Below are 57671 nucleotides of genomic sequence, written 5' to 3'. Positions count from 1 at the left end.
GTAGAACGTGACCACGAACTCGTCCACTTCGGCGGCCCGCCGGGCTTCCTGTCGTGGGATCTGTGTCGCGGTTTCCATCGTCACCTCGTTCTGTTCGCACGGATGTGGTCGGCAGGGGGAACGGCGTGGCAGACGTGCGGGAGCCGCCGGTGGGGCGGCTCCGGGAACGCTTGAGGAACGCTGCGGACAACGGCTTTCGGGCAGTGGCTCTCGGTCAACGGCGTTCGGGCAACGGCTTTGCGATGCGGCCACCGTATGGCTCCGGTCTGGGCGGCCTCCTACAGCCGGACCAGAGGACCGGAAGCCGCCGGAGGGCCGCGCCCGCGCCGGCGCACCGGCGCCGACCTGTGGTTCCGGCACCCGCCGCAGGTATGCCCCTGGCAACCGGCAGAACTGGCTCGACTGCCGGAGCACTTGCCCTTCCGCTCCTTCAACTTCCCGCAACAAAAGGGAGGGCGGCACGGGCCGCCCGGCGGTTCAGGAAGCCCCGGCCTCGGGCCCGCCCTCCGCCCCCGCCCCCGCATCGGCGTCAGGTTCCGCCCCTCTCCCGCACCGGGTGAGTTCACGGGCGCGGGAGAGGTGTTCGCAGGCGAGGTGTTCGGCGCCGTTCTCCTGGTGCGCGGCGCCGATGCGGCGCAGCGCGAGGACCTGTCCCTCGGTCCAGTCGGCCTGCCGCGCGAGTTCCAGGGCGCTGCCGAACAGCTCCAGGGCCTGGGCGTCGTTCGCCAGGGCCCGGTGGCACTCGGCGCGCCGGAGCTGGGCGGCGGCCTGGGCGCGCGGCTCGCCGTCGGCGACGGCGGCGAACAGGCTGGCGGTCGCGACCTTGAGGCAGTCGCCGGTGTACATGCCCGTCGAGAGGTAGGGGTGCAGGCTCTCGGCGAGGCGCCAGGCGACGGCGGTGAAGCCGGACCCGGACGCCTGGAGGACGGCCCCGGCCAGGTTCTCCCGCTCCGCGTCCAGCCACTCCGCGGCCTCGCCGTGGTCCGAGAAGACCAGCGCGGCCGAGGGGGCGGGGGGCGTCCCGGCGGCCGGGTCCGTCTCCGCCGGGTGGAGCAGCCGGGCCGCCGCGTCGGCGTGGTAGAGGTACCAGTCGAAGAGCCGCTGCCGGGCGGCGTGCGCCTCCTCGCGGCCGGCCAGCTCGCGGGCGTAGGAGCGCAGCAGGTCGTGGAGTCCGAACCGGCCGGCCGCCCGTTCCCGTACCAGGTGGGCGTCGGTCAGGACCGCGAGGAGCCCGGCCGCCTCGGCCGAGGTCGAGTCCGTGAGGGCCGCGGCGCCGTCCACGGTGAGGTCGGGGCCGGGCATCAGGCCGAGCAGCCGGAACATCCGCCGGGCCGTGGCCGGGAGCGCGCGGTACGAGAGGTCGAAGGCGGCCCGCACCGTCGACCGCCGGTCGCCCTCCACGCGCAGTCGGCTGAGCATGTCGTCGCCGGGCGACTCGGCGGAGTAGTCGACGATGCGGGCGTCGCGGGCGAGCAGGTTGGCCCCGGCGATCCGGAGGGCGAGCGGCAGGCCGCCGCAGACCCGCACGAGCCGGCGGGCCGCCTCCTCCTCGGCCGCGACCCGGCTCTCGCCGATGGTGGCGGCGAGCAGCCGGCGGCCCTCGTCCGGGTCGAGGACGTCCAGGACGAGCTGGCGGGCGCCGTCGCTGGCGACGAGGCCGGCGAGCCGGCTGCGGCTGGTGATCACCACGGCGCAGCCGCGGGCGCCGGGGATGAGCGGTCTGACCTGTTCGGCGTCGCGCGCGTTGTCGAGGACGATCAGCGTCTGCCGGTCGGCGAGCAGCGTGCGGTACAGCGCGGCGGCCTCGTCCTCGTCCGTGGGCAGTTGGTCGGGCGGGGCGCCCAGGGCGCGGAGGAACTGCGCCAGGACGTCGGCGGGGCGCAGCGTCGGGAGCGGGGAGTGGCCGCGCAGGTCGACGAAGAGCTGCCCGTCCTCGAAGTGGGCGCGCCGGGCGTGCGCCCAGTGCTTGGCGAGGGCGGTCTTGCCGACCCCGGGCGCGCCGACCACCGCCACGACGTGCGCGCGGGCCGCCGGGTCGGGCGAGACGAGTGCGTCCAGCTCCCGCATCTGCCGCCGCCGCCCGACGTAGGAGCCGGCCATGGCGGGGAGCTGGGCGGGGAACGGCCCGGCGGACGCGGTGCGTTCGGGCGGTGCGGGGCGCCGCGCGGGGGGGAACTGCTGGCGCAGGACCCGCAGGTGGGCGTCGCGGACCTCGGCGCTGGGCGCGATGCCGAGTTCCTCGTCGAGGCGGTCGCGCAGCCGGTTGAAGACGTTGAGGGCGGCGGCCTGTTCGCCGGAGCTGGCGAGGGCGAGGATGAGCCGGGCGTGCAGGCCCTCGTGCAGCGGCTCGGTGTTGACCATGTCCCACAGCACCGGGACGGCCTCCTCGGGCCGGCGCAGCAGCAGTGCCGTGTCGGCGTGCAGGAGCGCCGCCTTGACCCGCCGTTCGTTGACCACGACGGCGGCGGGGTGCTGGCGCAGCACGGGGTCGGCGTCCGCGAGCACCGGCCCGCGCCACCACCGCAGGGCCCGCGTCAGGGACTCGTAGGCGGAGACCGGGTCGGGGGCGCGGTGCAGCCGCTCGGCCTGGTCGAGGAGTTCGTCGAAGTGGCCGAGGTCGATCTGGTTGCGGGGCGCTTCGAGGAGGTAGCCGGTGGGCGTCCGGACGACGGTGGGCGGCGGCCCGTTCCGCACCCCGCCCTGCTCCAGAAGCCGCCGCACCTGACTCACGTACGTGTGCACGAGACTCTGATGGGAACTGGGCGGCCCGGACGGCCAGAGGACGTCGGTGATCTCCTGCTGGGTGGAGGGCTCGGGGTGCTTGAGCGCGAGCAGTCCGAGCAGGCGGCGCAGCATCGGGCTGGTGACGGGGACGGGGGTGCGGCCGCGCTGGAGGGAGAGCGGGCCGAGGATGAGCAGCCGGGGCAGGCCGGCACCGCGCGGCGACGGCCCGGTACGGTCGGCGGCCAGCAGCTCCCCCAGCTCGCCGCTGCTCAGCCCCAGCGCCTCGGCGAGCCGCTGGAGGGTCCGCGACTGGGGCCGCTGGACCCGCCCGCGCTCGATGTCGCGCAACGCCCTGGTGCTGATCCCGGCCCGCGCGGCGGCCGTCTCCTGACTGAGCCCGGCCCGTCTGCGGAACGCCCGGAGCCGTAATCCGAACGGCCCCCGCTCACCTCCCGGACCCTCCTGGGGGACCCCCGTGGCCGGCGCCCTCCCTGACATGGCATCCCCCTCACCCGATGACCGCGAACCGTCGATCATGACCGGCGGCGGCCGTGCGGGCCGCGCGCGGCCGACTCTGCAGAGGCTTCGTCAATGATCAGTTTGGACTAGACCAATGCCCCGGGCAAGGGCACACCCCTTCTCACGCGCGCCCGCGCGTGCGCGCGTGAGGCGACGCAGGGAGGACCCCATCGGCCACCGATGACAAGAGGGCAACAGAAAAAGCCAGGTCAGAAATGATCTGACCTGGCTTCCCTCTGAGCCGCCTTCGGGATTCGAACCCGAGACCTACGCATTACGAGTGCGTTGCTCTGGCCAGCTGAGCTAAGGCGGCAAGCCGTGCGGTCCCATGGTGGGTGCAGCGGCGTCGCCAAGTCTACACAGTTTCCCCGGGTGCTCCGACCACCCCCGGAGAGGGCCTACGAGCAGCGCTTTCCGTCTGTCGGAGGGGTGCCTTCGAGGAGGTAGGTGTTGATCGCCGTGTCGACGCAGTCGCTGCCCCGGCCGTAGGCGGTATGGCCGTCGCCCTCGTAGGTCAGGAGGGTGCCGGAGGAGAGCTGGCCGGCGAGGGACTCGGCCCACTTGTACGGGGTGGCCGGGTCGCGGGTGGTGCCGACGACCAGGATCGGGGCGGCGCCCTCGGCCGTGATGCGGTGAGGGCGGCCGGTGGCCGGGGACGGCCAGTAGGTGCAGTTGAGGGCCGCCCAGGCCAGGCCCGCGCCGAAGACCGGGGAGGCCTTCTCGAAGGACGGGACGGCCTTCGCCGCGTCGGCGGGGCCCCGGTAGGCGGCCGGCAGGTCGAGGCAGTTCACGGCGGCGTTGGCGGCCATCAGGTTGGCGTACTCGCCGTCCGGCTCGCGCTCGTAGTAGCTGTCCGCGAGCGCCAGGAGGCCCGCCCCCCGGCCGCCCTTCGCCTGGGTGAGGGCCTCGCGGAGCTGGGGCCAGGCGCCCTCGTCGTACATCGCCGCGATCACGCCCGTGGTGGCGAGGGACTCGCCGAGCTTCCGGCTCTCCCCCGTCGGCAGCGGCTCGGCGTCCACGGCGCGGAAGAACTTCTTCAGCGCCTCGCCGGCCGCCGGGACAGAGCCGGTGCCCAGCGGGCAGTCCGCCTTGGCGACGCAGTCGGCGGCGAAGGCGCGGAAGGCCGTCTCGAAACCGGCCGTCTGGTCGCGGTTGAGGTCGATCGCGGAGAGCGAGGGGTCCATCGCCCCGTCGAGGACGAGCCGCCCGACCCGGCCGGGGAACAGCTCGGCGTAGGTGGCGCCGAGGAACGTGCCGTACGACGCCCCGACGTAGTTCAGCCTCTCGTCGCCGAGGACCGCCCGCAGCACGTCCATGTCGCGGGCCGTCTCGACCGTGGAGACGTGCGGCAGGACCTTCCCCGAGCGCTTCGCGCAGCCGTCCGCGAACTCCTTGAAGGCGGCGCCGAGCGCGTCGGTCTCGGCCGCGTCGTCAGGCGTCTGGTCGATCTGGGTGTACGCGTCCATCTCCGGGCCCGTCAGGCACTCGACCGGCTCGCTGCGGGCGACCCCGCGCGGGTCGACGGCCACCATGTCGTAGCGGGCGCGGACGGGAGCCGGGTAGCCGATGCCCGCGTACCCCTGGAGGTAGCCGACGGCGGAGCCGCCGGGCCCGCCGGGGTTGACCAGGAGCGAACCGATCCGCTTCCCCGGCCCCGTGGCCCGCACCCGGGAGACCGCCAGCTCGATCTCCCCGGCCTCCGGCTTCGCGTAGTCCAGCGGGGCCTTCAGGGTCGCGCACTGGAAGCCCTCCACCCCGCAGTCCCGCCATTTCAGCTTCTGCGCGTAGAACTTCTTCAGCGTCTCGGGCGCGGCGGAGGGCGCCGGCTGCCCCTGGGCCGTCGTACGGGGCGCGGCGTCGCTCCCGCCCGAGCAGCCGGAGAGGATGAGGCCGGCCGCGGCGAGGGCCGTGGCGGACGTACGGAGCAAGCGCCTGGAGTCCATCCCCGGAGCGTATCCGGACCGGTACGGAACGTGTCCAATCGTGACGGGTCGTGTACGGGACGCTTCCGGCGACGTCGTGACGGGTCGTGTACGGGACGCTTCCGCCGTACGTCGTGACCGGCCCTGCCGCGAGGCTCTCGAACCGTCCCCCTACCGCAGCGCCATCGTCATCGCCTCCACCGCGAGCAGCGGCGCCACGTTCCGGTCGAGGGCCTCGCGGCAGGCGAGGACGGCCTCGATGCGGCGGAGGGTCACCTCCGGGGCGGTGGCGCGGGCGACGGACTCCAGGGCGTCCCGCACGTCCTCGTTCGTCAGGGGCGCGCGGGAGCGGAGCTGGAGGGCGAGGACGTCCCGATAGAAGCCGGTCAGGTCGGTGAGGGCGAGGCCCAGGCTGTCGAGCTGGGTCCGGCGGCCGCGCCGCTTCTGCTTCTCCTCCAGCTCCTTCATCATCCCGGCCGTGCCGCGCGGCATCCGCCCGCCCTGCACGGCCCCGAGCGCCGCCTTCAGCTCCTCGGTCTCCTTGGTGTCGATCTCCTCCGCGACCTGCTTCGCGTCCTCGGCGGCCGCGTCGACCAGCTCCTGGGCGGCCTTGAAGCAGCCGCCGATGTCCGCGACCCGCGCCGGCAGCCTGAGGACGACGGCGCGGCGCGCGCGGGCCCGCTCGTCCGTGGCGAGCCGACGGGCCCGGTCGACGTGCCCCTGCCCGGCCCGGGCGGCGGCCAGGGCGATCCCGGGCTCGATGCCGTCGCGCCGCACGAGCACGTCGGCCACGGCCTCCACCGAGGGGGTCCGCAGGCTCAGGTGGCGGCAGCGGGAGCGGATCGTGGGCAGCACGTCGTCCAGGGACGGGGCGCAGAGCAGCCAGACGGTGCGGGGGGCGGGCTCCTCCACGGCCTTCAGGACCGCGTTGCCCGAGCGCTCGTTGAGCCGCTCGGCGTCGGTGACCAGGATGACCTGCCAGCGGCCGTTGGCCGGTGCGGTGAAGGACTTGCGGACGGTGTCGCGCATGTCGCCGACGAGGATCTGCGTACCGACGGCGGAGACCGTCGTGAGGTCGGCGTGGGTGCCGATCATCGTCGTGTGGCAGCCGGTGCAGAAGCCGCAGCCCGGCGTCCCGCCGAGGGCGCGGTCGGGGCTCACGCACTGGAGGGCCGCCGCGAAGGCCCGCGCGGCGTCGACCCGGCCGGCCCCCGGCGGGCCCGTGAAGAGCCAGGCGTGGGTCATCTTCGAGGCCCCGGGGACGGGCTCGCCGTTCTCGTGGGCGGTCACGAACGCGTCGGCGTCGCGCGCGGCGGCCGTGAGCTGCTCCTCGACCTGGCTCTGTCCGACCAGGTCGTCCCATACGGCCATGTCTGCCCCTCCTCAGGTACGCCCTCCATTGTGGGGCAGTCCTCTGACAGCCCCCGTCCACCGCAGGGCGGTCCTGTGAACGGCCCCGGTCCACCGGGCGGGGCACGGAGGCGCGGAACGACGTCCGGCCGGGAACCCGAAGGCCCCGGCCGGAAGGAAGAACGCGGAGGCGTCAGCGGCGGCGCCGGGGCTCCTCGTCCTCGTCCTCGTGCGGGCCGAACAGCTCGTCCGCCAGCGTCGGCAGGTCGTCGAGCGGGGTCTCCTCGGCCCAGTCGGAGCGGCGGCGCGGCCGGCCGTTCTCGTCGAGCTGGGGCAGCTCCCTGGTGCGGTCGTTCGCCCCGTGCGGCTCGTCCTGACGCGCACCACCGGAACCACCGGAACCACCGGCACCACCGGCACCGGAACCGGCACCCGCACCCCGCTCGTCGCGGAAGAAGTCCTTCGGCAGCCGGTCGGCGGCGGAGCCGGAGGACGCCCGGGGGGCCCGGGACTCACGGGAAGCGCGACCCTCATGGGCAGCCCCGGACTCACGGCTCTCCCGAGGATCACGGGACTCCCGGGGATCGCGAGACTCCCGAGGATCCCGTACGGGAGGCAGTACGGCCGTCTCGTCCACACCCCGGTCCTCGCGGACCTGCGGCAGTACGGCCGTCTCGTCAACGCCCCGGTCCTCGCGGACCTGCGGCAGCACGGCCGTCTCCGCCTCCGGTCGGGGCTCCCCGTCAAGGCGGACGATCGGCGTGGCCACGGTGACCTCGTCGGGCGAGACGCTCGGGGCGTCCCGCTCCGAGGGGCGCGGCCCGTCCGGCTTCACGACCGGCGTCGGCACGGTGACCTCGTTCGCCGACACCTCGGCGGCGCGGGCGGCGCGCTCGGCGGCGGCACGGGCCGCGGCCTCGGCCTTCTTCCGCTCCGCCCGCTCCGACGCCTCCGCGGCCTTCGCGCGGGCCTCCCGCTCGGCGGCCGCCTCGGCCTCGGCCGCCGCCCGCTCCGCCGCGGCCTTCTCGCGGGACGCCTGCTCACGGGCGGCCCGCTCCCGGGCCTCCTTCGCCTCGGCCGCCCGCTGGGCGGCGGCCTGCTCCGCCGCGGCGCGTTCGGCGGCGGCGCGCTCGGCGGCGGCCTTCGCGGCGGCCTCGGCCGCGAGCCTCTCCGCGGCCGCCTTCGCCGCGGCCTCCTCCGCAGCCTTCGCCGCGGCGGCGGCCTCGGCGGCCCGGCGGGCCTCCTCGGCGCGGAGCAGCGCCTCCTCGGCCTTGCGCTGCTTCTCCAGGCGGCGCGCCTCGGCCTCGGCCCGCAGCCGGGCCTCCTCCTCGGCCTCCTTGCGGAGCCGCTCCTCCTCTTCCTCGCGGGCCTTCTCCTCCGCCGCGAGGCGCTTGCGCTCCTCCTCGGCGGCGATCCGCTCCTCCTCGGCCTTCCGGCGGGCCTCCTCCGCCTGCCGTTCGGCCTCCAGACGGCGCGCCTCTTCCTCCTCGCGCCGCTTGCGCTCCTCCTCCTCGGCGCGCAGCTTGGCGAGCTGCGCCTGGCGCTCGCGCTCCAGGCGCTCCTCCTCGGCCTTGCGGGCGGCCTCCTCCTCGGCCCTGCGCCGCGCCTCCTCCTCCGCCTTGCGGCGGGCCTCCTCGGCGGCCTTCACCTCGGCCTCGGAGAGCGGCAGCATCCGGTCGAGCCGGTGACGCACGACGGTGGTGACGGCCTCCGGCTCCTGGCCGGCGTCGACGACGAGGTAGCGGCTGGGGTCGGCGGCCGCGAGGGCGAGGAAACCGGCCCGTACGCGCGCGTGGAACTCCGGCGGCTCGGACTCCAGCCGGTCGGGCGCCTCGGTGAACCGTTCCCGCGCGGTCTCCGGGGAGACGTCGAGCACGACGGTCAGGTGCGGGACGAGGCCGTCGGTGGCCCAGCGGGAGATGCGGGCGATCTCGGTCGGGGACAGGTCGCGGCCCGCGCCCTGGTAGGCGACGGACGAGTCGATGTACCGGTCGGAGAGGACGATCGCGCCCCGCTCCAGGGCCGGCCGGACCAGTGAGTCGACGTGCTCGGCGCGGTCTGCCGCGTACAGGAGGGCCTCGGCCCGGTTCGAGAGCCCCGCCGACGACACGTCGAGGAGGATCGAGCGGAGCCGCTTGCCGATCGGCGTGGCGCCGGGCTCGCGGGTGACGACGACCTCGTGGCCCTTGGCCCGGATCCAGTCGGCGAGCGCCTGGACCTGGGTGGACTTCCCGGCGCCGTCGCCGCCCTCCAGGGCGATGAAGAAGCCGGTCGGGGACGGCGTCTGGGCCGGGTCGGAGCCGCGCAGCGCGTCGCGCAGGTCGCGCCGGAGCGGGACGCCCGCCCGGTCGTCGGCCTTGGCGAGGACGAGCGCGGCGACCGGGAGCAGCAGGGCGCCGGTGAGGGCGAGCGTGAAGGCGGCGCCGCCGTGCTCCAGGACGGAGCTGCCGGAGGCGAGCCGGTGCGGCCCGATCGCGGCGGCGAGCAGCGGGGCGGCGAGCGCGCCGACGCCCATCGCGAGGCGGGCGGTGGCCTGGAGGTGCTCGGTGGTCCGCGCCCGGCGGGGCTCCTCGGTCTCCTGGTCGACGAGGACGTGACCGGTGTGGGCGGCGACCCCGGCCGCGTATCCGGCGAGGACGGAGAGGAACAGGACGGTCGCCGTGTCCGGGACCAGGCCCGCGGCGATCAGGGCGACCCCGGTGACGGTGATCGCGAGGGCGAGCAGCCGGCGCCGGGACAGGACGGGCAGCACGGAGCCCGCGGTGCGGATGCCGACGGCGGTGGCGCCGCTGAGGGCCAGGATCAGGAGGGCGTACGCGACGGGGCCGCCGCCCAGGTCGTCCGCGTGGAGCACGGCGACGGACGCGGCCGCGGCGATCGCCCCGGCGACGGTGGCGCAGGCGAGGACGAGGAGGGACAGGACCCCGGTGCGGCCGGCCTTCCCCACGGCGCCGCCCTTGCCTCCCTCGCCGTCCCCGCCGTCCTTGTCGGGGTCCGTCTTCTTCGCGGACGGCCGGCGCAGCCCCTCCAGGGGCGAACGGGGCCGGGGGGTCTCCCCGCCGGGCAGGGCCATCGCGTACAGGACGGTGACGGAGGCGGCGAACAGGCCGGCGGCGACGTACGAGCCGAGGGCGGCGCTGTGCAGCGAGAACCAGTCCAGTCCGACGCCCAGCAGCTCGCCGACGAGCGTGGCGACGAGCAGGACGGCGGCCGCGGCCGGGACGGCCAGGAAGCCGGTGCGCAGGGACAGCGTGCGCAGCGTCCCGAGGTGGTCGGGCAGCGGCCGTACGGCGGCGCCCTCCAGCGGCGGAGCGGGCAGCAGCGCGGGCGCGGCACCCTCGCGGCTGATCGTCCAGAGCCGTTCGGCCGCGCCGGTGACGAAGACGGTGCCGAGCAGGTACCAGAGGGCGCTGCCGGGGGTCCAGTCGATCCACAGCGGCGCGATGACGAGGAGCGCGATCCGCACGCCGTCGGCGCCGATCATGGTCCAGCGCCGGTCGAGCTTCCCGCCGGGTCCGGTGAGGGCGATGAGCGGTCCGAGGAGGACGGCCCCGAAGAGGACCGAGGCCAGCAGGCGCGCGCCGACGACGGCGGCCACGGCGAACGCGGCCCCCCGGTAGCCGCCCCCGAGCGCGTCCTCCGTCACGGCCGCCTGGAAACCGAGGAGGACGAGGACGAGGAGGGCGAGGGCGTCGCCGGTACTGCCGAGCAGGTGGGCGCTCCACAGCCGGCGCAGCGGCTGGTGGCGCAAGAGGGCGCGTACGGCGCGCTCCCGGGAATCCGCGACGAGTGCGGCGTCGGAATCGCCGAGACGGTCTGGCTGCTCTGCTCGCGTCATCCGTCCACCCTATCCGGACGGCCTTACTCCCCGTGGCCCCCGCCCGAACATCCGGACGAGGCTGTGACAGGAGGGAGACGGAGGGGACGGCGGAGGGGCGGAGGCCGTCGGCCCCCGCCCCTCGTGGTCGTCCCGGGTCTCCCCCGGAGGACTACTCCGTCTTCGCCGACGCCGTCTTCGCGGACGCGGTGGTCTTCTTCGCCGCCGCGGTCTTCGCCGTCGTGCTCTTCGCCGCCGTCGTCTTCTTCGCGGCCGTCTTCTTGGCCGCCGTCTTCTTGGCGGGGGTGGCCTTCTTCGCGGCGGTCTTCTTCGCCGGGGCCTTCTTCGCGGTCTTCTTGGCCGGTCCCTTGGCCCGCTTCTCCGCGAGGAGCTCGTAACCGCGCTCGGGCGTGATCGTCTCCACGCTGTCGTCGGTCCGCAGCGTCGCGTTCGTCTCGCCGTCGGTCACGTACGGGCCGAACCGCCCGTCCTTGACGACCACGGGCTTCTCGCTGACCGGGTCGGTGCCCAGCTCCTTCAGCGGCGGCTTGGCCGCGGCCCGGCCTCGCTGCTTCGGCTGGGCGTAGATCGCGAGGGCCTCGTCGAGCGTGATGCTGAAGAGCTGCTCCTCGTCGGTGAGCGACCGCGAGTCCGTGCCCTTCTTCAGGTACGGGCCGTAGCGGCCGTTCTGCGCGGTGATCTCGACGCCCTCGGCGTCCGCCCCGACGACCCGGGGCAGGGACATCAGCTTGAGCGCCTCCTCCAGGGTCACCGTGTCGAGGGACATCGACTTGAAGAGCGAGGCGGTGCGCGGCTTGACCGCGTTCTTGCCGGTCTTCGGGGTGCCCTCGGGCAGGATCTCGGTGACGTACGGGCCGTAGCGGCCGTCCTTCGCGACGATCTGGTGGCCGCTGACGGGGTCGGCGCCCAGCTCGAAGTCGCCGCTCGGCTTGGCGAGCAGCTCCTCGGCGAGTTCGACGGTCAGCTCGTCGGGCGCGAGGTCGTCGGGCACGTCGGCCTTCTGGTACTCCTCCTGGCCCTTCTCGCCGCGCTCCACGTACGCGCCGTAGCGGCCGACGCGGAGCACGATGCCGTTGCCGACGGGGAAGGAGGAGATCTCGCGCGCGTCGATGGCGCCGAGGTCGGTGACGAGCTCCTTGAGGCCGCCGAGGTGGTCGCCGTCGCCGTTCCCGGCGTCGGCCGCGCCGCCCTCGCCGGAGGTCCCGCCCTCGCCGAAGTAGAAGCGCTTCAGCCACGGCACGGACTGGGCCTCGCCGCGCGCGATGCGGTCGAGGTCGTCCTCCATGCGGGCGGTGAAGTCGTAGTCGACGAGCCGCCCGAAGTGCTTCTCCAGGAGGTTGACGACGGCGAAGCTCAGGAAGGACGGCACGAGCGCCGTGCCCTTCTTGAAGACGTAGCCGCGGTCGAGGATGGTGCCGATGATCGAGGCGTACGTCGACGGGCGGCCGATCTCGCGCTCTTCCAGCTCCTTGACCAGCGAGGCCTCGGTGTAGCGGGCCGGCGGCTTGGTCGCGTGGCCGTCCGCCGTGATCTCCTCGGCGGACAGCGCGTCGCCCTCGGCGACCTGCGGCAGGCGCCGCTCGCGGTCGTCGAGCTCGGCGTTCGGGTCGTCGGCCCCCTCCACGTACGCCTTCATGAAGCCGTGGAAGGTGATGGTCTTGCCGGAGGCGCTGAACTCGGCGTCGCGGCCGTCGGAGGCCCGGCCGCCGATCTTCACGGTGACCGAGTTGCCGGTCGCGTCCTTCATCTGGGAGGCGACGGTCCGCTTCCAGATCAGCTCGTACAGCTTGAACTGGTCGCCGGTCAGACCGGTCTCCGCCGGAGTGCGGAAACGATCACCCGAAGGCCGGATCGCCTCGTGCGCCTCCTGCGCGTTCTTGACCTTGCCCGCGTAGACGCGGGGCTTCTCCGGCAGGTAGTCGGCGCCGTACAGGTGCGTGACCTGCGCCCGGGCCGCCTTGACGGCGGTGTCGGACAGGATCGTGGAGTCCGTACGCATGTAGGTGATGAAGCCGTTCTCGTACAGCTTCTGCGCCACCTGCATGGTCGCCTTCGCACCGAAGCCCAGCTTGCGGCTCGCCTCCTGCTGGAGGGTGGTGGTCCGGAAGGGGGCGTACGGGGAGCGGCGGTACGGCTTCGACTCGACCGAGCGCACGGAGAACGCGGTGTCGGCGAGCGCGGCGGCGAGCGTCCGCGCGTTCCGCTCGTCCAGGTGGAGGACGTTCGCGGTCTTCAGCTGCCCGTCGGGACCGAAGTCGCGGCCCTGCGCGACGCGCCGGCCGTCGACCGCCGCGAGGCGCGCGACCAGCGAGGACGGGTCGGAGGCGTCACCCTTGCGGCCGGTGGAGAAGGTACCGGTGAGGTCCCAGTACTCGGCGGAGCGGAAGGCGATGCGCTCGCGCTCGCGCTCGACGACGAGCCGGGTGGCGACGGACTGGACGCGGCCCGCCGACAGCTTCGGCATGACCTTCTTCCACAGGACCGGCGAGACCTCGTAGCCGTAGAGGCGGTCGAGGATGCGGCGGGTCTCCTGGGCGTCGACCATGCGCTGGTTGAGCTCGCGCGGGTTGGCGACGGCCTCGCGGATCGCGTCCTTGGTGATCTCGTGGAAGACCATCCGGTGGACCGGGACCTTGGGTTTCAGGACTTCCCGGAGGTGCCACGCGATGGCCTCGCCCTCGCGGTCCTCATCGGTGGCGAGGTAGAGCTCGTCGGACTCGGCGAGCAGCTCTTTGAGCTTCCTGACCTGCGCCTTCTTGTCGGCGTTGACGACGTAGACGGGCTGGAAGTCGTGCTCGACGTCGACCCCGAGGCGGCGCACCTCGCCGGTGTACTTCTCGGGCACCTCGGCGGCGCCGCTGGGGAGGTCGCGGATGTGCCCGACGCTCGCCTCGACGACGTAGCCGGGGCCGAGGTAGCCCTTGATCGTCTTCGCCTTGGCAGGCGACTCGACGATGACGAGTCGGCGGCCGCCGTGTGCGGTCTCGCTGGTCGGGGACAACTTCGCTCTTCTCTCCGGTTCGGCACTCTCAGGGCACGTACGGCGCGCGTACCGGGCACGTACGGCACCGGCACGGACGGCAGCGGCACGGACGGTGACGCTCCCGTCGCTGCGGAGTGTGACGGTACAACCCGCCCCCGTGTCAAACGGCAAAAGCCCGCAACGGCCACTCGAACGGTAACCCGAGTCCTGGCATTCCTGCCGCCCGGACTCCCGGACCGGCGGGGCGGGGCGTGCGCGCCGGTGATCGGCGGCGGGACCGGAGGAGGTGGTCAGAGGCGCCCGAAGCACCAGACGCCGAGGGCGAGGGAGGCGGCCCCGGAGAGGCTCGTCAGCGCGACCGCGGTGCGCGGCGGGATGCCGTGCGCGACGGGCTCGCGGTGCAGCGCGCGCACGGTGGTCCACAGCAGCAGCGCGCCTCCGAACAGCGTGAACGCCGCTCCCGCGAAGATCGCCGGCCCGCTCTCCATGCCCGTACCCCGTTCCGTCCACGTGCGGTGATTCGTCTCCCGGAGGGGAGGCTCGCACCCCCGGGAGACGCGGGCGCGAACTCCGGATGAACGCCGTGGGCCACCCGGCCGGGTTTGACGAAGATGGCCGGTAGTGACCCGCCCCTCACTCCTCCCGCTCCCCCGCCTGCTCCCTCGTCTGTCACTCATGTCACTCCCCTCTTTCCTCACATCACGTCGAGCGTGGCTCGGTGTCGGCCCGCACGAGGGAGGCGGAAGCCACGGAGGCGGTGTTTCCGCGGAGGGGGAGCGGGCGTCGGCGGTGTCCGTCCACCGGCGCGGGTGGACGGAGAGGAGAACCGGGAAGAGGGGCCCGACCAGCGGTGTTCCGACGGGCACCGGCGGGACGGCCACGTCGGGCGGAGCCCGGGGGGAGATCGTTACGCCGACGGCCGCGAGCCGGGCGGCGCCGGGAAACGGAACATGCGTGCCCGGCCTTTCGGGCCCGGACGGAGGGCCCGGACGGAGGGCCCGGACGGAGGGCCCGATCCGGATCAGGCGTGCGGCGCGACCCTCGTCGAACCGCCAGCGCGGTCCGCGTCGAACGGCCGGCCCGACCCGGGTCGAACGGCCGGCCCGACCCGTCTCACACGCCCTCCTCCGCCGCCCCTTCCCCGACGGGCAGCAGGAAGCCCTCCTCGACGAGGAGCCGGATCGCCTGCGGGGTGCGGTCGCGCAGCAGGACCGGGTCCTCGCCCATGAGCTGCCCGATGGCGTCGAGGATGCGGCCCGCGCTGAGGGTGCCGTCGCAGACTCCGGCGAACCCGGCGCCGACGTGGTCCACCCGGGTCGCGCGGCGCATGCCCCGGTTCTGCCGGAGCACCACGTGCTCCGGGTCCTCGGCGCCGGGCAGGCCGACCTGCTCCTGGACCACCTCGGGCGCGAGCGTGAACCGGTCGGCGAGGAGGGCGGCGTCGTCGTGGGTCCGCAGGTAGTCCTGGCGCTCGAAGTGGGCGCGGACGGCGGGCCCGAGGGGCTGCTCGACCGGGTGCGGCCACTCCTCGATCACGATCGAGGGCTCGACCGCGCCGGAGGCCACCGCCGCGTTCCGCCGGAGCGTGATCCAGCCGAAGCCGACCGCGCGCGTCCTGCGGGCCTCGAACTCGTCGAGCCAGCGGGCGTACGCGGCCCGGTAGGCGGCCGGGTCGCCCCGGTGGTCGCCGCTGTCCCGCAGCCACAGCTCGGTGTACTGGGTGACGTCCTGGACCTCCCGCTGCACGATCCAGGCGTCGCAGCCGCGCGGCACCCAGGAACGCAGCCGCTCCTGCCACTCCTCGCCGTCCACGTGCTGCCAGTTGGCGAGGAACTGGGCGTACCCGCCGTCGTTCAGCCGCTCGCCCGCCTGCCGCACGAGCGTGCGGCACAGGTCGTCGCCGCCCATCCCGCCGTCCCGGTAGGTGAGTCCGGCGCCGGGGGAGATCACGAACGGCGGGTTGGAGACGATCAGGTCGTACGTGTCGTCCCCGACCGGCTCGAAGAGCGAGCCCGCGACCAGCTCGGCCTCCGCGGCCCCGGAGAGGGCGAGCGTGAGCCGGGTGAAGTCCAGGGCGCGCGGGTTGAGGTCGGTGGCGGTGACCCGGGTGGCGTGCTGGGCCGCGTGCAGCGCCTGGATGCCGGAGCCGGTACCGAGGTCGAGCGCGGAGGAGACCGGTGTGCGGACGGTGATGCCGGCCAGGGTGGTGGAGGCGCCGCCGACGCCGAGGACGACCCCTTCGTCCTTCTTGCCGATGCCCCCGGCGCCGCCGACCGCGCAGCCCAGGTCGGAGACGATGAACCAGTCCTCGCCGTCGGGCCCGCCGTACGGCCGGACGTCGACGGTGGCGCGCACGGTGTCGTCCTCGCGGACCACCCAGCCGTCGGCGACGGCCTCGTCCAGCGGGAGCGCGGCGGCGGCCCGGGCGTGCTCGACGGGCTCCTGGAGCAGGAAGAGCCGGACGAGGGTCTCCAGCGGGCTGTCGCCGCCGGTGGCGCGCAGGGCGGGCACGGTCTCGCTGCGGGCGAGCGCCGCGTAGGCGGGGGCGCCGAGCAGGTCGAGCAGGCCGTCGGCGGTGAAGTCGGCGGCGAGCAGCGCCTCGCGCAGACGGGTGGCGTGCGCGGGCACCGGGAGGCGGGAGGTCAGGCTGGTCGTACTCACCCGCCCATTGTGACGGCCGCCACCGACATCGGCCGCCACCGACATCGGGGCGGTCGGTCCGTGGGCGGCCGTCCGATCGCCTCCCGCCGGCCTTCCGGGGCACCGGGCCCCGGGCGGACGGCGGGAGGACCGCAGGAGGCCTACTCTCCGCTCTTCTCGGCGGCCGTGGTCTTCTCGGCCGGCTTCGCGGACGCCCTCGCGGACGCCTTGTCGTCCGACTGCGCGGACGCCTTCCCGGTGGGCTCGGCGGCGCCGCCCGCGTCCGCGGTGGAGCCGGCGCCCGGGGCGGCGGAGCCCGAGGACTTCGGCGGGGTCGAGGCGGTGGGCTTCTGGCAGCCGGGCTGCTTGGCCATCGCCTTGCCGAGTTCGCCCTCCTCCAGCTTGGCGAGGGCGTTCTGGTCCATCTTCTCGATCCTGGTCAGCCCGTTGGCGACGTTCTGGAGGCCGTCCGCGAACTTCTGCTGGTTCGACGGGTCCAGGGCGTCGACCTGCTTCTTGAGCCCCTCGTAGGCCACCGCGGTCTCGTTGAGCTCCTTGATCGCGTCCTGCTTGATCTTCTCGCCGTTGTCCACGGGCGGGGCGCCGGCGCTCTCGACGGCCTTCGCGAGGGCACGGTCGGCGTTGGCGATGTCCTGGAACGCCTTCGAGTCCGCGGCCTGGATCTCGGCGGGCTTGCTGTCGGCCGCCGTCGAGATGATGATCTGGTGGGCGTCGGCCCGCTTCTGGATCTGGGGCTTGGCCTGGTCGCAGAACGTCTTCGCCCAGTCGTCCACCTTGTTGCCCTCGTCTTCGCTGCAACCCGACAGCGCGAGCACCAGTACCGCGCCGCCGGACAGTGCGGCCGCAAGCTTCTTGTTCACCGGTTCGGTCCCTTCCAAGGCTCTCGGCCCCGGAACATACACGCCGAACGGGCTACTTCCACCTTTCGTACGACTGATTCATCCGCTATTGAAGCCTTTTGAACCAAGGGAGAGACCGCTCACGTCTCCTCCGCCGTCTCCCTGGGCGAGACGGATCCCGCGTCAGGAGACCTCCACCGAGCGCCTCTTGGAGAGGAGCACGGCGGCGACCACGACGAGCAGCGCGACCGCGGCGACGGCCGCCCGTACCCAGGCGTTCGCGTCGTCCCCGTGGCCGAACCGCACGATCGCGGGGGCGATGAGGAGCGCGACCAGGTTCATCACCTTCAGGAGCGGGTTGATCGACGGTCCCGCCGTGTCCTTGAACGGGTCGCCGACGGTGTCCCCGATGACGGTCGCCGCGTGCGCCTCGCTGCCCTTGCCGCCGTGGTTCCCGTCCTCGACCAGCTTCTTCGCGTTGTCCCAGGCGCCACCGGAGTTGGCGAGGAAGACCGCCATCAGCGCCCCCGTCCCGATCGCCCCGGCGAGGTACGCGCCGAGCGGGCCGACGCCGAGCGCGAAGCCCACCGCGATCGGGGCCGTCACGGCGAGCAGTCCGGGCGTGGCGAGTTCACGCAGCGCGTCCTTGGTGCAGATGTCGACGACCCGTCCGTACTCCGGCTTCTCGGTGAAGTCCATGATCCCGGGGTGCTCGCGGAACTGTCGCCGCACCTCGTACACCACCGATCCCGCCGACCGGGACACGGCGTTGATCGCGAGGCCCGAGAAGAGGAAGACGACCGAGGAGCCGAGGATCAGGCCGAAGAGGTTGTTGGGCTGCGAGATGTCCATCGAGAGCGTCAGGCCGCCCGCCTCGGCGCCGACGTCGGCGACCGCGGTCGAGATGGCGTCCCGGTACGAGCCGAAGAGCGCGGCGGCGGCCAGGACGGCGGTGGCGATGGCGATGCCCTTGGTGATGGCCTTGGTCGTGTTGCCGACGGCGTCCAGGTCGGTCAGGACCCGCGCCCCCGCGCCCTCGACGTCCCCGGACATCTCCGCGATGCCCTGGGCGTTGTCCGCGACCGGGCCGAAGGTGTCCATGGCGACGATCACGCCGACGGTGGTGAGCAGGCCCGTCCCGGCGAGCGCGACCGCGAAGAGCGCCAGCATGATCGAGGTACCGCCGAGCAGGAACGCCCCGTACACGGTGAGCCCGATCAGGAGCGCCGTGTAGACGGCGGACTCCATGCCGAGGGCCACGCCCGCGAGGACGACGGTCGCGGGGCCGGTGAGCGAGGACTTCCCGATGTCCCGTACGGGCCGCCGGCTCGTCTCGGTGAAGTAGCCGGTGAGCTGCTGGATGAGCGCGGCGAGGACGATGCCGAGGGCGACGGCGACCAGGGCGAGGACGCGCGGGTCGCCCCCGTGGCCGGGGATTCCCGGCTCGGTGACGCCCTCCAGGTCGGCGTAGGAGGACGGCAGGTAGGTGAAGGCGGCGACGGCGACGAGCCCGAGCGAGATCACCGCCGAGACGAGGAAGCCCCGGTTGATCGCGCTCATCCCGCCGCGGTCGGTCCGCCGGGGCGAGACGGCGAGGACGCCGATCACGGCGGTGACCACGCCGATCGCGGGCACGATCAGCGGAAAGGCGAGGCCGTGGTCGCCGAAGGCCGCCTTGCCGAGGATGAGCGCGGCGACGAGGGTGACGGCGTACGACTCGAAGAGGTCGGCCGCCATGCCGGCGCAGTCGCCGACGTTGTCCCCCACGTTGTCGGCGATGGTGGCGGCGTTGCGCGGATCGTCCTCGGGGATGCCCTGCTCGACCTTGCCGACCAGGTCGGCGCCGACGTCGGCGGCCTTGGTGAAGATGCCGCCGCCCACGCGCATGAACATGGCGATGAGCGCCGCGCCGAGCCCGAACCCCTCCAGGACCTTGGGCGCGTCGGCGGCGTAGACGAGGACGACGCAGGCGACGCCGAGCAGCCCGAGGCCGACGGTGCACATGCCGACGACCCCGCCCGTGCGGAAGGCGATCCGCATGGCCCGGTGCGCGACCTCGGCCGGGTCCTTCTCCGGTTCGCCCGGCGCCGGGGCGGCGTCCCTGGCCGCCGCGGCGACCCGGACGTTCGCCCGTACGGCGAGCCGCATGCCGATGTACCCGGTGACCGCCGAGAACAACGCCCCGACCAGGAAGAACAGGGACCGTCCGGCGCGCTGCGACCAGGTGTCGGCCGGCAGCGCGAAGAGCAGGAGGAACACGGCGGCGGCGAAGAGGGCGAGGGTCCGCAGCTGCCGCGCGAGGTAGGCGTTGGCCCCCTCCTGCACGGCGGCGGCGATCTCCCGCATCCTCTCGGTGCCCTCGCCGGCCGCGAGCACCCGGCGGGCGAAGAACCACGCGACGACCAGCGCGGCGAGGGCGACGGCCGCGACGACGACCACGATCACCCGGTTCCCACTGGTGAGCACCGCCGCGGCGAGGGAAGCCGGGTCCGCGGGGCCCGTGGGGAGGGAGGCGGGGCCCGTGGCGAGGGAAGCCGGATCCATGGGGAGGGAGGCGGGGCCCATGGGCAAGGAAACAGGGCCCGTGGAGAGGGAAACGGGGTCCATGGGGAGGAGAGCCGGGTCCGGGGCGAGGGAAGCGGGGTCCGTGGGGGCGGATCGGTCCATGGGGACGGATCATAGGGAGACGAACCGGTGCATACGGGGACCCGGAAGCCCCCCGCGCGGATGCACCAATCACGGCCGCCCCGCCCGGGACCGGGCACACCGGGGCACGAACCGGGCACAGCGGAGTACGAGAAGAGGCCCCGCAGGACGGGGCCTCTTCTCGTACTGCCGCTACCGCCGCTGCCGCCGCGTCCTGCGGGTCCGGGCGCGTCTCAGGACAGGACGCCCGCCGGGCTCACCGGCCAGGTCATGCGGAGGGTGCCGCCGTCGGTGCCGGCGCTCACCTCGACGTCGTCGACGAGCCCGCGGATCACCGCGAGACCCATCTCGTCCTCGCCGTCGGCGTCGTCGAAGTCCTCGACCGGGGCCTCGGCGCGCGCGCCGGGAACCCCGACGGCATCGGCCGCCGCCACCCCCGCGCCCGGCACCTCGTCGCCGACCTCGATGGAGAAGGACTTCTCCTCCTCGGTCAGGACGACCCGGATGGGGGTCGTGACGTCGTTGCTGCGGTGCAGCCCGACGGCACGGGAACACGCCTCGCCGACGGCGAGGCGCACCTCGTCGAGGACCGCCTCGTCCACCCCCGCCCGGCGCGCCACCGCGGCCGCCACCAGGCGGGCCGTGCGGACGTGCTCGGGCTGGGCGCTGAAGCGGAGTTCAACGGTGGCCATGCGAACCCCCTGGGCTCAGTCGACGGCGTTGACGGCCTCGTCGACCGAGGTGTGGATCGGGAACACCTTGGTAAGGCCCGTGATCCGGAAAATCTTGAGAATGCGCTCCTGGTTGCAGACGAGGCGCAGGGAGCCCTCGTGGGCACGCACGCGCTTCAGGCCGCCGACGAGCACACCGAGGCCGGTGGAGTCGAGGAAGTCCACGCTCTCCATATCGACGACCAGGTGGTAGCTGCCGTCGTTCACCAACTCGACCAACTGCTCGCGCAGCTTGGGCGCGGTATACACATCAATCTCGCCACCGACCTCGACGACCGTACGGTCACCACCAGCGCCGGTCACATTGCGAGTCGACAGGGACAGGTCCACGGATCCTCCAGCACCTTGCTATCGGGCGATCGTTCTCCCGGGGCTCCCGGACGGGGCCGAGGAACGGATCGCCAGCCGCGATGGCATTCAATCACTTACCCACAGCCATGCACGACGCCTTGGAAGCATTGTCCGTCATGGCAGTGACACACTCGATGCCGATGGCCAAGAATCACCGCCCCAGTCGTCCCGCCGGGGACAAGGGCAGCCGCCCCTCTCCCGGCATGGTCCTCGACCGACTCTCCTCGGGCGAGAGCCGAGCCGCGCGCATCACTCATACGGAGCACATGCCCGCCCGGGCGGGTCGTCATGCGGTCTGGCCGCACCGCATCCGTCCGGAGGTGATCTCGGCGATCCAGGAGGCCGGGATCGAGCATCCGTGGGCCCATCAGGCACAGGCCGCCGAGCACGCCCTCGACGGCGAGTCCGTGGTGATCGCCACCGGTACCGCCTCGGGCAAGTCGCTCGCCTACCTCGCCCCGGTCCTCACCACCCTCCTGGACGGCTCCGAGGCCCCCAACGGGCGCGGGGCCACCGCCCTCTACCTCGCCCCCACCAAGGCCCTCGCCGCCGACCAGCGGCGCGCCGTGCGGGAACTGTCCGCCCCGCTCGGCAACCGGATCCGCCCCGCCCTCTACGACGGCGACACGCCGGTCGAGGAGCGCGAGTGGGTCCACCAGTACGCGAACCTCGTCCTGACCAACCCCGACATGCTGCACCGGGGCGTCCTGCCCTCCCACCCCCGGTGGTCCTCCTTCCTGCGCGCCCTGCGCTACGTCGTGATCGACGAGTGCCACACCTACCGGGGCGTCTTCGGCTCCCACGTCGCCCAGGTGCTGCGGCGCCTGCGCCGGATCTGCGCCCGGTACGGCTCCGAGCCGGTCTTCCTCCTCGCCTCGGCCACCTCCGCCGACCCCGCCCGGGCCGCCGGCCGCCTCACCGGCCTGCCGGTCACCGAGGTCTCCGACGACGCCTCCCCGCGCGGCGAGCTGGTCTTCGCGCTGTGGGAGCCGCCGCTGACCGAGCTGCACGGGGAGCGCGGCGCGCCCGTCCGCCGCACGGCCACCGCCGAGACCGCCGACCTGCTGACCGACCTGACCCGGCAGGGCGTCCGCTCGGTCGCCTTCGTGCGGTCCCGGCGCGGCGCCGAGCTGATCTCGGTGATCGCCCAGGAACGCCTCGCCGAGACCGACCGCGCCCTGGCCCGCCGCGTCGCCGCCTACCGCGGCGGTTACCTGCCCGAGGAGCGCCGCGCCCTGGAGCGGTCCCTGCACTCCGGGGAGCTCCTGGGCCTGGCCGCCACGACCGCCCTGGAGCTGGGCGTGGACGTCTCCGGCCTGGACGCCGTCCTGATCGCCGGATACCCGGGCACCCGGGCCTCCCTGTGGCAGCAGGCGGGCCGCGCCGGCCGCTCGGGCGAGGGCGCCCTCGCGATCATGGTCGCCCGGGACGACCCGCTGGACACCTTCCTGGTCCACCACCCGGAGGCGATCTTCGAACAGCCGGTCGAGTCGACCGTCCTGGACCCCGACAACCCCTACGTCCTCGCCCCCCACCTGTGCGCCGCGGCGGCGGAGCTGCCGCTGACCGAACCCGACCTGGCCCTCTTCGGCCCGGCCGTCCCCGACCTGCTCCCCCAGCTGGAGACGGCCGGCCTGCTGCGCCGCCGTTCCACCGGCTGGTACTGGACCCGCCGCGAGCGGGCTGCGGACCTCACCGACATCCGGGGCGGCGGCGGCAGCCCCGTGCGGATCGTGGAGGCCGGCACCGGCCGCCTCCTCGGCACGGTCGACGAGGCCGCCTCCCACACCTCCGTCCACGAGGGCGCCGTCCACCTCCACCAGGGCCGCACCTACCTGGTCAGGGAGCTCGACCTGAAGGACTCCGTGGCCCTCGTGGAGGAGGCCGTCCCGCCGTACTCCACCACCGCCCGCGACACCACCTCCCTCTCCGTCCTCGACACCGACACCGAGATCCCCTGGGGAGCCGGCCGCCTCTGCTACGGCTCCGTCGAGGTCACCAACCAGGTCGTCTCCTTCCTCCGCCGCCGTCTCATCACGGGCGAGGTGCTCGGCGAGACCAAGCTCGACCTGCCGCCCCGCACCCTGCGCACCCGCGCCGTCTGGTGGACGGTCACCGAGGACCAGCTCGACGCCGCCCGGATCAACCCGGAGATCCTCGGCGGCGCCCTGCACGCCGCCGAACACGCCTCCATCGGCATGCTGCCGCTCTTCGCCACCTGCGACCGCTGGGACATCGGCGGCGTCTCCGTACCGCTCCACCCCGACACCCTGCTGCCCACCGTCTTCGTGTACGACGGCCACCCGGGCGGCGCGGGCTTCGCCGAGCGGGCCTTCCACACCGCCCGCGCCTGGCTGACGGCCACCCGGGAGGCCATCGCCTCCTGCGAGTGCGAGGCGGGCTGCCCCTCCTGCATCCAGTCCCCGAAGTGCGGTAACGGCAACGACCCCCTCCACAAGCGCGGCGCGGTCCGCCTCCTCACGGAACTCCTCCGCGAGGCGCCGGAGGAGCGGGAGGTGCCTGCGCGCTCGGAGGTGCCTGCCCGCTCGGAGGCGCCTGCGAGTTCGGAGGCGGTACCGGCCGACCAGGCGGGCCCTGCAGACCCTGTGGATTCGACAGACCCTGCGGACCCGACGAACCCTGCGGACCCGACAGGCCCGGCGGGAGCCCCGGGGGCCCCGCCCGCGACCTGACCTCCGGCCGGTACGGGCCCCGCACCACCCGCGCGGCCACCTCGGCCAGATCGCCCCGCACCGCGCACCGCACCAGCTCGGCGCCCTGCGCGCCGGCCACCCGGGATGCGGCGGCGCACGCCTCGGCCTCGCCCCACAGGGCCCGGTCGGCGGCGGCGAGGACGGCCAGGTCGGCGGCCCCGCCGGCTCGGTGCCGGGCCGCCACCGCCTGGCCGAGGGCGAGCACCACCCCGAACACCACGCACAGCGCACAGGCCGCGAACGCCGTCCACACGGTCGCCACACCCCGGTCGCCCCGGTCGCCCCGGTCCCCCCGGCGGCCGGGGCGGCGACGCCCGGCCGTCATGGCGGGTCCCCGAGCCCCAGGTCCCCGTCCGTCGCACCCTCCGCGGGAACCCCGGCGCCCTCCCCGAGGAACTCGGTGTCCTCCGCGAGGGCCGCCGCGTCCGCCCGCAGGGTGAGGCCCAGGCTGCGGGGGCCGGGGGCCGCCGCCTCCACCGTCACCCGCCACAGCTCGCCCGAGCGCGTCACCGACACCCGGGCGCCCTCGGGCGCCGCGGTCCTCGCGGCAGCCTCCGCGGCGGCCACCGGCTCCGAACGGGCCGCCGCCCGCGCCCCCGCCCGCGCCGCGTCCACGCACCGGATCTGCGCGGCGGCCGCGACCAGCGCCCAGAGCAGGGTCATCGCGAACAGCGCCAGGACGGGCAGGACCATCGCCGCCTCCACGGTCGCGAAGCCCCGGTCGGAACGACGCGTCCCAGAACGACGCATGTCAGAACGACGCATCGAGCGCCTTCCCGATCATCGACTCCAGCGCTCCCGAGACCGTCCCGCTGGTCAAGACCTTGTAGAGCACTGCGGCGAACGCCGCCGCCGCGATCGTCCCCACCGCGTACTCGGACGTGCTCATCCCCTCGTCGCGACGCGCGGCCTCCCGCCGCGCCCGCCACCATCCGCCGACCCGCTCCTTGAGCGTCGCCGCCACCACTGCCGCCGTAACCGCCATGTCGTTCTCCTCGTCGTGTTCCGTCATGCCGTGTCCCGGCATGACGTGTCTGGTCGTGTCGTGCCTTGTCGCGCTGTGTCTCGCGTCGTACGTGTCTCGTCGTGCGTGCCTCGCTGTACGTGCCTCGCTGTACGTGTCTCGTCGGCGTTCTCACGCGTGCAGCAGGCCCGTCGCGAGGCCGATCACCACCGGGGCCACGCCCACCGCCAGGAAGGCCGGCAGGAAGCAGAGCCCCACGGGTGCGCTGATCAGGACCTGGGCCCGGCGTGCCCCGGCCGCCGCCGTACGGGCACGGGCCGCTCGCAGGGCCGTCGCGTACCGGGCCACGGCCTCCGCCGAGGGCGCTCCCGAGGAACCGGACCGCTCCAGGCAGCGGGCGAGCCCGGCGGCGCCCGGTATGGCGCCGAACCTCCGCCACACCTCGGCCGGTTCGCCGCCGAGGCGCAGTTCGGCCGCCGTACGGGTCAGGCGCTCGCCGAGCGGGCCGCCCAGCGACCGGCCCACCGCCTCCGCCGCCTCTCCGGGCCCGGCTCCCGAGGCGGCACAGGCCGCCAACAGGTCGGCCGCGAGCGGCAGATGCCGTACCGCTTCCTCCTCGTCGCCGTCCGGGTAGGACGGCGCCCGGCGGCCGGGGATCCGCCCTCGCACCCAGCAGGCCACCAGGACTCCCGCGCCCAGGCCGGCGATCCCGCCGAGGAGTACCCAGCCGAGGCCGACCGCCACGGCCGGCACCGCCCAGAGCCCCACCCACGGCGGCAGCCCCGACCGGGCCTTCCGGGGTGTCGCGGCGGGCGTCCCGAGGAGGTTCCGCGCCCGCCTCCGCGTCCGGCGCGCCCACAGCTCGCGCAGCACCTCGCGGACGCCTTGCGCGCACAGGCACACCGCCGCCGTCAGGAGCGCCCCCGTCTGAAGAACGTCCAGCGGCATCACGCCCGCTCCCCTCCTCGTACGATCCGCGCGGCCCACCAGAGGCCGGCCGCCTCCAGGGCCCCGCCGACGGCCAGGCAGCCCAGGCCGGCCGGGGTGTGGAGCAGCACCCGTAACGGGTCGGCTCCGAGGGCCGTGCCGAGGGCGAGTCCCGCCGCCGGGAGCAGCGCGAGGACGGTGACCGTGGCCCAGGCCCCGGCCAGTTCGGCCCGCAGCCGCTCCCGCTGCTCGTGGTGGCCCCGCAGGGAGGCCTCCAGCCGGTCCAGTCCGGCGGCCAGGCCCGCTCCCCCGTCGACGGCCACCTGCCAGCAGGCCGCCATGCCCGCGAGGCCGTCGGCGCCGTCCTGCCGGGACGCCCTCCGCAGGGCCTCCGGCACGTCCCCGCCGAACCGGGCCGCCGCGAGCACCCGCGCTTCCTCGCCGCCCAGGGCGCCGGTCTCCCGGGCGGCGAAGGACAGCGCCTGCGCGGGCTGCCAGCCGGCCCGCAGCTCCCCGACGACCGCCCCGCACAGGGCCGCGACCCGCTCGGCCCGCGTCTCCTCCTCCTTCCGCCGCCCGGCGGCCCGCAGCCGCCGCCGGACCAGGGGCACCGCGAGCGCCCCCGCCACCAGCGGCAGCGGCGACTCCCCGAGCAGCGCGACGGCCCCCGCCACCGGCAGGCACAGCCACGCGCGCCGTCCCCGCAGCAGGGCCCGCCCGCGCTCGACCACCACCGCCCACGCACCGGCGCCGGATCCCTCGGGCGGGCCGCCCGCGAGCACGGCCCGCGCCCGGCCGGCCCCGCGCCGCCGCTCGACCGCCCACCACAGGGCGAGCCCCGCGCAGAGCGCCGCCACGCCCCGCGCCGCGTCCCGTACCGCTTCCGGATCCGCCGTCACCACGTTCCTCCTCCGATCAGCGTCCTCAACCGCTCCCAGCCCCGCTCCCGTTCGAACCCGGACGCGCCCCACCGCAGCGCGGGAACCGTCCGCACCAGCCCCTCCCGGTCGCGCTCCAGGACGTGGACCTCGGCGATCCGCCGCCGCCCGCCCCGGTCCCGCACGAGGTGCAGCACGACGGAGAGCCCGGCGCCCAACTGGCTGTGCAGGGCGGCCCGGTCGAGCCCGGCCGCCGTCCCCAGGGCTTCGAGCCGGGCCGGTACGTCCGCCGCCGTGTTGGCGTGCACCGTTCCGCAGCCCCCTTCGTGGCCCGTGTTGAGGGCCGCGAGGAGGTCCACGGCCTCCCCGCCGCGCACCTCGCCGACCACCAGCCGGTCGGGCCGCATCCGCAGCGCCTGCCGGACCAGGTCCCGCAGGGTGACGAGCCCGGCGCCCTCCTGGTTGGCGGGCCTCGCCTCCAGGCGCACCACGTGCGGGTGGTCGGGCCGCAGCTCCGCCGAGTCCTCGGCGAGCACGATCCGTTCCCGCTCCCCCACCAGGCCGAGCAGGGAGGCGAGGAGCGTGGTCTTGCCCGTGCCCGTGCCGCCGCTGACGAGGTACGAGACCCGGGCGTCGATCAGGGCCCGCAGGACCGGGGCGCCGCCGGGCGGCACCGTGCCCGCCTCGGCCAGCTCGTCCAGGGAGAAGGCGCGCGGGCGCACCACCCGCAGCGAGAGGCAGGTCGAGCCGACCGCCACCGGCGGCAGCACCGCGTGCATGCGGGTGCCGTCGGGGAGCCGGGCGTCCACCCAGGGGCGGGCGTCGTCGAGCCTGCGTCCGGCGACGGCCGCGAGCCGCTGTGCGAGCCTGCGGACGGCGGCGGCGTCGGGGAAGGACACCGGCGCCCGTTCGAGTCCGGTGCCCCGGTCCACCCACACCCGGTCGGGGGCGGAGACCAGGACGTCGGTGACCGCCGGGTCGGCGAGCAGGGGTTCGAGGGGGCCGGTGCCGATCAGTTCGCACCGCAGCTCCTCGGCCGCCCCGAGCACCTCCGCGTCGCCGAGCAGCCGTCCCTGGGCCCGCAGCGCCGCCGCGACCCTGGCCGGGGTGGGCTCGGCCCCGCTGGCCGCGAGCCGCTGCCGCACGGCGTCGAGCAGGCCCGTGCCGCCGCCTCCGTCCCAGGCCCCGGTCACGCCGCACCGCCGGGCGTGAGCGCGCGCTCCCAGAAGGCGGCGCAGAACCGGCCGAGCGGCCCCCGGGGCTCGGCGCCCGGTGGGAGCCCCGCGTCCTGGTCGGCCACGATCCCCGGGTCGTAGGGCAGTTCACCGACGAGCGGCAGCCGCAGCGCGTCGGCGACCCACCGCTCGTCGAGCCCCGTCGCGTACGGCCCGCGCACCACGGCCCGCAGGTCGCGCACGGCGGCCCCTAGGGCCGAGGCCACCCGGTGGGCCGCCGCGACGGCCCTCAACTCCCCGGGCACGACGAGTAGTCCGAGGTCGAGCTGGGCCAGGGCCTCGGCGGTCGGCCGGTCGCCCCCGCGCGGCAGGTCGACCACGACGACCCCGCCCCGGCGGCGGGCGGCGGCGAGCACGGACCGCACGGCCTCGGGCGGCACCGGCGGCGCGGGCTCCCTGCCCCAGCTGAGCACCCGGACCCCCCGCACCGACGGCAGGGACTCCTCCAGGGCGCCGCCCGCCAGGCGGCCCTTCGAGGCGGCGAAGTCGGGCCACCGCCTGCCCTCCTCGCGCTCGCCGCCGAGCAGCACGTCGAGCCCGCCGCCCAGCGGGTCGCCGTCGACGAGGAGGGTGCGCCGCCCGGTCCTGGCGGCGGCGAGGGCGAGTCCGCAGGCCAGGGTGGAGGCCCCCGCGCCCCCGCGCCCGCCGACGACGCCGACGGTCAGCGCCTGCCGGTCCACCCCCTCGGCCGCGTCGGCGATGCGGTCCACGAGGAGGCCCTCGGCGTCCGGGAGCCGCAGCACGCACTCCGCGCCGATCTCCACGGCGAGCCGCCACACCTCCGGATCGTCCCGGTCGCGCCCGACGAGGACGGTCCCCGGCCGGCGCACCGCTCCCCGGCAGCGGGCGGCGACGTCGTCGCCGACCAGGACGAGTGGCGGGTCCGTCCAGCTCGCCCGCCGCTCGGGCACCCGGTGGTGCACCTCGGGGTCGACCCCGGCCGCCGCGCACAGCCGAAGGAGGTCGTCGAGCAGCCCGAGGTCCTCGGTGACGATCAGAGGCCCGGCCCGCCGCACCTCGTCCACGTCCCGCGCCTCCGAGCCGGAAATCTCCACCCGCCCCGGACCGGGTCCCTTCGAACCGGCTTCCTTCGAACCGACTCCTCGCGAACCGGCTCCCCGCCGACCGCCTCCTCGCGGTCCCACTCCCCCAGGGCCGGCGTCCCGCGCCCCGGCTCCTCCCGGCAACGTGCCCCGGACCGTGCTCCCGGTCCCGGAAGTCCTGGATGCTTCCACGGCGCACCCCTCTCGTGATTCCCGCCGTCGCGAACTTCGCGACAGGAATCACCGTGGGGCCGCCCGGGAAATCGTGGGGATCCCACCGAAAAACTGTGGATAAGGGCGAGCCTGTGAATAACCGGGCCACCCCTCCGGAGACTGCCCGGAGCGCATCCCAGCGGTTACTCTGAGTGAGCAATCAAGAGCACGACAGTCCGATGTCCGGCCGGTGGCCGAGGGGCGAAGAGGGGGGAGCGGGCGATGTCACTCAGACCCGAAACGGCTCCGGACATGCGACGACCCCCGCCGGGGGGGAGAGCGGGGGTCGTCTCTCCGGCCGACTCGGGGGGGGAGGAGCCGGACCGGGGTAGCACGGTCGCGAACGATCCGTGACTTCCATGGTGTACCCGAGAGGCTTCTCAGGCAAACCCACGCGCCCCAGCGTACGCCGAATGGCGGGCACCTATGCTCGGGCTCGTGGAAAACCACTCCTTGCCGCGCACAGCCGCCTTCTTTGACCTGGACAAGACGGTCATTGCGAAGTCCTCGACGCTGACCTTCAGCAAGTCCTTCTACCGGGGCGGGCTGATCAGCCGCCGTGCCGCCCTGCGGACGGCCTACATCCAGTTCGTCTTCATGGTGGGCGGGGCCGATCACGACCAGATGGAGCGGATGCGCGAATACCTTTCCGCGCTCTGCAAAGGCTGGAACGTCGCCCAGGTGAAGGAGCTCGTCGCCGAGACCCTTCACGACCTGATCGACCCGATCATCTACGACGAAGCCGCCTCCCTCATCGAGGCCCACCACGCCGCCGGCCGGGACGTCGTCATCGTCTCGACCTCCGGTGCCGAGGTGGTCGAGCCGATCGGCGAGATGCTCGGGGCCGACCGGGTCGTCGCCACCCGGATGGTGGTCGGCGAGGACGGCTGCTTCACCGGGGAGGTGGAGTACTACGCCTACGGGCCGACGAAGGCCGAGGCCGTCCGGGAGCTCGCGAAGTCGGAGGGCTACGACCTCTCGCGCTGCTACGCGTACAGCGACTCGGCGACCGACATCCCCATGCTGGAGGCCGTCGGCCACCCGCACGCGGTCAACCCCGACCGGACGCTGCGCCGCGAGGCCGTCGCCCGGGAGTGGCCCGTCCTCTCCTTCGAGAAGCCGGTCCGTCTCAAGCAGCGGCTGCCCGAGTTCCGGATGCCGCCCCGGCCCGCGCTCGTCGCCGCGGCGGCCGTGGGCGCGGCCGCCGTCGGGGCCGGGATCGTCTGGTACGCCGCCCGGCGTCGGCAGGCGGCTCTCACCGCCCCTCGGACCGCCGTCGACTTTGCCCGAATTTGAGTGAAACCCCAAGAAGTGGAACCAGCACTTTCGCTTCCACCCCAAGAGGAGTAGAAAGGAATCAGGCCCGCGAGACCTGGGACATCCGAGAGGATCACCTGTTGAGCATGAAGGCCCCACGGACCTAGCACGAAAGCCAGGTACCCACGCGACGTCGACCCGTCGATTACGGGCCAGCCGCACCAGGCCACGGGCAAAGTTCCCGGCCTGATGGGCACATATCGAGGACGCTTGGTAACTGGGTGGACGTGCCAGCGGCGGTACCGAACAGGTACCGCCGCAACCCTTTTCAGGCCCCGGAGCCGGAGCGTCTCCGCCCCGGCCCTCAGGCCGCGCCGCGCTGGAGCGCCTCGCAGACGGCCGTCGACTCCCGGACCCCCAGTTCGACCGAGCGCCCGCAGTGCGCGATCCAGCCGCCCACGCCCTCCGGGGTCCCCGACAGATAGCCCTCGAACGCGGCGAGGTACGCGGCCCGGCCCTGCTCCGCGTGGCCGACCTCGGCCGGGCAGACCGCCTTGGGGTCGAGACCGCTGCCGACGAGCGCGATCCGCTCGGCCGCCCGCGCGACCAGTCCGTTGTACGAGGTGAAGGCGCGCAGCGCGAGCAGTTCGCCGTGCACCACGGCGGCCGTCACGAGCGCCGGGGCCCCGCTGCCCGCGACGATCAGTTCCGCGAGGCCGTCGAGCCGTCCGGCGACCTCGGCGGGCGTCGGCGCCGGGCCCTCGATCAGCGGCTCGTCGACCCGCTCGCCGTCCAGCCGGGGCCGCCCGACCGAATCCTCCGGGTCGCCCGCGGCGACCAGGTGGAGGCGGGCGAGCACGCGCAGCGGCGACTGGCGCCAGATGGAGAGGAGCTGTCCGGCCTCGGCGCCCAGGCGCAGGGCGGCGCCGACCGTGCGGGCCTCGGGGTCGGTGCTGAAGTCGGTGCGCCGGCGGACCTCTTCCAGGGCCCAGTCGGCGCCGGACAGGGCGGCCGAACCGCGCGCGCCGCGCAGGGCCGCCTCGGAGGAGATCTCGTTGCTGCGGCGGCGCATCACGCGGTGGCCGTAGACCCGGTCGACGGCCTTGCGTACGGAGTCCACCGCGTCGGCGACGCCCGGCAGGGAGCCGAGCGCGGCCAGGGGGTCAGAGGCGTGCGTACTCATAGGTAGGGAGGCTACGCGCCCGGCGGCCCCGCCCCACGATGGAGTGGTCTTCTTCACGCAACCCGGCCACGCAAGGCGATCGTGCGGCTACCCTAGGTGAACATGAAGATCGCTTTCGTCGGGAAGGGCGGCAGCGGCAAGACCACGCTGTCCTCGCTCTTCATCCGCCACCTCGCCGCCAACGAAGCTCCGGTCGTCGCCGTCGACGCGGACATCAACCAGCACCTGGGCGCCGCCCTCGGCCTGTCCGAGACGGAGGCCGCCGAGCTGCCCGCGATGGGCTCGCACCTGCCGCTCATCAAGGAGTACCTGCGGGGCACCAACCCGCGGATCGCCTCCGCCGACACCATGATCAAGACGACACCGCCCGGGGAGGGCTCCCGGCTGCTGCGGGTCCGCGAGGACAATCCGGTGTACGAGGCGTGCGCGCGCCCGGTCCGGCTCGACGACGGCGAGGTCCGGCTGATGGCCACCGGCCCCTTCACGGAGTCGGACCTCGGGGTCGCCTGCTACCACTCGAAGGTCGGTGCGGTGGAGCTCTGCCTCAACCACCTGGTCGACGGCCCCGACGAGTACGTGGTCGTCGACATGACGGCCGGCTCGGACTCCTTCGCCTCCGGCCTCTTCACCCGCTTCGACATGACCTTCCTGGTCGCGGAGCCGACCCGCAAGGGGGTCTCGGTCTACCGCCAGTACAAGGAGTACGCGCGGGACTTCGGGGTCGCGCTCAAGGTCGTCGGCAACAAGGTGCAGGGTCCGGACGACCTCGACTTCCTGCGCGAGGAGGTCGGGGAGGACCTGCTCGTGACGGTGGGCCACTCGGACTGGGTCCGCGCCATGGAGAAGGGCCGCCCGTCCCGCTTCGAGCTCCTGGAGGCGGAGAACCGCATGTCGCTCCAGGCCCTCCAGGACGCGGCGGACGACTCGTACGCCCACCGCGACTGGGAGCGGTACACGCGGCAGATGGTCCACTTCCACCTGCGGAACGCGGAGAGCTGGGGCAACGCCAAGACCGGGGCGGACCTGGCGGCGCAGGTCGACCCCGGTTTCGTGCTCGGCGAGCCGCTGGCGGTGTAGCGGCCGGCGGCTCCCGCCGGATCCCCGGGCGGGCCGTCCGGCCCGCCGCGGGATCGGCCCACCGCGGAATCAGCCCGCCGCGGGAGCGTCGGCGCCCACCGGCTTGGCGCCCGCCGGCTTCGCGGCGGCCGGCGAGGAGAGGAAGTCCTTCCAGCCGGTCGCCGGGGCCTCGCCGACCTTCAGGGTGCGCATCTTGGCGACGACGTCGGGGTCCTGGGCGTCGAGCCAGTCGGCGAGCTGGCGGAAGGAGACGCACTTGACGTCCTTCTGCACGCAGACGGTGGCGATGGTCTCCTCGATGGCCCGCATGTACGTGCCGCCGTTCCAGGACTCGAAGTGGTTGCCGATGATCAGCGGCGCGCGGTTGCCCCGGTAGGAGCGCTCGAAGGCCTGCACCAGGCCGTCCCGCATCTGGTCGCCCCAGTACCGGTGCTGGGCGGGGTCGCCCTGGGTGGTGCCGGGGGACTGGTTGACCAGGAAGTTGTAGTCCATGGACAGCGTCTGGAAGGCGCGGCCGGGGACGGGCACGAGCTGCAGCGACAGGTCCCAGAGGCCCAGGTCCTTCTTGGGCCAGATCTGGTCGTTGACGCCGCTGGTGTCGTAGCGGAAGCCCATCTGCGCCGCCGCCTGGACGAAGTTCTTCCGGCCCTCCAGGCAGGGGGTGCGGGCGCCGACGAGTTCCTTGTCGTAGTCGAAGGGCAGCGGCTGCTCGGTGCGCAGCCCCGCGTTCGTCTTCCAGGTCTTGACGAAGGACTTGGCCTGGTTGATCTCGCTCTTCCACTCCTCGACGGACCAGGTGCCGACGCCGCCGTCGGGGCCGCAGAAGTGCCCGTTGAAGTGGGTGCCGATCTCGTTGCCGTCCTGCCAGGCCCCGCGGAGTTCGCGGACGGTGGCGCGGATGCCCTCGGTGTCGTTGAAGCCGATGTCGGAGCGGCCGGCGCTGTGCTGGGGCGGCTCGTAGAGGTTCCGCTTCTCCTCGGGCAGCAGGTACACGCCGCTGAGGAAGTACGTCATGGTGGCGTCGTACTTCTTGCCCACCTGGCGGAAGTGGGAGAACAGCTTCTGGCTGTCCTCGCCCGCGCCGTCCCACGAGAAGACCACGAACTGCGGCGGGGTCTCCCCCGGCTTGAGGCGCTGCCAGGCGGGCTGCTTCGGCTGGACGCCGGTGAAGGCGGTCGAGCCGTCGCCGATCAGCCGGGGCACCGTCTGCGGGGCCGCGGCCGGGCCCTTCTTGGCGCCCGGGCCACCGCCCGGCGTGCCCTTCGTGGCGTCCCCGTCGAAGCCCGAACAGCCGGCGACGCCGGTGATCAGGGCGACGGTGAGCGCGCCCGCGGCGAGCGCTCTCCTCTGGACAGTGGTCCTTCTCCCGGCGGCAGTCATCCGCCCACCTCTCCTCGGTTCCGTGCGAGCGGCGTCAACGTCGCACCACAACCACAGATGAGATGAAGCGACAAGCTGATAAATGCGTGTTCATCACCAGAACAGGTGAACCACTGCACCATTTGCCCGGAAAGTACTGCCAGAGTCTTTACTCTCCATTACGATCCATTTACCGAGCGTTGATGATTTCTTCGAAGGGTCTCGCGTCGAGAGACCCCTAGCGCACATCCCGCCGCTGTACGCCGTGACCCACGGCCGCGAGCCCCACGTTCGTCCCGCACGAGCCGCGACCGCGCCGCCCCGGAGGAGACGGGAACATGACCCTCTGCACCCCTGACCGCACGACCACCCGACCCCGCGTCCAGCGGCCGCACAGCCCTCCGGAGGGGCCACGCCGCTTCCGCGTCGCCGGCGTCGACGTGTCCGCGTCGATCGCCGTCTTCCTGATCGCGCTGCCGCTCTCGCTCGGCATCGCGCTCGCCACTGGAGCCCCGCTCCAGGCCGGACTGGTCGCCGCCGCCGTCGGCGGCCTCGTCGCCGGCCGCTTCGGCGGCTCCCCGCTCCAGGTGAGCGGCCCCGCCGCCGGCCTCACCGTCGTGACCGCCGAGCTCATCCGGCTCTACGGCTGGCGCACCACCTGCGCCATCACCGTCCTCGCCGGCCTCGCCCAACTCGGCCTGTCCGCCCTGCGCGTGGCCCGCTCCGCGCTCGCCGTCTCGCCCGCGATCGTGCACGGCATGCTGGGCGGCATCGGCGTCACCATCGCCCTCGCCCAACTGCACATCGTGCTCGGCGGCACCCCCCAGAGTTCCGCCGTGGACAACGCGCTCGGCCTGCCCGCCCAGTTGGCGCACGTCCAGCCGGCCGCGTTCGCCATCAGCGCGCTCACCGTGGCCGCCCTGCTCTGCTGGCCGCGCCTGCCGGGCCGCGCCGGGAGACTCCTGCGCAAGGCCCCGGCCGCGCTCGTCGCGGTGGCGGGCGCGACGGCGGTGGCGGTGCTCGCCGGGCTCGCCGTGCCCCGCGTCGACCTGCCGTCCTGGAGCAGCCACGCCCTGCCAGGACTGCCCGAGGGCCCCGTCCTCGGCATCGCCGCCGGCGTGCTCACGATCACCCTCGTCACCAGCGTGCAGTCGCTGCTCTCCGCCGTCGCGGTCGACAAGCTCGTCGCCGCCCGCCCGGACCACGGCCTGGGCATCCCGCGCACCGCCCTCGACCGCGAACTCGCCGGCCAGGGCATGGCGAACGTGGTCTCCGGCGCGCTCGGCGGCCTGCCGGTCGCCGGGGTCGCGGTCCGCAGCGTCGCCAACGTCTCTGCGGGCGCGGTGAGTCGCGCCTCCACCATGCTGCACGGCCTGTGGATCGTGCTCGCGGCCCTGCTGCTCGTGCCCGTGCTCGACCTGATCCCGCTGCCCGCCCTCGCCGCCCTCGTGATGGTGGTCGGCATCCAGATGGTCAGCATCACCCACATCCGTACGGTCACCCGCCACCGCGAGGCCGTCGTCTACGCGGTGACGCTGACCGGAGTCGTCCTCATCGGAATCCTGGAGGGCGTGGCCCTCGGCATCGGCGTGGCCGTCGCGGTCGCGCTGCACCGGCTCACCCGCACCCGGATCACCCACGAGGAGCGCGACGGACGCCACCTGCTGCACGTCCGGGGCCAGCTGACCTTCCTCGCGGTGCCCCGGCTGAGCCGGGCGCTGCACCAACTGCCGCAGGGCTCCGACGTGGTGGTGGATCTGGACGGGTCCTTCATGGACCACGCGGCGTACGAGACGCTGAGCGACTGGACGGCCGGGCACCTCGCCCACGGCGGCAAGGTCGAGACGACCGGACCCTCCGGCGCCCGGATCGCCGAGCCCTCCCCCGGCGCGGCCCCGCACTCCTGCTGCCGCCCCTGGACCCCCTGGCACAACCACCAGTGCGGAGAGCCGCCGGCCGAGCCGGCCGGGGCCGACGGGACGGGCGTGGACCGGCCCGCGCCGGGGCTGAAGCTGGCGAGCGGCATCGGCAAGTTCCAGCGGAACACCGCCCCGCTCGTCCGGGACGAGCTCGCCCGGCTCGCCCGGGAGGGCCAGCGCCCCTCGCAGCTCTTCCTGACCTGCGCCGACTCCCGCCTGGTCACCAGCATGATCACGTCGAGCGGCCCCGGCGACCTCTTCACCGTACGCAACGTCGGCAACCTCGTCCCGCTCCCCGGCGAGGAGAGCGGGGACGACTCGGTGGCGGCCGCGATCGAGTACGCCGTGGAGGTGCTGCGGGTCGAGTCGATCACCGTCTGCGGCCACTCCGGCTGCGGCGCGATGCAGGCCCTGATGAACGCCGGTCCGGACGATCCGCCGTCCCCGCTCCGCCGCTGGCTCCGGCACGGCCGGCCCAGCCTGGAGCGGATGGCGAGCAGACGCCACGCCTGGGCCCGGATCGCGGGACGCCTGCCGGCCGACGCGGTCGAGCAGCTCTGCCTGACCAACGTCGTCCAGCAGCTGGAGCACCTGCGGGCGTACGAGCCGGTGGCGCGCCGGCTCGCCGACGGCAGCCTCACGCTGCACGGGATGTACTTCCACGTGGGCGAGGCGCAGGCGTACCTGCTCGACGGCGCGGACGAGCCGCACGGCCACGACGCCTACGACGACGTCTTCACCCGGGTCATGCCGACCGCCCTGTCGGTCGCCGAACCCGAACCCGAACCCGGGTCCGGTCCGGTGACCGACGGCCCGGAATCCGCCCCGGAGCCCGAACCGACGTCCGAGCGCCCGTCCCGACGGGAGACAGCGCACGCCTCCTGAACGGACGCCCCCGAGCAGACGTCCCTGAGCAGATGCCCTGAGCGGACGCCCCGAACGCACACCCCCGGAGCGCGCATCCCGATCGCGCGCGCCCTCTCCCGACCCCTCACCCCGGGGCGCACGCGCCCTGAACCGTCGGGGCCGTCCGTCCGTGAGACTGTGTGGCCCCTTCTCCCACCGCTCGGGAGAAGGGGCCACCCGCATCGAGCCGCCCACAGGTCTAAACCAATTGCCCGGATGCTCTTGTCACCCGGGCATCTGACTGATGAGGTATGACGCGGGACACATACGCACAGAGGACGCCCTGGGAAAGGGAGATGTCGTGAGCAACGAAAGCCTGGCCAATCTGCTTCGCGAGGAGCGCCGCTTCGCGCCCCCCGCCGAGCTGGCGGCGGACGCCAATGTGACGGCGGAGGCGTACGAGCAGGCCAAGGCGGACCGGCTGGGCTTCTGGGCCGAGCAGGCCAAGCGGCTGACCTGGGCCACCGAGCCGACCGAGACCCTGGACTGGTCGAACCCGCCGTTCGCCAAGTGGTTCGCGGACGGCGAGCTGAACGTGGCGTACAACTGCGTCGACCGGCACGTCGAGGCCGGGCACGGCGACCGGGTCGCCATCCACTTCGAGGGCGAGCCGGGCGACAGCCGCGCGATCACCTACGCCGAGCTCAAGGACGAGGTCTCCAAGGCGGCCAACGCGCTGACCGAGCTGGGCGTCCGCAAGGGCGACCGGGTCGCCGTCTACCTGCCGATGATCCCCGAGGCGGCCGTCACGATGCTGGCCTGCGCCCGCGTCGGCGCCGCCCACTCGGTGGTCTTCGGCGGCTTCTCGGCCGACGCCGTGGCCTCCCGCATCCAGGACGCCGACGCCAAGCTGGTCGTGACCGCCGACGGCGGCTACCGGCGCGGCAAGCCGAGCGCCCTCAAGCCGGCCATCGACGAGGCCGTCGCCAAGTGTCCGCAGGTCGAGCACGTCCTCGTGGTCCGCCGTACGGGTCAGGACACCGCCTTCACCGAGGGCCGCGACGTGTGGTGGGACGACATCGTCGCCCGCCAGTCCGCCGAGCACACCCCGGAGGCGTTCGACGCGGAGCACCCGCTCTTCATCCTCTACACCTCGGGCACCACCGGGAAGCCGAAGGGCATCCTGCACACCTCCGGCGGCTACCTCACCCAGGCCGCCTACACCCACCACGCCGTCTTCGACCTCAAGCCGGAGAGCGACGTCTACTGGTGCACCGCCGACATCGGCTGGGTCACCGGGCACTCGTACATCGTCTACGGCCCACTGGCCAACGGCGCGACGCAGGTCATGTACGAGGGCACCCCGGACACCCCGCACCAGGGCCGGTTCTGGGAGATCGTGCAGAAGTACGGCGTCACGATCCTCTACACGGCGCCGACCGCGATCCGCACGTTCATGAAGTGGGGCGACGACATCCCCGCGAAGTTCGACCTGTCGAGCCTGCGGGTCCTCGGCTCGGTCGGCGAGCCGATCAACCCCGAGGCCTGGGTCTGGTACCGCGAGCACATCGGCGCCGGCAAGACCCCGATCGTGGACACCTGGTGGCAGACCGAGACCGGCGCGATGATGATCTCGCCACTGCCGGGCGTCACCGAGACCAAGCCGGGCTCCGCCCAGCGCCCGCTGCCGGGCATCTCCGCCACCGTCGTGGACGACGAGGCCAACGAGGTGCCGAACGGCGGGGGCGGCTACCTGGTCCTCACCGAGCCGTGGCCGTCGATGCTCCGCACCATCTGGGGCGACGACCAGCGCTACATCGACACGTACTGGTCCCGTTTCGAGGGCAAGTACTTCGCGGGCGACGGCGCCAAGAAGGACGAGGACGGCGACATCTGGCTGCTCGGCCGGGTCGACGACGTCATGCTCGTCTCGGGCCACAACATCTCGACGACCGAGGTCGAGTCGGCCCTCGTCTCCCACCCGGCCGTCGCCGAGGCGGCCGTCGTCGGCGCCGCCGACGAGACGACCGGTCAGGCGATCGTCGCCTTCGTGATCCTGCGCGGCACGGCCAGCCAGGACGAGGGCCTCGTCGCCGAGCTGCGCGACCACGTGGGCGCGACCCTCGGCCCGATCGCCAAGCCGAAGCGGGTCCTGCCGGTGGCGGAGCTGCCCAAGACCCGTTCGGGCAAGATCATGCGCCGTCTGCTGCGCGACGTCGCGGAGAACCGGGAGCTGGGCGACGTCACCACGCTGACCGACTCCTCGGTCATGTCGCTCATCCAGACCCAGCTGCCGGCCGCCTCCAGCGAGGACTGAGCCGCAGCCGGTACGACGCGGCGCCCGCCCCGGAAGGCACCGACCGGGGCGGGCGTTCCCGCGTACCCGTACGTCCCCCGGGGCTCCCCAGGGGGACGAAACGGGAGAAACTTCATAGGCTGCTTCTCGCCGGATGCCCCACCGCCTCCTTGGGTAGGGTGTGGGTCGCGTCAGAAACGCGACAGAAAGACCTAGGTGCGCCGGGAAGTCTGGTCGGCATGTGCTTCGCCCTGCCCGCCCGACGGAGGTCTCCCGCATGTCCGCGCCCACCGACCGCAAGTTCCTCGGTCTCCTCCCGCTGCCCGAGCGCCGCTACCTCGCCGACGCCCTGCGCACCGAGACCGTCGGCGGCGTGCTGCTCCTCCTCGCCGCCGTCGCCGCCCTGATCTGGGCGAACACCCCGCTGAGCGGCAGCTACGAGTCCGTGCGGGACTTCCACTTCGGCCCCGCCGCGCTCGGCCTCGACCTCTCCGTCGAGCACTGGGCCGCCGACGGCCTCCTCGCGATCTTCTTCTTCGTCGCCGGCGTCGAGCTCAAGCGCGAACTCGTCGCGGGCGAACTGCGCGACCCCAGGGCCGCCGCGCTCCCCGTCGTCGCCGCGCTCTGCGGCATGGCCGCGCCCGCCCTCGTCTACACCCTGGTCAACGTCCTCGGCGACGGTCCGCTCGACGGCTGGGCCGTCCCCACCGCCACCGACATCGCCTTCGCGCTCGCCGTCCTCGCCGTGATCGGCACCTCGCTGCCGTCCGCGCTGCGCGCCTTCCTGCTCACCCTCGCCGTCGTCGACGACCTCTTCGCCATCCTGATCATCGCGGTCTTCTTCACCTCGGACCTGAACTTCGCCGCGCTCGGCGGCGCCTTCGCCGGCCTCGCCGTCTTCTGGCTGCTGCTCCGCAAGGAGGTCCGCGGCTGGTACGTGTACGTGCCGCTCGCCCTGGTGATCTGGGGCCTGATGTACAACAGCGGCGTCCACGCCACCATCGCCGGCGTCGCCATGGGCCTGATGCTGCGCTGCACCGTCCGGGAGGGCGAGGAGCACTCCCCCGGCGAGCACATCGAGCACCTGGTCCGCCCGTTCTCGGCCGGTGTCGCGGTGCCGCTGTTCGCCCTCTTCTCCGCCGGTGTCGCCGTCTCCGGCAAGTCCCTCGGGGACGTCTTCACCCAGCCGGTCACCCTCGGCGTCGTCCTCGGCCTCGTCGTCGGCAAGGCCGTCGGCATCTTCGGCGGCACCTGGCTCACCGCCCGCTTCACCCGGGCCGAACTCAACCCCGACCTGAACTGGCCGGACGTCTTCGCCCTCGCCACCCTCGCCGGGATCGGCTTCACCGTCTCGCTCCTCATCGGTGAACTCGCCTTCACCGGGGACCCGGCCCTCACCGACCAGGTGAAGGCGGCCGTCCTGGCGGGCTCGCTCGTCGCGGCCGTCCTCGCCACCGTCCTGCTGAAGCTGCGGGTGCGGAAGTACAGCGCGCTCTACGCGAACGAGGAGCGCGACGAGGACGAGGACGGCATCCCGGACATCTACGAGGAGAACAGCCCGGAATACCACCTCCGGATGGCCGAGATCCACGAGCGGAAGGCCGCCGAACACCGACAGCGCGCCCAACTGGCGGGGGCGTCGAGCAAGGAGGCCGACCGTCCGGCATGATCTGAGTCGGACCGTAGACGAGGAGAGGGAGCAGCGATGAGCGACCTGTACGACAAGGGCGAGCCGAGCCTCGGCCGGCTGGTCGCCTCGGCGACCGCCGAGATGTCGGCACTGGTGCACGACGAGATCGCCCTGGCGAAGGCCGAACTCCGGCAGGACGTCAAGCGCGGCGCGATCGGCAGCGCGGCGGGCATCGCGGCCGGCGTGGTGCTGCTGTTCTCGCTGCCGATGCTGAGCTTCGCCCTCGCGTACGCCATCAACACCTGGACCGGCGGGCACAACGGCCACGGGGGCTGGAACCTCATCTGGTGCTTCCTGCTCTCCTTCACGGCGAACGTGCTGCTCGCGGGGCTCCTCGGCCTCCTCGCGTACTCCAAGTTCAAGAAGGTCAAGCCGCCGGAGAAGTCCATCGCGTCGGCCAAGCAGACGGCCGCGATCGTCCAGAACGTCAAGCCGCATCCGCGTCCCGAGGCGCCCAAGGCCCTGGTCAAGGGCTCCGTTGACCTGGACAAGGGCACCGTTGTGGCACGCTCGTCCGTATGACCCTTCCCGAGAGCAGCACCGCCGGCGGCGGACCCGTACGGCTCGACGGGCCGTGGGCCCACCGGGACGTGGCCGCCAACGGCGCCCGCTTCCACATCGCCGAGATGGGCGACGGGCCGCTGGTGCTGCTCCTGCACGGCTTCCCGCAGTTCTGGTGGACCTGGCGCCACCAGCTCCCCGCGCTCGCCGAGGCCGGGTTCCGGGCCGTCGCGATGGACCTGCGCGGGGTCGGCGGCAGCGACCGCACGCCCCGGGGCTACGACCCCGCCAATCTGGCCCTCGACATCACCGGCGTCGTCCGCTCGCTCGGCGAGCCGGACGCGGCGCTCGTCGGGCACGACCTGGGCGGCTACCTGGCCTGGACGGCGGCCGTGATGCGCCCCAAGCTGGTGCGCCGGCTCGTGGTCTCCTCGATGCCGCACCCGCGCCGCTGGCGCTCGGCGATGCTCTCCGACCTCTCCCAGTCGCGGGCCGGCTCGCACGTCTGGGGCTTCCAGCGGCCGTGGCTGCCGGAGCGCCGGCTCGTCGCGGACGACGCGGCGCTCGTCGGGGAGTTGATCCGGGACTGGTCGGGACCGCGACCGGTCGCCGACGAGGAGGCGGTCGAGGTGTACCGGCGGGCGATGCTCGTCCCCTCCACGGCGCACTGCTCGATCGAGCCGTACCGCTGGATGGTGCGGTCGCTCGCCCGCCCGGACGGCATCCAGTTCAACCGGCGCATGAAGCGGCCGGTGCGGGTGCCGACGCTCCATCTGCACGGCTCCCTGGACCCGGTGATGCGGACCCGCAGCGCGGCCGGTTCGGGCGAGTACGTGGAGGCGCCGTACCGCTGGCGGCTCTTCGACGGCCTCGGGCACTTCCCCCACGAGGAGGACCCGGCGGCCTTCACGGCGGAACTCGTCAACTGGCTGAAGGACCCCGAACCGGACCGCTGACGGGCCGTCGTACGCCCCCGTCGGAGCCGCTGACAGACCGTCGGACCCCTGTTCGACGAACGGAGTTGCCTCGAACGGCCATGTGCCTCGCGCATACTCCGATTGGCGGGCCCCGGGGAGGTTACCGACCTTGGGGCACGGGCAGACGTCCGGGTATGGGCTGGACGCACGACTACGGTGACACGACGACACGCGACCGCGGCTCGGCCGCCGGACCGGGACCCCTCGAAAGGGGAGGGCCTCCGGAGCCGGGCCGTACGCACGCCGTGCAAGGGGTGGGGATCTCGCGCATCCTGCGCCGCCGGGCCCGCTGGGTCTCGGCCCGGCTCAGGCACCCCCGCGGCTGACCTTCCGGAAGAAGACCCTCCGGGAAGGTCTTCCGGGGGGAGTACGAGGAGCACGCGGGAACGTCAGAGGGCGCAGCCCTGGGTGTCGACCTGCTGGTTGGCCGCCAGGCCGCGCTCGACGTCCCCGCGGACCTCGTCGGCCGTCAGGGCGTAGCCCGTGTTCGCGTCGTCGCGGGAGCGGGCGAAGATCACGCCGTACACCTCGCCGTCCTCGGTGAGGAGCGGGCCGCCGGAGTTGCCCTGGCGGACCGTCGCGTACAGCGAGTAGACGTCCCTGTTGACCTGGCCACGGCTGTAGATGTCGGGGCCGTCGGCGCCGATGCGGCCCCGGACGCGCGCCGAGCGCACGTCGTACGCGCCGTTCTCCGGGAAGCCGGCGACGATCGCGCCGTCACCGCTGCGGGCGTCCTCGTCGGCGAAGACGAGCGGGGTGGCCTTGAGGTCCGGCACGTCCAGGACGGCGATGTCGCGCTGCCAGTCGTAGAGGACGACCTTGGCGTCGTAGAGCCTGCCCTCGCCGCCTATCTGGACGGTCGGCTCGTCGACGCCGCCGACGACGTGGGCGTTGGTCATGATGCGGCGCTCGGCGAAGACGAAGCCGGTGCCTTCGAGGACCTTGCCGCAGCTCTGCGCGGTGCCGACGACCTTCACGATGGAGCGCTGGGCGCGGGCGGCGACCGGGCTGTCGGCGAGCGCCGGGTCGGGGGGCGTGACCGGGGTGATGGGCTCGTTGACGAAGGGGCTGAAGACCGGCGGGAAGCCGCTGCGGGCCAGCGTGGAGCGGAAGTCGGCGAACCAGCCGGACGCCTGTTCCGGCATCACCCGCTCCAGGCCGAGCAGCACCCTGGAACTCCGCACCTCCTTGCCCAGGGTGGGCATCGAGGTGTTGGCGATGAGCGAGCCGATCAGCCAGGCCACGAGCAGCATCGCGACGACGTTGACCAGGGCGCCGCCCGTGGCGTCGAGGGCGCGCGCGGGCGACCAGGTGATGTGCCGGCGCAGCTTGTTGCCGAGGTGGGTGGTGAAGGCCTGGCCGACGGAGGCGCAGACGATGACCACCATCACGAAGACGACCGTCGCCGTGGTCGAGACCTCGCTGTTGTCGGTGAATTCGTTCCAGAGGACCGGGAGCAGCAGGACGGCGACGAGACCGCCGCCGAGGAAGCCGATCACCGAGAGGATGCCGACCACGAATCCCTGGCGGTAACCGATGATCGCGAACCACACGGCGGCGAGCAGCAACAAGATGTCCAGCACGTTCACCGTCAATAGCCTCGCAGATTCGTTTCCGGTCGCCCCGGGGTCAGCCTGTCATGAGCGCCAGTCGAGCGGGACCTCTCTGGACCTGTCCCAGGGCAGCTCCCAGCCGGCGAAGTGGAGGATCCGGTCGATCACCCCGGCCGTGAAACCCCAGACCAGGGCGGATTCGACCAGGAACGCCGGGCCTTTGTGTCCGCTGGGGTGGACGCTGGTCGCGCGGTTGCGCGGGTCCGTGAGATCCGCCACGGGGACGGTGAAGACGCGGGCGGTCTCTCCGGGGTCGACGACCCCGACCGGGCTCGGGGCGCGCCACCAGCCGAGGACCGGGGTGACGACGAAGCGGCTGACCGGGATGTAGAGCCGGGGCAGCACGCCGAAGAGCTGGACGCCGGAGGGGTCGAGCCCGGTCTCCTCCTGGGCTTCGCGCAGGGCGGCGCGCAGCAGCCCGCCGTCCTCGGGGACGCCGTCCTCGGGGTCAAGGGCGCCGCCGGGGAAGGAGGGCTGTCCGGCGTGCGAGCGAAGGGTGCCGGCGCGCTCCATGAGGAGCAGCTCGGGGCCCCGCTCGCCCTCGCCGAAGAGGACGAGGACGGCGGACTGGCGCCCGTCCCCGCTCGCGGGCGGCAGGAAGCGGCTCAACTGCTCGGGCCGGACGGTGAGGGCGGCCCGGTCGACGGGGGCGAGCCAGGCGGGCAGGCCGTCGCGGCTGACGAGACCGCCGGTGCCGAAGCCGCCGGCCTCGTACCCACGCGGCTCGGACCCGTGGGCCCCGTGCCCCTGGGTCTCTTCTTCAGTGCGCGTCATAGGCACCCCCGTTGGTTCACAACGCGATGGATGGGCGGGATCGTTCCCGGGGTCGGCTCCCCGGCCGGAGGCGGAGGGCGTCGGGCTCAGCCGCCCGCGCCCAGGGGCGGAGCCGGGCGGCCCGGGTAGTCGGGCGGCGGGTTGAGCCGCTGGCCGGGGAAGCCGCCCTTCTCGTACTTGAGCAGCTTCGCCGCCTTCTCCGGATCGGTCTCGCCCTCCCCGTAAGACGGGCAGAGGTGGGTGATCGGGCAGGCGCCGCACGCGGGCTTGCGGGCGTGGCAGATGCGGCGGCCGTGGAAGATCACCCGGTGCGAGAGCATGGTCCACTCGCTCTTCGGGAAGATCGTGGCGACCTCGGCCTCGATCTTCACCGGGTCGTCGGACTCGGTCCACCGCCAGCGCCGGGCGAGGCGCATGAAGTGGGTGTCGACGGTGATGCCGGGGACCCCGAAGGCGTTGCCGAGGACGACGAAGGCGGTCTTGCGGCCGACGCCGGGGAGCTTGACCAGGTCCTCCAGGCGGCCGGGCACCTCGCCGCCGAAGTCGTCCCGGAGGGCGGCGGAGAGGCCCATGATCGACTTGGTCTTGGCGCGGAAGAAGCCGGTCGGCCGGATCAGCTCCTCGACCTCCTCGGGCACGGCGGCGGCGAGGTCCTCGGGGGTGGGGTACTTCGCGAAGAGGGCGGGGGTGGTCTGGTTGACCCGCAGGTCGGTGGTCTGGGCCGAGAGGACCGTGGCGACGAGCAGTTCGAAGGAGTTGCGGAAGTCGAGCTCCGGGTGGGCGTACGGATAGACCTCGGCCAGCTCGCGGTTGATCCGCCGCGCCCGCCGCACCATCGCGAGCCGCGACTCGGGCTTGGCGGCGCGGGGCTTCTCCGTCGTGGCCGCGCGGGACTTCTCCGTCGTGTCCGCGCGGCGCGTCCCCTGCCGGGCGGCGCGGGCCGGGCGGGCTCCGGCGGCGCGTCCCGGCTCGGGCGAAGACTTCCGATTTGTCGCTTTCACCCGTTTCGACGCACCCTGTTCGCCCACGGCGGAATTACTTTCGGCGGACACTCCTACAGCCCCCTTGGCCTGCGCTCTCACCGGCGAGTTGGACACGCGGCCAGCCTAGGGGCCGCCACCGACATCTGCCCCGGGCACGGCCGATCAGCCCCCGATCGGGTCCCTGACGTACGGAAGTGCGGCACGGTGCGTCAAACTTGTTGTGATTGATCGCACTGTTTTGTACGTCCGGCATCATGGGATCCGGATCCCGTGAGCAGGTCGACAGTATGGAGAGAACTCGTGGACGACGTTCTGCGGCGCGCCCCGCTCTTCGCGGCGCTCGATGACGAGCAGGCTGCCGAGCTGCGCGCCTCGATGAGTGAGGCGACGCTCGCCCGTGGCGACGCGCTCTTCCACGAGGGCGACCCCGGCGACCGCCTGTACGTGGTCACCGAGGGCAAGGTGAAGCTGCACCGCACCTCCCCCGACGGCCGCGAGAACATGCTGGCCGTCCTCGGCCCCGGCGAGCTCATCGGCGAGCTGTCCCTCTTCGACCCGGGCCCGCGCACCGCCACCGCGACCGCGCTGACCGAGGTCAAGCTGCTCGGCCTGGGCCACGGCGACCTCCAGCCCTGGCTGAACGCCCGCCCCGAGGTGGCCACCGCGCTGCTGCGCGCGGTCGCCCGCCGCCTGCGCAAGACCAACGACCAGATGTCCGACCTGGTCTTCTCCGATGTGCCGGGCCGTGTCGCCCGCGCGCTCCTCGACCTGTCGCGCCGCTTCGGCGTGCAGTCGGAGGAGGGCATCCACGTCGTCCACGACCTCACCCAGGAGGAGCTGGCCCAGCTCGTCGGCGCCTCCCGCGAGACGGTCAACAAGGCGCTCGCGGACTTCGCCCAGCGCGGCTGGCTGCGCCTGGAGGCCCGCGCCGTGATCCTCCTCGACGTGGAGCGCCTCGCGAAGCGCTCGCGGTAAGCGGTAAGCGGTAAGCGGTAAGCAGGAGATACGCACGCGCGTACACGTGAAGAAGGCCGCCCCCGGCTCCCGGGGACGGCCTTCTCCGTACGTACGCGCGTACTGCCGGACTACCGGATCAGCGCTTGGTGCCGTCCACGATCACCGGAGCGGAACCGCCGTTCGCGCAGGGCACGGTGTAGATCGGGTTCGCCGCCGCCGCCTCCTTGAAGGCGTCGATGCACTGGTTCATCAGGACCTTGTCCGTCAGCGAGTCGTTGAGGATCTTGTTGGCGCGGGCGATGCCCTCCGCCTCGATCCGGCGCCGGTCGGACTCGGCCTTGGCGGTGCGGGCGGCCTCGAGGGCGCGCTCGGTCGCCTGCTGCTGCTGGATCTTGCGGTCGATCTGGTCCTGCAGCGCCTTGGACGGCTTCACGTTGCGCAGGTTGACCGTGGTCACGTCGATGCCGCGCGGGGCCAGGCGCTCCTTGACCAGGCTGGCGATCTCCGCGTTGATCTTCTCGCGGGCGGAGCTGTAGCCCTCCTCGCTGGTGTGGCGGGCGAAGACGTTGCGGATGATCTCCCGGCTGTCCGGGAAGACCAGCCGCTGCTGGATGGCGGACTCGCTGCCGGCGAGCCGGTACAGCTCCACGGCCTTGGACGGCGCGACCGCCCACTTCACGGTCACCTCGGCCTCCATCACACCGCCCTGCGAGGAACGGACCTCGACCACGTCCTGGTCGGACAGGTTCAGGTCCACCGGGCGGGTGGAGAAGGAGGTGACCGTGGTGAACGGCGAGATCACGTTCACGCCGGGCGTCATGGGCGACCCCACCTTGCCGAAGGTCACCGGCACGCCCACCTCGTACGCGCCGACCACGTGGACGACGCTGGTGATGCCCGCGAGGAGGGCGGCGATCAGCGCGCCCAGCGCGCCGAGGCGGAGGCCGGTGCGGTCCAGGGAGCGCCCCACGAAGTAGAGCACCACCGCCGCTATGAGCAGAAGAATGGCCAGGACGAACACGAGAAATCCCCCCGGTGGAACGATGGCCGAGACAACGGACGTAAAGGGACCGTAAAGCATGGCGTACCCGCCGGGCCATGCCGCCTCCCGGCAACCGCACCCCGGCCTCCGCTGCCGGGCCCGGACCGCCCCGGGGCGCCGGTCAGATCAGTCCGCGCTCCCGCAGGTACTCCAGCTGCGCCCGCACCGACAGCTCGGCCGCCGGCCACAGGGAGCGGTCCACGTCCGCGTACACGTGGGCGACGACCTCAGGCGCCGTGCGGAGGCCGTTCTCGGCCGCCGTCTCGACCTGGGCGAGCCGGCTCGCCCGGTGCGCGAGGTAGAACTCCACGGCCCCCTGGGCGTCCTCCAGGACCGGCCCGTGGCCCGGCAGGACCGTGTGCACCCCGTCGTCGACGGTCAGCGAGCGCAGCCGGCGCAGCGAGTCCAGGTAGTCCCCGAGGCGCCCGTCCGGGTGCGCGACCATCGTCGTCCCGCGCCCCAGGATCGTGTCGCCGGTCAGGACCGCCCGGTCGGCGGGCAGGTGGAAGGAGAGCGAGTCCGAGGTGTGGCCGGGCGTCGCGACGACCCGCAGCTCCAGGCCGCCGACCGTCACCACGTCCCCCTCGCCGAGCCCCTCGTCGCCGAGCCGGAGCGCCGGATCGAGGGCCCGCACGGGCGTCCGGGTCAGCTCGGCGAAGCGTCCCGCGCCCTCCGCGTGGTCCGGGTGGCCGTGGGTGAGCAGGGTGAGCGCGACCCGCTTGCCGAGCTTCTCGGCGGTGTCGATCACGTTCCGCAGGTGGCCCTCGTCGAGCGGGCCGGGGTCGACGACGACGGCCAGGTCCGAGCCGGGCTCGGAGAGCAGCCAGGTGTTGGTGCCGTCGAGGGTCATCGCGGACGGGTTGGGCGCCAGGACGTTCACGGCGCGGTCGGTCGCGGGCCCGGTGACCACGAGCCCGCGCGGCTGTCCGGGCAGGGCGGCGGCGTCGCTCATCGCGCACCCCCGGTCGGGATGATCTTGGTGAACTCCTCGTGGCCCGGCCAGCTCAGGACCAGCTCCTCGCCCTCCAGGCGCGCCCGGGCGAGCACGGGGGCCAGGTCCTGGGCCTCCGCCGCCGCGAGGGCCTCGGCGGCCGTCCCGTACGGCTCCAGGGTGCGCAGGGTGGAAATCGTCGGCGGCATCATCAGGAGCTCGCCCCGGTCGTAGCCGGCGGCGGCCTCCGCCGGGCGGATCCAGACCGTGCGGTCGGCCTCGGTGGAGGCGTTCCGGGTGCGCTGCCCGGCCGGGAGGGCGGCCACGAAGAACCAGGTGTCGTACCGGCGCTGCTCGAACTCGGGCGTGATCCAGCGGGCCCAGGCGCCGAGCAGGTCGGAGCGCAGGACGAGCCCGCGCCGGTCGAGGAAGTCCGCGAAGGACAGCTCGCGGGCGACGAGCGCCTCCCGGTCCCGCTCCCAGTCCTCGCCCGTCGTGTCCCCGACGACCCCGTCCTCGGTCTCCCCGGCGAGCAGCACGCCCGCCTCCTCATACGTCTCGCGCACGGCGGCGCAGACCACGGCCTGGGCCTGCGCGGGGTCGTCGAGGCCGAGCCGGGCCGCCCAGGTCTCCCGGGACGGGCCCGCCCAGCGCACCGGGTGCTCGTCGCGCGGGTCGACGCCACCGCCGGGATAGGCGTACGCGCCGCCCGCGAAGGCCATCGAGGTGCGGCGGCGCAGCATGTGGACGTCGGGCCCGGCGGCACCGTCGCGGAGGAGCAGGACGGTGGCGGCGCGCCGGGGCACCACCGGGGTCAGCTCACCGGCGGCGAGGGCGCGGATGCGGTCGGGCCACTCCGGCGGGTACCACTGACCGTTCGACTGCTTCGACTGACCATTCGACATGGCCGGATGCTATGCGCAAGCGCGGGAATGCACGAGGGCGAGCCGGTGGACGGGGACCCCGCGACGCGCGAAGGCCGGCCGCCCCGACGGGGGACGGCCGGCCTTCGCGCGCGTACTGCGGTCTGCTCCACGCGCGCGTACGCGCGTGTTCACGTACTGCGCCCCGCCCACGCGCGCGTGCTTGCGGCGGTAGGGGTGGCGGCGGTCAGGCCTCGGTCAGCTCGACCTGGATCTCGACCTCGACCGGCGCGTCGAGCGGCAGCACGGCCACGCCGACGGCGCTGCGCGCGTGCACGCCCTTCTCGCCGAGGACGGCGCCGAGCAGCTCGCTGGCGCCGTTGACGACGCCCGGCTGCCCGGTGAAGTCGGCGGCGGAGGCGACGAAGCCGACGACCTTCACGACGCGCTTGACGCGGTCGAGGTCACCGGCGACCGACTTCACGGCCGCGAGGGCGTTGAGCGCGCACGTGGCGGCGAGCTGCTTGGCCTCCTCGGCGGTGACCTCGGCGCCGACCTTGCCGGTCACCGGGAGCTTGCCCGCCACCATCGGGAGCTGGCCCGAGGTGTAGACGTAGACGCCCGACTGCACGGCCGGCTGGTACGTGGCCAGCGGAGGGACGACCTCCGGCAGGGTCAGGCCCAGCTCGGCGAGCTTCGCCTCGACGGCCCCGCTCACGACTTGGGCCGCTTCAGGTAGGCCACGAGCTGCTCGGGGTTGTTCGGCCCGGGCACGACCTGGACGAGCTCCCAGCCGTCCTCGCCCCAGGTGTCCAGAATCTGCTTGGTCGCGTGCACCAGAAGCGGCACCGTGACGTACTCCCACTTGGTCATGGGCCCGACTGTATCCGCTGCCGCGGGGCGCTTTTCCGAGGCGGCTCTCCCGGCGGACCCCGGGCCGCTCGCCGGGCGGCTCTCCGAAAGGCCTCCCGCGCGTCCCCGAGGCGCCCCCTAGGGAGCTTCTCGGGGGCGGCCTCCTGATTGGGCGCGCCCGCCAGTGGTTAGGCTCGACAGCGTGAGCAGGCTCCAGGTCGTCAGCGGCAAGGGCGGTACCGGTAAGACGACGGTCGCCGCCGCCCTCGCCCTCGCCCTCGCGACGGAGGGGAAGCGGACCCTCCTCGTCGAGGTCGAAGGCAGGCAGGGCATCGCACAGCTCTTCGAGACGGAGACGCTTCCGTACGAGGAGCGCAAGATCGCCGTCGCCCCGGGTGGCGGGGAGGTGTTCGCGCTGGCGATCGACGCCGAGCGCGCGCTCCTCGACTACCTCCAGATGTTCTACAAACTGGGCAGCGCGGGGCGGGCCCTGAAGAAGCTCGGCGCGATCGACTTCGCGACGACGATAGCGCCGGGCGTACGGGACGTCCTGCTGACCGGCAAGGCGTGCGAGGCGGTCCGGCGGCGGGAGAAGGACGGCCGCCCGACCTACGACCACGTGGTCATGGACGCGCCGCCCACCGGCCGCATCACCCGCTTCCTCAACGTCAACGACGAGGTGGCCGGCCTGGCCAGGATCGGCCCGATACACAACCAGGCGCAGGCCGTCATGCGGGTCCTCAAGTCCCCCGAGACGGCCGTCCACCTGGTGACCCTCCTGGAGGAGATGCCGGTCCAGGAGACGGCGGACGGCATCGCGGAGCTCCGCGCGGCCGAACTCCCGGTGGGGCGGGTCGTGGTGAACATGGTCCGGCCGCACGTCCTCGACGCCGCTGCGGTACGGGCCGCCTCCGGCGACCACCGGAAGGCGATCGCGAGGACCCTGGCCTCCGTCGGCGTCACGGGCTCCGCGCAGCTCGTCGAGCCGCTCCTCGACCAGGCGGCCGAGCACGCCCGGCGGGTGGAGCTGGAGCGGGCGCAGCGCGCCGTCCTGGACGGCATCGGCGTCCCCGCGTACGAGCTTCCGTACCTGGGGGACGGGGGAGACATCGCGGGGCTCTACCGACTGGCGAAGGAACTGCGGAGGCAAGGGGTGGGCGCGTGACGGAGAAGACTGCGACCGCCGCCGCGGGCGGAACCGCCGACGGGCTCGACCCGGCTCCCGTGCCGGCCGTCGACGGGCTCGACCCGGCTCCCGTGCCGGCCGCCGACGGGCTCGACCCGGCTCCCGTACCGGGCGCCGACGGGACCGACACAGCTTCCGCCCGGACCGCCGACGGGCTCGACACCGCTCCCGTGCTGGAGCTGGACCCGCTGCTCGACGACCGGGGCACCCGCATCATCGTCTGCTGCGGCGCGGGCGGGGTCGGCAAGACGACCACGGCGGCGGCCCTCGGCGTGCGGGCGGCGGAGCGCGGGCGGCGCGTCGTCGTCCTCACCATCGACCCGGCCCGCCGCCTCGCACAGTCGATGGGGATCGACTCCCTCGACAACACCCCGCGCAAGGTGGAGGGCATCAAGGGCTCCGACGGCGGCGAGCTGCACGCGATGATGCTCGACATGAAGCGGACCTTCGACGAGATCGTCGAGGCGCACGCGGACGCCGGGCGGGCCCGGGCGATCCTGGAGAACCCCTTCTACCAGTCCCTGTCGGCCGGGTTCGCCGGTACGCAGGAGTACATGGCGATGGAGAAGCTGGGCCAGCTCCGGGCGCGCGACGAGTGGGACCTGATCGTCGTCGACACCCCGCCGTCCCGGTCCGCCCTGGACTTCCTGGACGCGCCGAAGCGGCTCGGGTCCTTCCTGGACGGGAAGTTCATCAAGCTGCTCATGGCCCCGGCGAAGGTCGGCGGCCGGGCCGGGATGAAGTTCCTGAACGTCGGCATGTCGATGATGACGGGGACGCTCGGAAAGCTGCTCGGGGGTCAGTTCCTCAAGGACGTGCAGACGTTCGTGGCGGCGATGGACACGATGTTCGGCGGTTTCCGGACCCGCGCGGACGCCACGTACAAGCTGCTCCAGGCGCCGGGCACGGCCTTCCTGGTGGTGGCCACGCCGGAGCGGGACGCGCTGCGCGAGGCCGCGTACTTCGTGGAGCGGCTGGCCGCCGAGGAGATGCCGCTGGCCGGTCTCGTCCTCAACCGCGTGCACGGCAGCGGGGCCGCCGGCCTGTCGGCGGAGCGGGCGCGGGCCGCCGCGGAAAATCTTGACGAGGATCGCATTGTGGATCAGGGGGACGGGAAGACTGGTGAGCGTGGCTCCCCGGCCACCGACCCCGAGCCCTCCGAACTCGCCACCGCCGCCGCACCTGCCGTATCCGCCGGGTCCGAGGCTGCCCCCACAGCCACAGCCGACCCGGCCGCACAGCACGACGACGACACGGATGACATCGACGCCACGGACGTGGACGCGGAAGTGGACGTGGACGTACGGCATCTCACCGCCGGGCTCCTGCGTCTGCACGCCGAACGCATGCGGGTGCTCGCGCGCGAGCGGCACACGCGTGACCGCTTCACCGCGCGCCACCCCGAGGTGGCCGTGGCGGAAGTGGCCGCCCTGCCCGGCGATGTGCACGACCTCGCCGGGCTGCGGGCCATCGGTGACCGGCTCACAGGCGGGCGAACGCCCTCGGCCTGAGCCAGCCGCCACCACCGTCTCCCGGTCTCCCGGTCACCCTCCGACCGGCCGTCCTCCGGCCGGTCATACTCACCGCGTCGGGGGCGTGCGCCCCGGCGCGTTCAGCCGACCGCCGCGTACGCCTCGTACGTCGCGTCGTCGTCCATCGCCACGGGCAGCAGGCCCGCTCCCCGCTCGTACTCCGTGCGCGCGGTCTCCAGGAGCCGGCGCCACGAGGTGACGGTCGGTCTCCGGCGCAGCAGGGCGCGGCGCTCGCGCTCCGTCATCCCGCCCCACACGCCGAACTCCACGCGGTTGTCGAGGGCGTCGGCGAGGCACTCGGTCCGCACCGGGCATCCGGTGCACACCGCCTTCGCCCTGTTCTGCGCCGCTCCCTGCACGAAAAGTTCATCCGGATCGGTAGTGCGGCAGGCCGCCTGCGCACTCCAGTCAGCTACCCAGCCCATACCGGCGCCGTCCTCTCCCGAATCGAGGCTCCCCCACGGCGGCAGCGGCATATTCACCGCTGCCAGTTGGGACGTTACGGAAGGTGGGCACAGCGCAACACCCCCTTCGGGCCCAATCTTGAATGGCCCGAACGGACTATGCGTGCGCGTCAGATCACCCAGGGGAGTGATCGATGGACATGCGTGGAATAAAGGACATACCTCGCGGATATGCCCTTCCTCGGCGGTGTCACTTCGGACACCACGTCACGCATGAGCCGGAATCGGACACGAGCTTCCCGTGATTCGGGGTCACGGAAATTCATGCCGACGTCACAACCGGGCCTTGTGGTGGGACCGCACCGCTGTGACAGTTGTGAGCAGCTTAGGCCAAGGCCTGTGCGCGTGTCCGGCGAATGGGAAGGCGGGCGCCCGGCGCCTCCGCACCACCCGTGGATGTCACGGTCCGGTACCCGAACGCTCCGAGAGGCCCCCGCTCCCGCTGTTCGCTCATGTCTACGGATTAGGCTGCCCCCCATGGCAAAGAAGCGCTCGGGCGGTGGCCTGACCGGGACCCAGCAGGCCGCCAAGTTCCTCGGTGTCAGCGTGCTCGCCGGAGCCGTGCTGGCAGGCATCGCCCTGCCCGCGGCCGGCGCACTCGGGCTGGCCGCGAAGGGCACGGTCGAGGGGTTCGACGAGATCCCCTCCAATCTGAAGACCCCGCCGCTGAGTCAGCGCACCAGGATCCTGGACTCCAAGGGCGGTCTGATCGCCACGGTGTACTCGCGGGACCGGACGGTCGTCCCGATCGAGAAGATCTCCCCGTACATGCAGAAGGCGATCGTCGCGATCGAGGACGGGCGCTTCTACGAGCACGGGGCGGTCGACCTCAAGGGCGTGCTGCGCGCGATCAACCGGAACGCGCAGTCCGGCGGGGTCTCCGAGGGCGCGTCGACGCTCACCCAGCAGTACGTGAAGAACGTCTTCGTCGAGGAGGCCGGCGACGACCCCGAGAAGGTCGCGCAGGCCACCCAGCAGACCATCGGCCGCAAGGTCCGCGAGCTGAAGTTCGCGATCCAGGTCGAGGAGGAGCTGGGCAAGAAGAAGATCCTGGAGAACTACCTCAACATCACGTTCTTCGGGCAGCAGGCGTACGGCATCGAGGCCGCCTCGCAGCGGTACTTCTCCAAGCACGCCGCCGACCTGAACCTCGGCGAGGCGGCGATGATGGCCGGTCTCGTCCAGTCGCCCAGCCGCTACGACCCGATCAACGACGTCGAAGAGGCGACCAAGCGCCGCAACGTGGTCCTCCAGCGGATGGCCGACGTGAAGGACATCAGCCAGGCCGAGGCGGACGAGGCGAAGGCCGCCCCGCTGAAGCTGAAGGTGAAGACCCCGAAGAACGGCTGCATCACCGCCGTCCACGGCGCCGGCTTCTTCTGCGACTACGTCCGCAAGACGATCCTCACCGACCCGGTCTTCGGCAAGACGTCCGAGGAGCGCCAGAAGCTGTGGAACCTGGGCGGCCTCACCGTCAAGACCACGCTCAGCCCGCGCGCGCAGGCCGCCGCCAACGAGGCCGCCACCGCGAAGGTCAACAAGGACGACCCGGTCGCCGCCTCGGTGGTGCAGGTCCAGCCCGGCACCGGCAAGATCCTCTCGATGGGCCAGTCCCGCCCGTACGGCCTGGACCCGAAGAAGCACGAGACGACGCTCAACCTCGGCGTCGCCAACCGGATGGGCGGCAGCACCTACGGCTTCCAGGTCGGCTCGACCTTCAAGCCGATCACCGCCGCCGCGGCGCTGGAGAAGGGCATCAGCCCCGCCCAGACGTACACCACGCCGTGGAAGATCGAGCTGGAGAACAACTCCTTCCGCACCTGCAAGGGCTCCCCCACCGGCTACGACAAGTGGGAGCTGCAGAACGAGCTGGAGGAGGAGGCCGGCACCTGGGACATGACGGGCGCGCTCGGCAAGTCCATCAACACCTACTTCGCGCTCCTGGAGCAGCAGACCGGCCTCTGCGAGACCGTGCAGATGGCGCGGAAGCTGGGCTACGAGCGCGGTGACGGCAAGCCGATCGAGGAGAACCCCTCGATCACCCTCGGCGGCGAGGTCAGCACCCCGCTGTCGATGGCGTCCGCCTACGCGACCTTCGCCAACCGGGGCCTGTACTGCACCCCGGTCGCCATCGAGTCGATCAAGGCCGCCAACGGCGACAAGCTCAACGTGCCGCAGACGAAGTGCACGCGGGCGATGAGCGACCGGACCGCCGACACGATCAACCAGATGCTGAAGGGCGTCGTCGAGGACGGCACCGGTACGAAGGCCGGTCTGAGCGACCGCGACAACGCGGGCAAGACCGGTACGACCAACGACCGCATGGACGCCTGGTTCGTCGGCTACACCCCGAACCTCTCCACCGCGGTCTGGGTGGGCGACGACATCGGCAAGAAGGACACGTCGATGTTCAGGATCACCATCGGCGGCGAGTACTACCCCAAGGTCTGCGGCGGCTGCCTCCCCGGTCCGATCTGGAAGGTCGCGATGACGGGCGCGCTGGACGCCGGCCAGACGCCGTCCTTCAACACCGTCTCCGTACCGCGGGCCGAGACGCCCGGGGACAAGGAGAAGGAGGGGGAGGGGGAGCAGGGCCCGAACAAGCCCGGGAAGCCCAACAAGCCCCGCGACGGCAAGCCCGGTGGCCGCGGGCCGAACGTCCCCGGGATCACGCTCCCGCCGGGCATCTTCGACTGAGACCGGCGCCGGTACCCGTACCAGTGGCCTTCCGAGCGCACGAGAGAGGGCGCCCCCGCACGGCGGGGGCGCCCTCTCTCGTACTCCTCGCGGGAGTCAGCCCGCGAGCAGCCTCTTCACGGCGGCGGCGACCCGGCCGCCCTCCGCCAGGCCGGCCACCTTCGGGTTCACGATCTTCATGACGGCGCCCATGGCGCGCGGCCCCTCGGCGCCCGCCGCCTTCGCCTCCTCGACGGCCGCCGCGACGATCCCGTCGAGCTCCTCGTCGCCGAGCTGCTTCGGCAGGTACGCGTCCAGGAGGACGCCCTCGGCCCGCTCGCGCTCGGCGGACTCGTGGCGACCGCCCTGCTCGAAGGCGTCCGCGGCCTCGCGGCGCTTCTTCGCCTCCTTCGCGATCACCTTCCGCACCTCGTCGTCGGAGAGTTCGCGCTTGGTCCTGCCCGCGACCTCCTCCTTGGTGATCGCGGTGATGGTCAGCCGCAGGGTCGAGGAGCGCAGTTCGTCGCGCTCCCTGATCGCGGCGTTGAGGTCGTCGTGGAGCTTCGCCTTGAGCGTGGTCATGACCCAAGTGTGGCAGGTGCCGCACCCCGACCGCCCGCGCATTTCCCTCGCACGGGTCTGCGACGATGGGGGGATGCGCGCACGGTACGGGATCCCCCTGAAGATCACGGCAGGCCTCACGGCGACGGTCGCGGCCGGACTCGTCTACGCGGCGGGCTTCGAAGCCCGCTCCTTCCGGCTCCGCCGGGTGACGGTCCCGGTCCTTCCCCGGGGCATGGGCGACCTGCGGGTCCTCCAGGTCTCCGACATCCACATGGTGAGCGGCCAGCGCAAGAAGCGGTCCTGGCTCCAGTCGCTCGCCGGACTCCGCCCGGACTTCGTCGTCAACACCGGCGACAACCTCTCCGACGCCGAGGCGGTGCCGGAGGTCCTGGACGCGCTCGGGCCGCTGATGGAGTTCCCGGGCGTGTACGTCTTCGGCTCCAACGACTACTACGGCCCCAAGCTGCGCAACCCCGCCCGCTACCTCCTGGAGAAGGCGCAGGGCCGCCACGGCCTCAACGGCAACAAGCCGGCCGTCGGCGCCGTCCACAACCCCTGGGAGGGGATGCGGGACGCCTTCGACGCGGCGGGCTGGGTGGACCTCACCAACACCCGGGGGCGGCTGAAGCTGTCGGGGGCCGAGCTGGCGTTCACCGGCCTGGACGACCCGCACATCAAGCGCGACCGGTACGACCGGGTGGCGGGCGGCCCGGACCCGGACGCCGACTTCACGGTGGGCGTGGTCCACGCCCCGTACCTGCGCTCCCTGGACGCCTTCACGGCGGACGGGTACGAGCTGGTCCTGGCCGGGCACACCCACGGCGGCCAGCTCCGCGTCCCCCTCTACGGGGCGCTCGTCACCAACTGCGACCTGGACACGGACCGGGCGCGGGGCCTCTCCACCCACACGGTCGGGAGCCGCACGTCCTACCTGCACGTCTCGGCGGGCTGCGGCACCAACCGCTTCACCCCGGTCCGCTTCGCCTGCCCCCCGGAGGCCACCCTCCTCACCCTGACGGCCCGCCCCTGACCCCGGGGCGGCGCCCCCGAATACCGGATTTCGCCTCAGCGCGCGCGTGGGCTAAAGTAATCGATGTCGCCGCGACGTGAACACGCAGAGCAGCGACATCGGGGTGTAGCGCAGCTTGGCAGCGCGCTTCGTTCGGGACGAAGAGGTCGTGGGTTCAAATCCCGCCACCCCGACAGCCGAAACAGCAGGTCAGGCGGTCACTGGATTCAGTGGCCGCCTGACCTGTTTCTGTTTTCCGTTCTCGGCGGGCAGTGCCACGCGGGGGCCGCGGCACGGAACGCCGCGGCCCCTCCCGAGCCTCCTAGATCACCGGCGGCCGCCCCAGCCGCGTCATGCGCAGGACCGTCGACCAGCGGATCGGGGTGCGGGGGCCGGCCGGGCGGCGGATGCCCTCGGCGAAGCCGGCGAACCAGGCGCCGAGGCCCGGGAGGGAGCGGGTGCGGGCCACGGTGAGGAGGGTCCAGACGCCGAGGTAGACGGGGACGAGGAGGGCCGGAAGGTTGCGCTTGGCCAGCCAGACGCGGTTGCGGGCCGTCATCCGGTAGTAGACGGCGTGCCGGG

45 protein-coding genes, 2 tRNA genes and 1 pseudogene (2 of these 48 running past the window's edge) are annotated in these 57671 nt (G+C 73.3%); 15 read left to right on the top strand and 33 right to left on the bottom strand.

Annotated elements, in window-relative coordinates:
- The 13 genes from AB0398_RS10585 to AB0398_RS10525 form a co-directional block, all read right to left on the bottom strand.
- Window positions 1-78 carry the beginning of a helix-turn-helix transcriptional regulator gene (locus AB0398_RS10585; protein WP_366373634.1) on the bottom strand. Its footprint begins 951 nt before the window's first position, so 78 of the gene's 1029 nt are visible here — the first part of the coding sequence; it begins with the start codon at window positions 76-78; its stop codon lies off the left edge, out of view.
- 399 nt (window positions 79-477) lie between these two features.
- Window positions 478-3222 carry a BTAD domain-containing putative transcriptional regulator gene (locus AB0398_RS10580; RefSeq protein ID WP_366373632.1) on the bottom strand — a complete coding sequence of 915 codons (2745 nt, stop codon included), beginning with the start codon at window positions 3220-3222 and terminating at the stop codon, window positions 478-480.
- Window positions 3223-3482: 260 nt separating this feature from the next.
- Window positions 3483-3556, bottom strand: a tRNA-Thr gene (locus tag AB0398_RS10575).
- An 85-nt stretch (window positions 3557-3641) separates the two neighbouring features.
- On the bottom strand, window positions 3642-5186 hold the full coding sequence (locus AB0398_RS10570; protein WP_366373630.1) for an alpha/beta hydrolase: 1545 nt from the start codon (window positions 5184-5186) through the stop codon (window positions 3642-3644).
- 150 nt (window positions 5187-5336) lie between these two features.
- Window positions 5337-6536: a DNA polymerase III subunit delta' gene (locus tag AB0398_RS10565; RefSeq protein ID WP_366373628.1), complete on the bottom strand. Its 1200-nt coding sequence runs from the start codon at window positions 6534-6536 to the stop codon at window positions 5337-5339.
- Window positions 6537-6708: 172 nt separating this feature from the next.
- A complete protein-coding gene (gene tmk / locus AB0398_RS10560; RefSeq protein ID WP_366373626.1) occupies window positions 6709-10353 on the bottom strand; it encodes a dTMP kinase in 3645 nt (1214 codons plus the stop codon).
- A gap of 151 nt (window positions 10354-10504) precedes the next feature.
- The gene (gene topA, locus AB0398_RS10555) at window positions 10505-13354 is read right to left on the bottom strand and encodes a type I DNA topoisomerase (RefSeq protein ID WP_366373624.1); all 2850 of its coding nucleotides are present in this window, start codon (window positions 13352-13354) and stop codon (window positions 10505-10507) included.
- Window positions 13355-13626: 272 nt separating this feature from the next.
- Entirely contained in the window at window positions 13627-13824 is a 198-nt protein-coding gene (locus AB0398_RS10550) for a hypothetical protein (protein ID WP_366373622.1), read from the bottom strand.
- A 625-nt stretch (window positions 13825-14449) separates the two neighbouring features.
- Entirely contained in the window at window positions 14450-15997 is a 1548-nt protein-coding gene (locus AB0398_RS10545; protein WP_366373620.1) for a methyltransferase, read from the bottom strand.
- Window positions 15998-16137: 140 nt separating this feature from the next.
- Complete coding sequence (locus tag AB0398_RS10540) at window positions 16138-16857, bottom strand: small secreted protein (RefSeq protein WP_366373618.1); 720 nt, start codon at window positions 16855-16857, stop codon at window positions 16138-16140.
- Between the two features lie 162 nt (window positions 16858-17019).
- On the bottom strand, window positions 17020-19380 hold the full coding sequence (locus tag AB0398_RS10535; protein WP_366373616.1) for a sodium-translocating pyrophosphatase: 2361 nt from the start codon (window positions 19378-19380) through the stop codon (window positions 17020-17022).
- Window positions 19381-19715: 335 nt separating this feature from the next.
- Window positions 19716-20174: an ATP-binding protein gene (locus AB0398_RS10530; protein ID WP_366373614.1), complete on the bottom strand. Its 459-nt coding sequence runs from the start codon at window positions 20172-20174 to the stop codon at window positions 19716-19718.
- A gap of 15 nt (window positions 20175-20189) precedes the next feature.
- On the bottom strand, window positions 20190-20543 hold the full coding sequence (locus tag AB0398_RS10525; RefSeq protein WP_030205962.1) for an STAS domain-containing protein: 354 nt from the start codon (window positions 20541-20543) through the stop codon (window positions 20190-20192).
- 80 nt (window positions 20544-20623) lie between these two features.
- Between AB0398_RS10525 and AB0398_RS10520 the strand changes: the two genes are divergently transcribed.
- A complete protein-coding gene (locus tag AB0398_RS10520) occupies window positions 20624-23257 on the top strand; it encodes a DEAD/DEAH box helicase (protein WP_366373612.1) in 2634 nt (877 codons plus the stop codon).
- A 40-nt stretch (window positions 23258-23297) separates the two neighbouring features.
- Here AB0398_RS10520 and AB0398_RS10515 read toward each other — a convergent pair.
- The 7 genes and pseudogenes from AB0398_RS10515 to ssd all read right to left on the bottom strand — a co-directional run.
- A pseudogene (locus tag AB0398_RS10515) lies at window positions 23298-23603 on the bottom strand (Rv3654c family TadE-like protein); the annotation flags it as partial.
- Window positions 23600-24028: a TadE family type IV pilus minor pilin gene (locus AB0398_RS10510; RefSeq protein ID WP_366373610.1), complete on the bottom strand. Its 429-nt coding sequence runs from the start codon at window positions 24026-24028 to the stop codon at window positions 23600-23602. The gene AB0398_RS10510 and the pseudogene AB0398_RS10515, both read right to left, overlap by 4 nt.
- A gap of 1 nt (window position 24029) precedes the next feature.
- Window positions 24030-24263 carry a DUF4244 domain-containing protein gene (locus tag AB0398_RS10505; protein WP_366373737.1) on the bottom strand — a complete coding sequence of 78 codons (234 nt, stop codon included), beginning with the start codon at window positions 24261-24263 and terminating at the stop codon, window positions 24030-24032.
- Window positions 24264-24413: 150 nt separating this feature from the next.
- A complete protein-coding gene (locus AB0398_RS10500; protein ID WP_366373608.1) occupies window positions 24414-25190 on the bottom strand; it encodes a type II secretion system F family protein in 777 nt (258 codons plus the stop codon).
- On the bottom strand, window positions 25190-26068 hold the full coding sequence (locus AB0398_RS10495) for a type II secretion system F family protein (protein WP_366373606.1): 879 nt from the start codon (window positions 26066-26068) through the stop codon (window positions 25190-25192). Before AB0398_RS10495 ends, AB0398_RS10500 begins: the two co-directional genes overlap by 1 nt.
- Window positions 26065-27240 carry a TadA family conjugal transfer-associated ATPase gene (locus AB0398_RS10490; protein ID WP_366373604.1) on the bottom strand — a complete coding sequence of 392 codons (1176 nt, stop codon included), beginning with the start codon at window positions 27238-27240 and terminating at the stop codon, window positions 26065-26067. The genes AB0398_RS10495 and AB0398_RS10490 overlap by 4 nt, the downstream gene beginning before the upstream one ends.
- Complete coding sequence (gene ssd / locus AB0398_RS10485; protein WP_366373602.1) at window positions 27237-28337, bottom strand: septum site-determining protein Ssd; 1101 nt, start codon at window positions 28335-28337, stop codon at window positions 27237-27239. Before ssd ends, AB0398_RS10490 begins: the two co-directional genes overlap by 4 nt.
- 627 nt (window positions 28338-28964) lie before the next feature.
- Here ssd and AB0398_RS10480 point away from each other — a divergent pair.
- Window positions 28965-29834, top strand: a complete 870-nt coding sequence (locus AB0398_RS10480) for an HAD-IB family hydrolase (RefSeq protein WP_366373600.1) — start codon at window positions 28965-28967, stop codon at window positions 29832-29834.
- Window positions 29835-30159: 325 nt separating this feature from the next.
- On the opposite strand, the gene AB0398_RS10475 is transcribed toward AB0398_RS10480, so the two are convergent.
- Window positions 30160-30978, bottom strand: coding sequence for an oxidoreductase (locus AB0398_RS10475; protein ID WP_366373598.1), 819 nt, complete (start codon window positions 30976-30978; stop codon window positions 30160-30162).
- A gap of 102 nt (window positions 30979-31080) precedes the next feature.
- Here AB0398_RS10475 and AB0398_RS10470 point away from each other — a divergent pair, with 102 nt between their 5' ends.
- Window positions 31081-32055, top strand: coding sequence for an ATP-binding protein (locus AB0398_RS10470; protein WP_366373596.1), 975 nt, complete (start codon window positions 31081-31083; stop codon window positions 32053-32055).
- A 69-nt stretch (window positions 32056-32124) separates the two neighbouring features.
- On the opposite strand, the gene AB0398_RS10465 is transcribed toward AB0398_RS10470, so the two are convergent.
- Window positions 32125-33435 (bottom strand): hypothetical protein, encoded by a 1311-nt coding sequence (locus tag AB0398_RS10465; RefSeq protein ID WP_366373594.1) that lies wholly within the window; start codon window positions 33433-33435, stop codon window positions 32125-32127.
- Between the two features lie 317 nt (window positions 33436-33752).
- Here AB0398_RS10465 and AB0398_RS10460 point away from each other — a divergent pair, with 317 nt between their 5' ends.
- The 6 genes from AB0398_RS10460 to AB0398_RS10435 all read left to right on the top strand — a co-directional run bounded on the left by AB0398_RS10460 (window position 33753) and on the right by AB0398_RS10435 (window position 41969).
- Entirely contained in the window at window positions 33753-36218 is a 2466-nt protein-coding gene (locus AB0398_RS10460) for a SulP family inorganic anion transporter (protein WP_366373592.1), read from the top strand.
- 322 nt (window positions 36219-36540) lie between these two features.
- A complete protein-coding gene (acs, locus tag AB0398_RS10455) occupies window positions 36541-38496 on the top strand; it encodes an acetate--CoA ligase (RefSeq protein ID WP_366373590.1) in 1956 nt (651 codons plus the stop codon).
- 256 nt (window positions 38497-38752) lie between these two features.
- Window positions 38753-40144 carry a Na+/H+ antiporter NhaA gene (gene nhaA, locus AB0398_RS10450; protein ID WP_366373588.1) on the top strand — a complete coding sequence of 464 codons (1392 nt, stop codon included), beginning with the start codon at window positions 38753-38755 and terminating at the stop codon, window positions 40142-40144.
- A gap of 36 nt (window positions 40145-40180) precedes the next feature.
- On the top strand, window positions 40181-40687 hold the full coding sequence (locus tag AB0398_RS10445) for a phage holin family protein (RefSeq protein WP_366373586.1): 507 nt from the start codon (window positions 40181-40183) through the stop codon (window positions 40685-40687).
- Window positions 40684-41622: an alpha/beta hydrolase gene (locus AB0398_RS10440; protein ID WP_366373584.1), complete on the top strand. Its 939-nt coding sequence runs from the start codon at window positions 40684-40686 to the stop codon at window positions 41620-41622. Before AB0398_RS10445 ends, AB0398_RS10440 begins: the two co-directional genes overlap by 4 nt.
- Window positions 41623-41777: 155 nt before the next feature.
- Window positions 41778-41969, top strand: a complete 192-nt coding sequence (locus AB0398_RS10435; protein ID WP_366373582.1) for a hypothetical protein — start codon at window positions 41778-41780, stop codon at window positions 41967-41969.
- Window positions 41970-42032: 63 nt separating this feature from the next.
- Here AB0398_RS10435 and AB0398_RS10430 read toward each other — a convergent pair whose 3' ends face one another.
- The 3 genes from AB0398_RS10430 to nth form a co-directional block, all read right to left on the bottom strand.
- On the bottom strand, window positions 42033-43232 hold the full coding sequence (locus AB0398_RS10430) for a MarP family serine protease (RefSeq protein ID WP_366373580.1): 1200 nt from the start codon (window positions 43230-43232) through the stop codon (window positions 42033-42035).
- Window positions 43233-43280: 48 nt separating this feature from the next.
- Window positions 43281-44030 carry a CoA pyrophosphatase gene (locus AB0398_RS10425; RefSeq protein WP_366373578.1) on the bottom strand — a complete coding sequence of 250 codons (750 nt, stop codon included), beginning with the start codon at window positions 44028-44030 and terminating at the stop codon, window positions 43281-43283.
- Window positions 44031-44116: 86 nt separating this feature from the next.
- On the bottom strand, window positions 44117-45031 hold the full coding sequence (gene nth, locus AB0398_RS10420; RefSeq protein ID WP_366373576.1) for an endonuclease III: 915 nt from the start codon (window positions 45029-45031) through the stop codon (window positions 44117-44119).
- A 282-nt stretch (window positions 45032-45313) separates the two neighbouring features.
- On the opposite strand from nth, the gene AB0398_RS10415 reads away from it, so the two are divergent.
- Window positions 45314-45988: a Crp/Fnr family transcriptional regulator gene (locus AB0398_RS10415; protein WP_015034542.1), complete on the top strand. Its 675-nt coding sequence runs from the start codon at window positions 45314-45316 to the stop codon at window positions 45986-45988.
- Window positions 45989-46106: 118 nt separating this feature from the next.
- Here AB0398_RS10415 and AB0398_RS10410 read toward each other — a convergent pair whose 3' ends face one another.
- The 5 genes from AB0398_RS10410 to AB0398_RS10390 all read right to left on the bottom strand — a co-directional run bounded on the left by AB0398_RS10410 (window position 46107) and on the right by AB0398_RS10390 (window position 49679).
- Window positions 46107-46991, bottom strand: coding sequence for a prohibitin family protein (locus tag AB0398_RS10410; RefSeq protein ID WP_366373574.1), 885 nt, complete (start codon window positions 46989-46991; stop codon window positions 46107-46109).
- A gap of 142 nt (window positions 46992-47133) precedes the next feature.
- Window positions 47134-47964: an MBL fold metallo-hydrolase gene (locus tag AB0398_RS10405; protein ID WP_366373572.1), complete on the bottom strand. Its 831-nt coding sequence runs from the start codon at window positions 47962-47964 to the stop codon at window positions 47134-47136.
- Window positions 47961-48848 carry an NUDIX hydrolase gene (locus tag AB0398_RS10400; protein ID WP_366373570.1) on the bottom strand — a complete coding sequence of 296 codons (888 nt, stop codon included), beginning with the start codon at window positions 48846-48848 and terminating at the stop codon, window positions 47961-47963. The genes AB0398_RS10405 and AB0398_RS10400 overlap by 4 nt, the downstream gene beginning before the upstream one ends.
- Before the next feature lie 205 nt (window positions 48849-49053).
- Window positions 49054-49524: a RidA family protein gene (locus AB0398_RS10395; protein WP_366373568.1), complete on the bottom strand. Its 471-nt coding sequence runs from the start codon at window positions 49522-49524 to the stop codon at window positions 49054-49056.
- The gene (locus tag AB0398_RS10390; protein ID WP_106969341.1) at window positions 49521-49679 is read right to left on the bottom strand and encodes a DUF4177 domain-containing protein; all 159 of its coding nucleotides are present in this window, start codon (window positions 49677-49679) and stop codon (window positions 49521-49523) included. The genes AB0398_RS10395 and AB0398_RS10390 overlap by 4 nt, the downstream gene beginning before the upstream one ends.
- A 181-nt stretch (window positions 49680-49860) precedes the next feature.
- Between AB0398_RS10390 and AB0398_RS10385 the strand changes: the two genes are divergently transcribed.
- Complete coding sequence (locus AB0398_RS10385) at window positions 49861-50823, top strand: ArsA-related P-loop ATPase (protein ID WP_366373566.1); 963 nt, start codon at window positions 49861-49863, stop codon at window positions 50821-50823.
- A 191-nt stretch (window positions 50824-51014) separates the two neighbouring features.
- Window positions 51015-52355, top strand: a complete 1341-nt coding sequence (locus AB0398_RS10380; RefSeq protein ID WP_366373736.1) for an ArsA family ATPase — start codon at window positions 51015-51017, stop codon at window positions 52353-52355.
- A gap of 101 nt (window positions 52356-52456) precedes the next feature.
- On the opposite strand, the gene AB0398_RS10375 is transcribed toward AB0398_RS10380, so the two are convergent.
- Complete coding sequence (locus AB0398_RS10375; protein ID WP_030206027.1) at window positions 52457-52801, bottom strand: WhiB family transcriptional regulator; 345 nt, start codon at window positions 52799-52801, stop codon at window positions 52457-52459.
- A gap of 516 nt (window positions 52802-53317) precedes the next feature.
- Here AB0398_RS10375 and AB0398_RS10370 point away from each other — a divergent pair.
- Window positions 53318-55537: a transglycosylase domain-containing protein gene (locus AB0398_RS10370; RefSeq protein ID WP_366373564.1), complete on the top strand. Its 2220-nt coding sequence runs from the start codon at window positions 53318-53320 to the stop codon at window positions 55535-55537.
- Window positions 55538-55633: 96 nt separating this feature from the next.
- Here AB0398_RS10370 and AB0398_RS10365 read toward each other — a convergent pair whose 3' ends face one another.
- Entirely contained in the window at window positions 55634-56098 is a 465-nt protein-coding gene (locus tag AB0398_RS10365) for a GatB/YqeY domain-containing protein (RefSeq protein ID WP_366373563.1), read from the bottom strand.
- Between the two features lie 73 nt (window positions 56099-56171).
- On the opposite strand from AB0398_RS10365, the gene AB0398_RS10360 reads away from it, so the two are divergent.
- Together AB0398_RS10360 and AB0398_RS10355 are read left to right on the top strand one after the other, a co-directional pair.
- Window positions 56172-57110 carry a metallophosphoesterase gene (locus AB0398_RS10360; RefSeq protein WP_366373561.1) on the top strand — a complete coding sequence of 313 codons (939 nt, stop codon included), beginning with the start codon at window positions 56172-56174 and terminating at the stop codon, window positions 57108-57110.
- 99 nt (window positions 57111-57209) lie between these two features.
- Window positions 57210-57283, top strand: a tRNA-Pro gene (locus AB0398_RS10355).
- Window positions 57284-57411: 128 nt separating this feature from the next.
- Here the strand turns inward: AB0398_RS10355 and AB0398_RS10350 are convergent.
- Window positions 57412-57671: the 3' end of a glycosyltransferase family 2 protein gene (locus AB0398_RS10350; protein ID WP_366373559.1), read on the bottom strand. The gene runs 619 nt beyond the window's last position; the window shows 260 of its 879 coding nt (coding positions 620-879); the start codon falls outside the window, past its right edge; its stop codon occupies window positions 57412-57414.

Origin of the sequence: Streptomyces sp. NPDC086147 (assembly GCF_040702165.1) — a bacterium.
Classification (GTDB): domain Bacteria; phylum Actinomycetota; class Actinomycetes; order Streptomycetales; family Streptomycetaceae; genus Streptomyces.
The sequence above is the reverse complement of the archived record's forward strand: the minus strand, read 5'-3'. Positions and strand labels throughout refer to the sequence as shown.

Excerpts from the sequence above, each read along its gene's own strand:
- AB0398_RS10520 (WP_366373612.1), top strand. The coding sequence starts at position 20,624 with ATGGCATTCAATCACTTACCCACAGCCATGCACGACGCCTTGGAAGCA.
- AB0398_RS10360 (WP_366373561.1), top strand. The coding sequence starts at position 56,172 with ATGCGCGCACGGTACGGGATCCCCCTGAAGATCACGGCAGGCCTCACG.
- AB0398_RS10425 (WP_366373578.1), bottom strand. The coding sequence starts at position 44,030 with ATGACGCGCACTGAAGAAGAGACCCAGGGGCACGGGGCCCACGGGTCC.
- AB0398_RS10570 (WP_366373630.1), bottom strand. The coding sequence starts at position 5,186 with ATGGACTCCAGGCGCTTGCTCCGTACGTCCGCCACGGCCCTCGCCGCG.
- AB0398_RS10510 (WP_366373610.1), bottom strand. The coding sequence starts at position 24,028 with ATGCGTCGTTCTGGGACGCGTCGTTCCGACCGGGGCTTCGCGACCGTG.
- tmk (WP_366373626.1), bottom strand. The coding sequence starts at position 10,353 with ATGACGCGAGCAGAGCAGCCAGACCGTCTCGGCGATTCCGACGCCGCA.
- AB0398_RS10390 (WP_106969341.1), bottom strand. The coding sequence starts at position 49,679 with ATGACCAAGTGGGAGTACGTCACGGTGCCGCTTCTGGTGCACGCGACC.
- AB0398_RS10480 (WP_366373600.1), top strand. The coding sequence starts at position 28,965 with ATGCTCGGGCTCGTGGAAAACCACTCCTTGCCGCGCACAGCCGCCTTC.
- AB0398_RS10440 (WP_366373584.1), top strand. The coding sequence starts at position 40,684 with ATGACCCTTCCCGAGAGCAGCACCGCCGGCGGCGGACCCGTACGGCTC.
- AB0398_RS10465 (WP_366373594.1), bottom strand. The coding sequence starts at position 33,435 with ATGACTGCCGCCGGGAGAAGGACCACTGTCCAGAGGAGAGCGCTCGCC.
- AB0398_RS10400 (WP_366373570.1), bottom strand. The coding sequence starts at position 48,848 with ATGTCGAATGGTCAGTCGAAGCAGTCGAACGGTCAGTGGTACCCGCCG.
- nhaA (WP_366373588.1), top strand. The coding sequence starts at position 38,753 with ATGTCCGCGCCCACCGACCGCAAGTTCCTCGGTCTCCTCCCGCTGCCC.
- AB0398_RS10375 (WP_030206027.1), bottom strand. The coding sequence starts at position 52,801 with ATGGGCTGGGTAGCTGACTGGAGTGCGCAGGCGGCCTGCCGCACTACC.
- AB0398_RS10530 (WP_366373614.1), bottom strand. The coding sequence starts at position 20,174 with ATGGCCACCGTTGAACTCCGCTTCAGCGCCCAGCCCGAGCACGTCCGC.
- AB0398_RS10460 (WP_366373592.1), top strand. The coding sequence starts at position 33,753 with ATGACCCTCTGCACCCCTGACCGCACGACCACCCGACCCCGCGTCCAG.
- AB0398_RS10435 (WP_366373582.1), top strand. The coding sequence starts at position 41,778 with ATGGGCTGGACGCACGACTACGGTGACACGACGACACGCGACCGCGGC.
- AB0398_RS10475 (WP_366373598.1), bottom strand. The coding sequence starts at position 30,978 with ATGAGTACGCACGCCTCTGACCCCCTGGCCGCGCTCGGCTCCCTGCCG.
- AB0398_RS10535 (WP_366373616.1), bottom strand. The coding sequence starts at position 19,380 with ATGGATCCGGCTTCCCTCGCCACGGGCCCCGCCTCCCTCCCCACGGGC.
- AB0398_RS10505 (WP_366373737.1), bottom strand. The coding sequence starts at position 24,263 with ATGGCGGTTACGGCGGCAGTGGTGGCGGCGACGCTCAAGGAGCGGGTC.
- AB0398_RS10500 (WP_366373608.1), bottom strand. The coding sequence starts at position 25,190 with ATGCCGCTGGACGTTCTTCAGACGGGGGCGCTCCTGACGGCGGCGGTG.
- AB0398_RS10470 (WP_366373596.1), top strand. The coding sequence starts at position 31,081 with ATGAAGATCGCTTTCGTCGGGAAGGGCGGCAGCGGCAAGACCACGCTG.
- AB0398_RS10580 (WP_366373632.1), bottom strand. The coding sequence starts at position 3,222 with ATGTCAGGGAGGGCGCCGGCCACGGGGGTCCCCCAGGAGGGTCCGGGA.
- AB0398_RS10445 (WP_366373586.1), top strand. The coding sequence starts at position 40,181 with ATGAGCGACCTGTACGACAAGGGCGAGCCGAGCCTCGGCCGGCTGGTC.
- AB0398_RS10370 (WP_366373564.1), top strand. The coding sequence starts at position 53,318 with ATGGCAAAGAAGCGCTCGGGCGGTGGCCTGACCGGGACCCAGCAGGCC.
- AB0398_RS10365 (WP_366373563.1), bottom strand. The coding sequence starts at position 56,098 with ATGACCACGCTCAAGGCGAAGCTCCACGACGACCTCAACGCCGCGATC.
- AB0398_RS10550 (WP_366373622.1), bottom strand. The coding sequence starts at position 13,824 with ATGGAGAGCGGGCCGGCGATCTTCGCGGGAGCGGCGTTCACGCTGTTC.
- AB0398_RS10405 (WP_366373572.1), bottom strand. The coding sequence starts at position 47,964 with ATGAGCGACGCCGCCGCCCTGCCCGGACAGCCGCGCGGGCTCGTGGTC.
- AB0398_RS10565 (WP_366373628.1), bottom strand. The coding sequence starts at position 6,536 with ATGGCCGTATGGGACGACCTGGTCGGACAGAGCCAGGTCGAGGAGCAG.